52 protein-coding genes are annotated in these 55,875 nt (G+C 66.1%); 32 read left to right on the forward strand and 20 right to left on the reverse strand.

All coding sequences use genetic code 11. From position 1 onward, the window contains the following. The coding region (locus tag IC535_RS08540) for a hypothetical protein (RefSeq protein ID WP_228885254.1) at positions 1-388 on the forward strand (388 nt) is incomplete at its 5' end. Between the two features lie 81 nt (positions 389-469). On the opposite strand, the gene IC535_RS08545 is transcribed toward IC535_RS08540, so the two are convergent. Both IC535_RS08545 and IC535_RS08550 read right to left on the reverse strand, forming a co-directional pair. Further along, positions 470-940, reverse strand: coding sequence for a PIN domain-containing protein (locus tag IC535_RS08545; protein WP_228885255.1), 471 nt, complete (start codon positions 938-940; stop codon positions 470-472). After that, entirely contained in the window at positions 937-2,112 is a 1,176-nt protein-coding gene (locus IC535_RS08550; protein ID WP_228885256.1) for an ImmA/IrrE family metallo-endopeptidase, read from the reverse strand. The genes IC535_RS08545 and IC535_RS08550 overlap by 4 nt, the downstream gene beginning before the upstream one ends. 295 nt (positions 2,113-2,407) lie before the next feature. On the opposite strand from IC535_RS08550, the gene IC535_RS18840 reads away from it, so the two are divergent. The 3 genes from IC535_RS18840 (at position 2,408) to IC535_RS08560 (ending at position 6,483) form a co-directional block, all read left to right on the forward strand. Continuing rightward, positions 2,408-2,785, forward strand: a complete 378-nt coding sequence (locus IC535_RS18840) for a zinc ribbon domain-containing protein (protein WP_429000333.1) — start codon at positions 2,408-2,410, stop codon at positions 2,783-2,785. A 666-nt stretch (positions 2,786-3,451) separates the two neighbouring features. After that, complete coding sequence (locus IC535_RS08555; protein WP_228885257.1) at positions 3,452-4,738, forward strand: hypothetical protein; 1,287 nt, start codon at positions 3,452-3,454, stop codon at positions 4,736-4,738. 863 nt (positions 4,739-5,601) lie between these two features. Beyond that, the gene (locus IC535_RS08560) at positions 5,602-6,483 is read left to right on the forward strand and encodes a hypothetical protein (protein WP_228885258.1); all 882 of its coding nucleotides are present in this window, start codon (positions 5,602-5,604) and stop codon (positions 6,481-6,483) included. 312 nt (positions 6,484-6,795) lie between these two features. Here the strand turns inward: IC535_RS08560 and IC535_RS08565 are convergent, their stop codons facing one another. From IC535_RS08565 to IC535_RS08590, 6 genes are all read right to left on the reverse strand, one after another. Next, a complete protein-coding gene (locus tag IC535_RS08565; RefSeq protein WP_228885259.1) occupies positions 6,796-7,425 on the reverse strand; it encodes a hypothetical protein in 630 nt (209 codons plus the stop codon). A 1,148-nt stretch (positions 7,426-8,573) separates the two neighbouring features. Further along, positions 8,574-9,308 (reverse strand): NAD-dependent epimerase/dehydratase family protein, encoded by a 735-nt coding sequence (locus tag IC535_RS08570; RefSeq protein WP_228885260.1) that lies wholly within the window; start codon positions 9,306-9,308, stop codon positions 8,574-8,576. A 246-nt stretch (positions 9,309-9,554) separates the two neighbouring features. After that, the gene (locus IC535_RS08575; RefSeq protein WP_228885261.1) at positions 9,555-9,815 is read right to left on the reverse strand and encodes a hypothetical protein; all 261 of its coding nucleotides are present in this window, start codon (positions 9,813-9,815) and stop codon (positions 9,555-9,557) included. A 60-nt stretch (positions 9,816-9,875) separates the two neighbouring features. Next, a complete protein-coding gene (locus tag IC535_RS08580; RefSeq protein WP_228885262.1) occupies positions 9,876-10,043 on the reverse strand; it encodes a hypothetical protein in 168 nt (55 codons plus the stop codon). 91 nt (positions 10,044-10,134) lie between these two features. Next, the gene (locus IC535_RS08585; protein ID WP_228885263.1) at positions 10,135-10,677 is read right to left on the reverse strand and encodes a cysteine hydrolase family protein; all 543 of its coding nucleotides are present in this window, start codon (positions 10,675-10,677) and stop codon (positions 10,135-10,137) included. Between the two features lie 282 nt (positions 10,678-10,959). Continuing rightward, positions 10,960-12,018 (reverse strand): SDR family oxidoreductase, encoded by a 1,059-nt coding sequence (locus tag IC535_RS08590; RefSeq protein WP_228885264.1) that lies wholly within the window; start codon positions 12,016-12,018, stop codon positions 10,960-10,962. Positions 12,019-12,165: 147 nt separating this feature from the next. Here IC535_RS08590 and IC535_RS08595 point away from each other — a divergent pair, with 147 nt between their 5' ends. Both IC535_RS08595 and IC535_RS08600 read left to right on the forward strand, forming a co-directional pair. Beyond that, positions 12,166-12,813: a TetR/AcrR family transcriptional regulator gene (locus tag IC535_RS08595; RefSeq protein WP_228885265.1), complete on the forward strand. Its 648-nt coding sequence runs from the start codon at positions 12,166-12,168 to the stop codon at positions 12,811-12,813. Positions 12,814-13,255: 442 nt separating this feature from the next. Beyond that, the gene (locus tag IC535_RS08600) at positions 13,256-14,176 is read left to right on the forward strand and encodes an MBL fold metallo-hydrolase (RefSeq protein ID WP_228885266.1); all 921 of its coding nucleotides are present in this window, start codon (positions 13,256-13,258) and stop codon (positions 14,174-14,176) included. Positions 14,177-14,250: 74 nt separating this feature from the next. Here IC535_RS08600 and IC535_RS08605 read toward each other — a convergent pair whose 3' ends face one another. Together IC535_RS08605 and IC535_RS08610 are read right to left on the reverse strand one after the other, a co-directional pair. After that, a complete protein-coding gene (locus IC535_RS08605; protein WP_228885267.1) occupies positions 14,251-15,138 on the reverse strand; it encodes an RNA polymerase sigma-70 factor in 888 nt (295 codons plus the stop codon). Positions 15,139-15,219: 81 nt separating this feature from the next. Next, complete coding sequence (locus IC535_RS08610; protein WP_228885268.1) at positions 15,220-15,639, reverse strand: cupin domain-containing protein; 420 nt, start codon at positions 15,637-15,639, stop codon at positions 15,220-15,222. Positions 15,640-15,816: 177 nt separating this feature from the next. Here IC535_RS08610 and IC535_RS08615 point away from each other — a divergent pair, with 177 nt between their 5' ends. The 3 genes from IC535_RS08615 (at position 15,817) to IC535_RS08625 (ending at position 18,015) form a co-directional block, all read left to right on the forward strand. After that, positions 15,817-16,092, forward strand: coding sequence for a sigma factor-like helix-turn-helix DNA-binding protein (locus IC535_RS08615; RefSeq protein ID WP_228885269.1), 276 nt, complete (start codon positions 15,817-15,819; stop codon positions 16,090-16,092). Beyond that, positions 16,089-17,123, forward strand: coding sequence for a LysR family transcriptional regulator (locus tag IC535_RS08620; protein ID WP_228885270.1), 1,035 nt, complete (start codon positions 16,089-16,091; stop codon positions 17,121-17,123). Before IC535_RS08615 ends, IC535_RS08620 begins: the two co-directional genes overlap by 4 nt. Before the next feature lie 133 nt (positions 17,124-17,256). Further along, positions 17,257-18,015 carry an SDR family oxidoreductase gene (locus IC535_RS08625; protein WP_228885271.1) on the forward strand — a complete coding sequence of 253 codons (759 nt, stop codon included), beginning with the start codon at positions 17,257-17,259 and terminating at the stop codon, positions 18,013-18,015. Here the strand turns inward: IC535_RS08625 and IC535_RS08630 are convergent. Both IC535_RS08630 and IC535_RS08635 read right to left on the reverse strand, forming a co-directional pair. Continuing rightward, a complete protein-coding gene (locus IC535_RS08630) occupies positions 18,012-18,632 on the reverse strand; it encodes a DNA-3-methyladenine glycosylase (RefSeq protein WP_228885272.1) in 621 nt (206 codons plus the stop codon). The two genes, IC535_RS08625 and IC535_RS08630, sit on opposite strands and share 4 nt — an antisense overlap. A 90-nt stretch (positions 18,633-18,722) precedes the next feature. After that, positions 18,723-20,924 (reverse strand): TonB-dependent receptor, encoded by a 2,202-nt coding sequence (locus IC535_RS08635; RefSeq protein WP_228885273.1) that lies wholly within the window; start codon positions 20,922-20,924, stop codon positions 18,723-18,725. Between the two features lie 126 nt (positions 20,925-21,050). Here IC535_RS08635 and IC535_RS08640 point away from each other — a divergent pair, with 126 nt between their 5' ends. Both IC535_RS08640 and IC535_RS18790 read left to right on the forward strand, forming a co-directional pair. Next, complete coding sequence (locus IC535_RS08640; protein ID WP_228885274.1) at positions 21,051-21,950, forward strand: helix-turn-helix transcriptional regulator; 900 nt, start codon at positions 21,051-21,053, stop codon at positions 21,948-21,950. Between the two features lie 269 nt (positions 21,951-22,219). Beyond that, on the forward strand, positions 22,220-24,778 hold the full coding sequence (locus tag IC535_RS18790; RefSeq protein WP_306433062.1) for a methyl-accepting chemotaxis protein: 2,559 nt from the start codon (positions 22,220-22,222) through the stop codon (positions 24,776-24,778). 86 nt (positions 24,779-24,864) lie between these two features. Here the strand turns inward: IC535_RS18790 and IC535_RS08655 are convergent, their stop codons facing one another. Further along, positions 24,865-25,254 (reverse strand): DUF2628 domain-containing protein, encoded by a 390-nt coding sequence (locus IC535_RS08655; RefSeq protein ID WP_228885275.1) that lies wholly within the window; start codon positions 25,252-25,254, stop codon positions 24,865-24,867. A 210-nt stretch (positions 25,255-25,464) separates the two neighbouring features. Between IC535_RS08655 and IC535_RS08660 the strand changes: the two genes are divergently transcribed. Continuing rightward, the gene (locus tag IC535_RS08660; protein ID WP_228885276.1) at positions 25,465-25,629 is read left to right on the forward strand and encodes a hypothetical protein; all 165 of its coding nucleotides are present in this window, start codon (positions 25,465-25,467) and stop codon (positions 25,627-25,629) included. A 46-nt stretch (positions 25,630-25,675) separates the two neighbouring features. Here IC535_RS08660 and IC535_RS08665 read toward each other — a convergent pair whose 3' ends face one another. Continuing rightward, positions 25,676-27,712, reverse strand: coding sequence for a TonB-dependent receptor domain-containing protein (locus IC535_RS08665; protein ID WP_228885277.1), 2,037 nt, complete (start codon positions 27,710-27,712; stop codon positions 25,676-25,678). A 511-nt stretch (positions 27,713-28,223) separates the two neighbouring features. Between IC535_RS08665 and mdoH the strand changes: the two genes are divergently transcribed. The 5 genes from mdoH to hemC all read left to right on the forward strand — a co-directional run bounded on the left by mdoH (position 28,224) and on the right by hemC (position 33,645). Next, on the forward strand, positions 28,224-30,125 hold the full coding sequence (mdoH, locus tag IC535_RS08670; RefSeq protein ID WP_228885278.1) for a glucans biosynthesis glucosyltransferase MdoH: 1,902 nt from the start codon (positions 28,224-28,226) through the stop codon (positions 30,123-30,125). 65 nt (positions 30,126-30,190) lie between these two features. Further along, positions 30,191-30,859: an alpha/beta hydrolase gene (locus tag IC535_RS08675; protein ID WP_228885279.1), complete on the forward strand. Its 669-nt coding sequence runs from the start codon at positions 30,191-30,193 to the stop codon at positions 30,857-30,859. A gap of 3 nt (positions 30,860-30,862) precedes the next feature. Continuing rightward, the gene (locus IC535_RS08680; RefSeq protein ID WP_228885280.1) at positions 30,863-31,909 is read left to right on the forward strand and encodes a sensor histidine kinase; all 1,047 of its coding nucleotides are present in this window, start codon (positions 30,863-30,865) and stop codon (positions 31,907-31,909) included. A 10-nt stretch (positions 31,910-31,919) separates the two neighbouring features. Beyond that, on the forward strand, positions 31,920-32,642 hold the full coding sequence (locus tag IC535_RS08685; RefSeq protein ID WP_228885281.1) for a LytR/AlgR family response regulator transcription factor: 723 nt from the start codon (positions 31,920-31,922) through the stop codon (positions 32,640-32,642). Positions 32,643-32,733: 91 nt separating this feature from the next. After that, positions 32,734-33,645, forward strand: coding sequence for a hydroxymethylbilane synthase (gene hemC, locus IC535_RS08690; protein ID WP_228885282.1), 912 nt, complete (start codon positions 32,734-32,736; stop codon positions 33,643-33,645). A gap of 134 nt (positions 33,646-33,779) precedes the next feature. Here hemC and IC535_RS08695 read toward each other — a convergent pair whose 3' ends face one another. Next, positions 33,780-34,556 (reverse strand): DUF481 domain-containing protein, encoded by a 777-nt coding sequence (locus IC535_RS08695; RefSeq protein WP_228885283.1) that lies wholly within the window; start codon positions 34,554-34,556, stop codon positions 33,780-33,782. A gap of 118 nt (positions 34,557-34,674) precedes the next feature. Beyond that, positions 34,675-35,286, reverse strand: coding sequence for a hypothetical protein (locus IC535_RS08700; protein WP_228885284.1), 612 nt, complete (start codon positions 35,284-35,286; stop codon positions 34,675-34,677). Between the two features lie 92 nt (positions 35,287-35,378). Between IC535_RS08700 and IC535_RS08705 the strand changes: the two genes are divergently transcribed. Together IC535_RS08705 and IC535_RS08710 are read left to right on the forward strand one after the other, a co-directional pair. Further along, entirely contained in the window at positions 35,379-36,344 is a 966-nt protein-coding gene (locus IC535_RS08705) for a helix-turn-helix transcriptional regulator (RefSeq protein ID WP_228885285.1), read from the forward strand. A gap of 226 nt (positions 36,345-36,570) precedes the next feature. After that, positions 36,571-37,365, forward strand: a complete 795-nt coding sequence (locus tag IC535_RS08710; protein WP_228885286.1) for a MetQ/NlpA family ABC transporter substrate-binding protein — start codon at positions 36,571-36,573, stop codon at positions 37,363-37,365. A gap of 170 nt (positions 37,366-37,535) precedes the next feature. On the opposite strand, the gene glpK is transcribed toward IC535_RS08710, so the two are convergent. The 3 genes from glpK to IC535_RS08725 form a co-directional block, all read right to left on the reverse strand. Then, on the reverse strand, positions 37,536-39,035 hold the full coding sequence (gene glpK / locus IC535_RS08715) for a glycerol kinase GlpK (RefSeq protein WP_228885287.1): 1,500 nt from the start codon (positions 39,033-39,035) through the stop codon (positions 37,536-37,538). Positions 39,036-39,151: 116 nt separating this feature from the next. Further along, a complete protein-coding gene (gene glpD / locus IC535_RS08720; protein WP_228885288.1) occupies positions 39,152-40,645 on the reverse strand; it encodes a glycerol-3-phosphate dehydrogenase in 1,494 nt (497 codons plus the stop codon). 265 nt (positions 40,646-40,910) lie between these two features. After that, positions 40,911-41,546, reverse strand: a complete 636-nt coding sequence (locus tag IC535_RS08725) for an OmpW/AlkL family protein (RefSeq protein ID WP_228885289.1) — start codon at positions 41,544-41,546, stop codon at positions 40,911-40,913. A gap of 188 nt (positions 41,547-41,734) precedes the next feature. Between IC535_RS08725 and IC535_RS08730 the strand changes: the two genes are divergently transcribed. The 4 genes from IC535_RS08730 to lpdA all read left to right on the forward strand — a co-directional run bounded on the left by IC535_RS08730 (position 41,735) and on the right by lpdA (position 46,403). Beyond that, positions 41,735-42,277: a DNA-deoxyinosine glycosylase gene (locus tag IC535_RS08730; protein ID WP_228885290.1), complete on the forward strand. Its 543-nt coding sequence runs from the start codon at positions 41,735-41,737 to the stop codon at positions 42,275-42,277. A 198-nt stretch (positions 42,278-42,475) separates the two neighbouring features. Then, positions 42,476-43,879 carry a dihydrolipoyllysine-residue acetyltransferase gene (gene aceF / locus IC535_RS08735; RefSeq protein ID WP_228885291.1) on the forward strand — a complete coding sequence of 468 codons (1,404 nt, stop codon included), beginning with the start codon at positions 42,476-42,478 and terminating at the stop codon, positions 43,877-43,879. 71 nt (positions 43,880-43,950) lie between these two features. Further along, the gene (locus IC535_RS08740) at positions 43,951-44,571 is read left to right on the forward strand and encodes a hypothetical protein (protein WP_228885452.1); all 621 of its coding nucleotides are present in this window, start codon (positions 43,951-43,953) and stop codon (positions 44,569-44,571) included. A gap of 17 nt (positions 44,572-44,588) precedes the next feature. Then, entirely contained in the window at positions 44,589-46,403 is a 1,815-nt protein-coding gene (gene lpdA / locus IC535_RS08745) for a dihydrolipoyl dehydrogenase (protein ID WP_228885292.1), read from the forward strand. Positions 46,404-47,275: 872 nt separating this feature from the next. Here lpdA and IC535_RS08750 read toward each other — a convergent pair. Continuing rightward, entirely contained in the window at positions 47,276-48,094 is an 819-nt protein-coding gene (locus IC535_RS08750; protein ID WP_228885293.1) for a hypothetical protein, read from the reverse strand. Positions 48,095-48,603: 509 nt separating this feature from the next. On the opposite strand from IC535_RS08750, the gene IC535_RS08755 reads away from it, so the two are divergent. The 9 genes from IC535_RS08755 to IC535_RS08795 all read left to right on the forward strand — a co-directional run bounded on the left by IC535_RS08755 (position 48,604) and on the right by IC535_RS08795 (position 55,792). Continuing rightward, positions 48,604-48,972, forward strand: coding sequence for a hypothetical protein (locus tag IC535_RS08755; protein WP_228885294.1), 369 nt, complete (start codon positions 48,604-48,606; stop codon positions 48,970-48,972). Between the two features lie 31 nt (positions 48,973-49,003). Further along, the gene (gene atpB / locus IC535_RS08760; RefSeq protein ID WP_228885295.1) at positions 49,004-49,798 is read left to right on the forward strand and encodes a F0F1 ATP synthase subunit A; all 795 of its coding nucleotides are present in this window, start codon (positions 49,004-49,006) and stop codon (positions 49,796-49,798) included. A gap of 62 nt (positions 49,799-49,860) precedes the next feature. After that, positions 49,861-50,163 (forward strand): F0F1 ATP synthase subunit C, encoded by a 303-nt coding sequence (atpE, locus tag IC535_RS08765; protein WP_228885296.1) that lies wholly within the window; start codon positions 49,861-49,863, stop codon positions 50,161-50,163. Between the two features lie 116 nt (positions 50,164-50,279). Continuing rightward, positions 50,280-50,750 carry a F0F1 ATP synthase subunit B gene (locus IC535_RS08770; RefSeq protein WP_228885297.1) on the forward strand — a complete coding sequence of 157 codons (471 nt, stop codon included), beginning with the start codon at positions 50,280-50,282 and terminating at the stop codon, positions 50,748-50,750. 3 nt (positions 50,751-50,753) lie between these two features. Continuing rightward, the gene (locus IC535_RS08775) at positions 50,754-51,281 is read left to right on the forward strand and encodes a F0F1 ATP synthase subunit delta (protein ID WP_228885298.1); all 528 of its coding nucleotides are present in this window, start codon (positions 50,754-50,756) and stop codon (positions 51,279-51,281) included. A 44-nt stretch (positions 51,282-51,325) separates the two neighbouring features. Further along, positions 51,326-52,873: a F0F1 ATP synthase subunit alpha gene (gene atpA / locus IC535_RS08780; RefSeq protein ID WP_228885299.1), complete on the forward strand. Its 1,548-nt coding sequence runs from the start codon at positions 51,326-51,328 to the stop codon at positions 52,871-52,873. Positions 52,874-52,949: 76 nt separating this feature from the next. Further along, positions 52,950-53,813, forward strand: a complete 864-nt coding sequence (gene atpG, locus IC535_RS08785; RefSeq protein WP_228885300.1) for a F0F1 ATP synthase subunit gamma — start codon at positions 52,950-52,952, stop codon at positions 53,811-53,813. Between the two features lie 37 nt (positions 53,814-53,850). After that, positions 53,851-55,257: a F0F1 ATP synthase subunit beta gene (atpD, locus tag IC535_RS08790; RefSeq protein ID WP_228885301.1), complete on the forward strand. Its 1,407-nt coding sequence runs from the start codon at positions 53,851-53,853 to the stop codon at positions 55,255-55,257. A gap of 112 nt (positions 55,258-55,369) precedes the next feature. Beyond that, positions 55,370-55,792, forward strand: a complete 423-nt coding sequence (locus IC535_RS08795) for a F0F1 ATP synthase subunit epsilon (protein ID WP_228885302.1) — start codon at positions 55,370-55,372, stop codon at positions 55,790-55,792. The last annotated feature ends 83 nt before the right edge of the window (positions 55,793-55,875 follow it).

Consider the following 55,875-nt stretch of genomic DNA (forward strand, 5'->3'; position numbering starts at 1 on the left):
TTCTTCACGTCCAATCTCCTTGTCATTGAGGATTGGACTCCAAACCGCTTCGCTACTCAATCTCGGGGGGACGTCGGCCCCGCGCCGGGGCCGCGACGAGGAGGATGCAGTGGCAGTCGATCAAGGATTGGTTTCACTTCACCTTAGTGCGGTGCAGCAGGTTGCTGCTAAGGCTCAGATGGGTCAGGAAATAACGGATGAGCTCTTTCGCGTCGTGGCCGCTGCACAGTCACAGTTCGCGGTCGTTCCAGAGCAAGAACAGGGTGCGAACCTAAAGGCATTTCGAGGTCGGCTGAAGTTGATGGCCGATCCTATGGTGACTTCAGACGATACCTATCGAGGTGTGCTGGCGGCGGCCGTTTCACTGCTGGATTCACAGATTGGGTAACAGTTGGGCTACGGGGCCGATCTCACGTTCGACCCCTGTAGCCCACCATTGGTCGTCGGGGTCGCTGGCTTTCCCTGCCTTCTAGAACGTCCATCCTTGTAGCGCCATGAAGCCTTCAAGATTGGTGCATGGAACGTTGAAATACTCACAAATGTTCGGCATCTTTGCCGAATTCATTTTAAACAGTTCTTCCGTCACAACCGTGCCTGCGCGGGCCTTCGCCGCAGCGATCACAAACGGATCGGCAACAGGAGTTCCTTTCAGTCGTTGCTTCTCTCCAATAAGGCTCTGGAAGTGGCTGATGGCCAGAATTGACGAAACGATCTGAAGCTCTTGCGCTGTAGGTGTGGTGAAAATATGGCCATTGGCGCTGACCCATGCATCTACATGCTGATCGGGTTCGCCATTCTGTAGCTCTCGCTTCACTTCTTTAGTTGAAAGCAAGGTTCCGGCCTTCACCATGCTGTCCAAGCCGGCCCACAGCGTCGCGAATACGCCGGGATAGTAGTGCTTTAGCTTGCTAAAAGAGGCGGTGTCGAAGACATAGATCATTGCGCTTTCCTTCGCAAAACAAGCTCCTCGAGACCTGGCACTTGGGACGGCTTCACGCCCAGGAAATCTGCCGCCTTCTCTTGGCTGAGTTGGCCTCGCAGATGCCGCGAGAAAACCTCTCTCAGTAGCCTATCGCTCAGGTACGCCCCCTTGGATGCGTACCAACTGCCGCCGCCAGCGCTTTCCTTCTTCTGCTGGGTCCACTCAAGCGCTTTGGCCTCATAAAAGATCTTGGTTGCTCGGCCTCGATCGAGGAAGCGCCGGAGGATCGCTTCTCGACTCACTCCAAATGCGCGCGCAAGACCTGAAAAGAAGGAGTCGGGTAGGCTATCAACGGAATGGGGTGCGCTTTGGGCGCGGTGGTCGAAAACTGCAGACGGAATCAATACCTCGGCGGCCACCGCATTGCAAAACGCCTCGATAGCCTGCTCCCGCTTGGGAAGGTCGTGGATGTAAGAGATGTCGAACTTCGATATGCCGTTGATGGCGAATAGTGCGTGTGCGAGCTCATGTAGCAATGAAAAGATCTGGCGAGTCTTGGTGGTGCTGTTGTTGATGTAGATCAAAGGAAATTCATCATCGCGCAAACAGAACCCTGAAATGCTGGTCTGTTTGAAGCTGTCCTTGAAAACGAAGATCCCGCGCTTCTCAATTGCTTCGCGCCATGCTTTTAGCGCGTCCTCGTCCCGCGCCCAAGATGCTTGGATCTCGGTATCAATGCCAAGGGTGGCTCTGATCTGACGAGCTTTCGCGGCGAGGTCGTCGCCGATACTCAGCTTCACCTCATTCCAAATCTTGGAATTTGCCGGATTGGTACCTTCGTAAAGCTCCGCCAAACCCAGTTGGTAGGCGCGCGCCTTGCGTAGATGGAGGTAGGTGTCCCTATCCAGCGTGGCAAGATCTCCTTCGGGAAGGGTCCGGAATTCTTGTCTGGGAGACGCTTCCTTGGGAGGAGTTGGAAGAAAGAAAACCGCAAGGGGGCGCTTGTAGAGGTCGTAAGCCAGCGCTTCCAGTTGAGCATAGGTCGGAGAGGTGTCGCCCCGCTCCCAGGACTCGATCTCAATGGCCTGTCGTTTCAGGCGCACAGCAACATCGGCCACCGTCATGCCGATGGACTCGCGTGCCCAGCGCATCACTGCCGGCTGAACGCCGGCTACCGTCTCCCTAGTCATTTCGATGCTCCATGGGGCCAGTATCGCCCTGCAGGGTGCCGTTGCCCAGTCCCAAGGGGTGCGACCGACCTGGGCTCAGCCAGGTTGGGGTCGCATCGGCTGGCTGGATTGAGTAGCGAGGGCGTCCAAGGCGGGGAAGGCGGAGGGCGGGAAGCGGATGCGGCCAGCGTCGGGTGTCGACGCGCGCTAGCTTAGCCACATCCGGAAGCGGCTGGGCGCGCGGGCTGAGATGTCCCTCGGGGTTCATGTTCACTATTGGAGCTACAATCCCAACTCTAATCAGGGGGAATCAAGGATGGCTCTCATAACCTGCCCGGAGTGCGGGCATACCATTAGCACTACTGCCCAGGCATGTCCGTCGTGCGGAGCGGTGCAGACGCCAGGCCCAGTCGACCCACAATCTGCCGCGCCGATAGCAGCTGCGAAGAAGGGGGGCGGGTGCGGTACGTTTGTACTGATAGGCGGCGTCGGGTTCGCGGTCGTGATTGTTATCTTGATTATGATCGGCTCATCGCCCCAAGCGAAGGAGAAGGGCAGAGAGCGCGATGCCATCGCCTTATGCTGGGAGGAGTACGAGCGAAAGTCTCTTGACCCGGGTACGCAGAGGTTCATTGCCAGTGCGTGCGAGTTGATGGAAAAGGACTTCCGCACGAAACACGGCGTCGAGCCGTAACCGCTGGTTTGCCTGAGTCTCCCGTCGTAGTTCCTGTCGGGCTCTTCTTTTTCGGTCTTGCCTTCATTGATTTGCGCCTAACGAGCGGCGGTAGTGGAGGCGTCAGGCCGCGGTTCCTTGAGCGGCACTGAAGTCAGCGTGCGTCAAGAATTGCCAGGACAACATGGGGCCTTCACTCTGACTCCAAATGGCTCAGGATTCGCTTACCCTGATCCTCAGCCTCTCCAGGCGATCCTCTTACGATGATGTCCGCAATGATCTCGGCGAGCAGGTCGTCCCGCTTCTCTTGGCACGACGCTTCTGCTGCCTGAATCACCGCAGCTGTCTCTTCGGCCTTGCCGGTGTCAGCGTTGGTGCGTCTGCTTCTTGCCCAAATGCAGTGGGTGCGGAAAAAGCCCCCCATGAAGCGCGCAGGCGTGGAAGGGGGCAAGTGCGCGCCCGGGATCCCGCTGGTGCCCCCTTTCTACATTGACCATTCCGCGAGGCCTAGGCTCACGAGATGGGGCCCGGGAGGGGCACCATTGCAGGGGTGGGGGCGTTGGGTAAAACTGGCGGTTACATATCCAACAGGGGGAAGAAATGCAAACTGTGTCAGCCTATCTGCTAGAGAGAAAAGGACTTAGTGCGCAGATGCGCGCGGAACGAATCCGTTCCGTGCACGAAAGCATGACCGGGTGGCTCACGTCGAAAGGAGTGCTGGACGTGGCGGAGCGTTCTGGGTCATTCGCGTCTGAAACTCCAGGTGGCGGTGGTACGTTCACCCGCGAGATCGTAGAGGTCGACTATCAGTATGCTGAAGAGCTAATTTTGAGGGAGAGGGCGAACGAAGCGCAGGAGTTCGTTACCCGTGTATGTGTTGTTGCCACCGATGAGCGCGTTGCTGTATTTGCTTCGGTATCAGCATCCAACCTTGGAACGAAGATCGCGCCAAGATCAACCAGTGCTCGCTGCCCTGCCGTTCTTCGCGAAATGATTCGACTGCATAGGGACTGGGAGATTGACGGTGCTCAGATCCCGTCGGGAAGGCCGCGCACATTTACAGGTCCGGAGGGTGGGGCGGAGGTTTGCAAGATCATCCTCTCCGGCCAGCGAAAATTCCCACTAATCCTTGTATCCGAAGATGATGACGAATTTGTGTGGGATGGGCTAGATAAGAAGCTGGCATCTGACTTGGTTGGACTTGGTTATGTGTCAACCGTTGACTCAGATGCAGCTTGGGAGATATCAAGTCGCCTAGGCAGGAGGGCTGCTTGCTTCGATGGCGCAGTGCGTATCTATTGGCCGAACATTGGCACCTCGCTCGATCAGCTCGTGAGCACGGTGTGGACTTTAGAGAGGATGCTTGACGCACCCGCCAACACGAACGCGGAGGATCGCTTTCGCGAGCAGTTACGGCAACGCGTCATGGCCGCATCCGCCCTGTCGATCACAGAGCCTGCAGAGATTGGGTCTGTTTTCAGGGCGCAAACTCGGAAGAGGCTGGCAGAGCTGCAGGGCAATGCAAGCATGATCGACGGCGTATACGAAATTGCCAATAGCCTTGCAGACGACCTCGACAAGGCAAATCGGAGAATCACTGATCTAGAAACCGAGTTGTCCGTTGAGAAAACTAGGGCAGAAAACGCGGAGGTTCAGCTGGGATACGCGGGCCAAACCCCCGCAGCAAATGATGCGACTTCGGCTGATTCGGAAGAACACGCGGTTGAGGATGAAGAGGGTGGGCAAGGGGATATCCAGGCTGGACAAGCTGTCTTCTACAAAAAAGTGAGTTCTACCCCGAACTTCGACATCATGCGCCGCCGAGGTGATTGTGGACACAATAGCTGGGAAAGCGCGCACGCCGCAGACAAGGCTTGGAAGGGTGTGGAGAGGCTTGAACTCCGCAAGGATTGGAGGTCGTTTTTACACTGTAGTCGCTGCAAGGGAGGTGGCGTCTGGAAGGTTACTTTCTGATCGCCTACGGCTAGATAGTTTCCGCTTTCCTGCGGTCAATCTTTCGACTGCCCCCTCTCCATGAGGGGGCAATGGCCAGTCAGACCGGCATCTCCCATAGGGGGAATGCCCCATTGGTGAGGCTCGCCGTCCCCTAAGGAATGGAAAGTCAGAAAGCTCCTGACGCACGTGATCATTAGCGCAGCGGTGCCGTCACACTCCTGAGGTCACACATGGTTGGCGTTGATTAGCTTGCCGTGAGACGTCAGTCGGTCGCGGACGCGTCGGTCTGGCGCCACTGCTCAGCAATGATCTAACGGCGACCTTTTGGCGGTAACTTTTACGGTAACTTTCATTGCGAAATTCGCATGTATCCATGCATATCAATGCGATGGAGCTGTGATTGATGGTGTGCCCACCACATTGAACATCTTGTTCTATAGCGGCTGAAGTTCTCTGCAAGAGAACGGGCTACGGACCTTCTACGTCTGCGCGACCTACATCTCCATCGGTTGCGCCGTCGCCACGGCGCCGATCAGGACGCCTTGCCCTGTGTTCGCTGTATGGCAACGACCACGTGCAGCGCGATGGCGAGATTCGCGGAATTCTCAGTGCATTCGGAGAACAGAGGATCCCCGTCCAGGTGTGGGAAACGGACGGGGAAGAACCACCAGACGTGCTTGAGTTTGACCCGTATGCGTGGGAGCCACTTGAAGAAGGGCACCTGTTGAATGTGATTGATTCGGCGAAGGGTCATTACGCGTGGCTTGTCTCTGCTCCAACCCTGGAGCTACTCGGGATGGGGAAGATCGCGGCGATACCGACCCGTCAGGTAACCTGTCTATCAGGGCCATCGCGAGTGCGTCTATCATCCGGTCTACGACATGAAGAACTTTACTTACAAGCACACCCAAAGGCCCAGCTACCTTCGAGGTTGCTTCTATTGGAAGGGGCGTGGATATCACTACGCGGACGCCGCGCCGACACTGATCATGCCGCCTGACGATGTGGGGACGGATCCCTGGAGTGCGTTGGCATGGGTCCTGGAACGCGCAAAGCGCGGCGACTTCAGCCACGTCTCCAGGCTGAGAGGCTGGATACTGGACAAGCACAACGATCCGACGCTGGTATCGGCATGCCTGGGTCTGACCGCGGATGCCGGAGTCCATGGCGACCTGGAGTTCCTTGCCGAACTCATGATCGAAGGGCCGAGCTATCTACGCATCGAGGCGAGTCTTGCCGCCCAATGGTCCGGTGCGCTTTGGCTGATTCCCTTCATGCTTGAAGCATGGCGTGCGCTGGGTCGTAGAGCCGATCGGGAATCGGTAGAGACAAACATAGTCAACCTTCTGGACCCCATTGATGGCGAGCCTCGGTTCTTCGCCAGCGGGCTAAGTGACGTTGCGTACATCAAGGCGGTCGATGCGCGGGTAGCCGAGTTGACGGCCGTCTGTGGCAGCGACGAGGCATCGATTTCGAGTGGAGCCCTCGTCGACATGAATCGACAGATCTGGCTCATGCAGAAAGCACTGGTGCCAAAGAACGGCGACGAGTGGATCGACTGGGGCAATTTCCTCATCTGGAGACGCAAGTTCGAGGTGTACTCCGGGGTCGATTGCAGCGGGTTCTATGGAGAGAAGGGCGTATTTCAACCGAGGCAGGCATCAGCCGTACTGGGCCGGTACATGGCATCAGCCATGTCCTTTGAAGTGGGCCGGCGCTACTTCTTCGGCCATCTGGTGCCGCAGCGGGCTGAACAGCGTTGAGCACCATACCGCTCACGCCAGAAACTCTGCTTTTGAAATGTCTGCTTGACGGGGAAGCTTACGACTGCAATTCCGTTCTCCATTTGGTCGCTCATTGGGCTACTCACCGGCCACTTCGGTGCAGGGATCTGCAGGGGCGGAGTGCCCTTCCAGTGCCATCGATAGGCTTGTAGGGCCTATTCTTGCCCTGTATGCAGGTAGTGCAGAAAAAGCACCCTGCGAAGTGAGCAGGCGTGGCGGGGAGACGGGTGCGCGCGCCAAGGGCGGAGCAGGCTCTGTGGACGGCTCACTGGCGTGCGGGCTTCCGGCGGCCTAACCCTCGCCTGGCGGGCAGTGAGTGAGGATGGTGTTGCCATCTGTTGTGATGGACCACTTCAGTGTTGCCCCGCCACCGGCATACACATCGTCCACCTCCCACGCTAGGAAGCCGGAAGCTTGAAGGGCAAATCGTCGACTTTCAGCGACGTCCTCAATGTCCCCCCTGTACGCAAGGTCCCGTAGATCGCCCAGGAAGACGTTGATTACCATGTCTGAGAGCCGATCAAAGTCTGAAGCCGCGATTTGCCGCCTTCCAACCGCCACGAACAGCTTTGCAAGCATCTGTGGCTTGTGGAGTGGGTCCGCCCGATCAAGCTTGTCTAGCAGCAATTCTCCTAACCGCTCCCGCTTCGTTTCTGTCCCCGCGAGCTCGTCGACGGTACGAGCGCGTTCGCTGGCCGGCAGGTCGTCGACTCCGCTTAAGAATCGGGCGACCTTCGCGGCTAACAAGCGGTCACTGATCGCCGCTGCTCCGTCCCTCACGGCCAGCACGACGGACACCACAGGCACCTTGCCCAGAACGTGTTTGTCTAGCGCAGCTTCCCATACTGCTGAGATCACGTCTTTCGCTAGGTTCGCGGAAGGGGTCCTGAGGGCACCTATCAGGTGGTTAGAAATCTTCATGTGATATCCGGACGGGCGTTGCGATAGCTTTACCACGTCGAACGGCCTACCGCTGGTGCTGGAGCGGCATACGAAGCCGGGCTTGCAAAGCCATTCCATGTCACCGATAGAGGCTTGATGTCGCCATGATCATCCTCATTCTTGGCTGCGTGTTGCTCGCGTCTCTCATTGTCGTCGGCGGCTTGCTCGTATGGGCGCTAAGCGCAACGTTCTCACTCTTTGCGTCTTTGACCTAGGCAAACCTGAGTGCCGCCACTCGCACCTACTGTCATAAGCCCCTCTGAGCAGGACACTGTTGACGGTAAACTTGGCGGTATGTGAACGATCTATATATTGAAAAGTTCAATTAAGAGATGCATTGGTAATGTTGTTGATGATGGGCCACCAATTGAACGTCTTATGTTGGGGATGTATCCGTTGTACTTCGCCAAACCATTGCAACGAGCCAAAAAGAGAATAGCTGGGCAATTTCCACAACTGTACTCTCGCATCTCACCTCTGCCTTGCGAGTGAGTGGATGCTCTGGCTCGATAGCGCCCACTACCGTGTCCCCCATGAATATGTGGTAGTCCCTGGTTAGGAAGGTCTGTGGCTTCAGCAGGAACCTAGCTTCGTCGCAGACAATATCGAACGAGCGCCCCCAAACGCCGCGTTTTTTCGCGGAGGCGACTGTGGTCCCGTTGCACTCAAGCGTCCACCGTGCGTTGATCCATCCATCCTTTCGGACGTTATACGTGTTGCCCTCCCATGCGATGGCGCCCTGGTCGGAAAACAGTTCGAGTGTCAGTTGTGCGTTTCCACTGGTTAGCCCCGACACCAAATAGTTCCAGGAGAACACCGACAGCGGCGTGCATGTCAGCATCGGCATCGGACTCCACTCACCGCGGGACGTTCCGGACTGTCGAGTCGAGACCGGGTTGCGGTCTCAGCATCGTTCAGTCTGGATTCGACCGAGTCGTTCGCCATCTGCGACGCACCAGTGGCGCCGGTTGCGCCAGTTCGGTTTGCGTTGCCGGCATTGCCGGAGACGCCTGAAGGACCATCCACCGCCATAATTTTCACTCCTGTGAAGATGGGGGAGCTGGCGCCATTGATCACGCCGGTTCTCAGAACCTAAGATTATTAGCGTGGCTTGCTACCTGGGTCCACTACAGTCCCAGGATCTCGAAGGCATCGTCTTGAGGCGCATAGCCAAGTACCCGCTGGCTTTCCTCGAGGTTCAACCGCTTGTAGCGGTTATTGGAAATGCCATTGACGATGGCAAAGTCCACGTGCTCCGCTTCGACGGCTCGAACGAGGAGCTGCACCGCATCGCGATGGCTGAGGAATGCGCTGACGTCCCGGGCCGAGTGGCTTTCGCCGCGCGTAAAGCTGGCGAAGTTCGCAATCCTCACTGCAATGACCGACAGCCCTTCCTGGCTGGCGAAATAGGAGCCAAGGGCTTCGCCAAAGCACTTGGTCACGCCATAGATGTTTTTCGGCCTGACCGGATCGTCGACTGAGACCTGGCGGTCCTCGGGATAGCCTTCAATGGTCTGCGCACTGCTCGCAAAGACCACCCGACGGCATCCTGCATCGGCAGCGGCGCGGAAGATGTTGAACGCGCCCTTGATGTTGGCATCGAGCAGGGATCCATAGAAATCGGATACCGGCCCTGGATCTGCGGCAAGGTGGAGTACCGTGTCGACACCCTCGCAGGCCTTTCGGCATGCATCCAGGTCAGCGATGTCGAGCTCGAGCACATCGCCGTCGCCACCAAGGCTGGAGATATCAAGATCGGCAAGTCGCAACGTGAAGCGGTCTGCCGAAAGCTGGCGAAACGCTGTGCCGATTCGACCGGCAGCGCCGGTCAGGAGGACGGTCTTCTTGGAGGGATCTGTCATTGAAGGTGTCTGGATCGGCTGGGAAGAACTCGGGCATTGATTCTGCCATCGGCCAGGTTAACGCCAGGCAGCAAGGTCCAGCCGCAGGCAGCCCAACGTTGGGTGTCTGGCAGGGCTTGTTGGGCGATACGCCCAAGGCATGTAAGGGCATATGCGAGCGTCTTGAACCCACCATCAAGGCGGCGCGGGTGAACCGCGTTCCGCTGCTTACCTGATTGGGTGCGGCCCTCTACGGACGCAGGCGGCCTACGCCCCCGGCGGCAGTTGCCCATGCCGCCGTCGAAAATCCTCGAAGCGAACCAGGCTGATGGCCTGGTGCTCGCCGCAGTCGGGGCAATCCAGCGCTGCACCGCCCGGGATCAGGGTGAGGCCGGCGGCCGGTATGGCGGTAAACGCGCGATGGCAGCGCAGGCAACGGCAATAGACGCGCAGCAGTTCCAGAATGTGATCGTCGCTGTCGGTCACAGCTTCCACGTCCAACAGATAGAAACGGCCTGTGTCGGGCATGTTGTCCTTCTCCGGCGGTTGCGGGCGCGGGGGTGACCGCGCACCGGCGACAGGTGCGGGTCAAGGCTTCGGTGGTGCCTCGTAGTCGTCGGGTTCGGCGGTGTGCTCGGCCTCGGGCATGTCCTTGTCTTTCCAGGTCGCCTTGTCGTTGCGGAGCTTGTCCGGCGTGTGCGCCTTTTGCTGGTCGTCCTTGCCTTCCAGCGGATTGGAGGATGGCGTGTTGTTCATGGGGTATCTTCCGGCGGCGGACCGTATGGCAGGTGGATGAAGCTTGAGCGCACACAGGTGAGCGCAGCGTCCGCGGCGTGTCGTCGCCGGGTCATCGCGCCAGGTAGCTGTCCAGCCGCAGTACCTTGGCCGCCTTGGATGCCTCCAGCAGGCGCAGCGCGGTGGCTTTACCGGAACCGATGCCGGCGACCGCCTCGCGGATCACCACGGTGCGGTATTCGCGCGCATTGCTGTCAAAGCAGGTGGCCGCCACGCAGGACTCGGCGGTCATGCCGGTCACCACCAGCTCGTCCACCCCCAGCTTGGCAAGCAGTACCACCAGCGGCGTGGCCAGGAACGCCGAGTGTTTGGGTTTGAGGATGAAGTAGTCGCCCGTCTCGGGCTGCAGCATGCCGGCGATCACCGACGATGCGCCTTCGGTGCCCAGGCAGACGCGGACCAGTTCCTTGAAATCCATCTGCCAGTTGGCGAAGTTGTCGTTGGCGTGGATGACCGGGTGGCCATGGGCACGGAAGTGCCTGCACAGCCGCGCGATCCCGCGCGCGGCCCGCACTGCGCTGGGCTTGAGCTGTTCGGCGTGCGGGAAGTCGAACAGGGTGAACATGTCTACGATCAGCAGGGCGGGTTGTTTCATGAAGGCTCCGGCAGGTCTCCGTTGTCGCGCTGGCGGTGCCAGCTGTTTCTCCTCCGCTTGCCCCGGCAACCCGGCGTCATCGTGCGGTTGGGCCGGGTTGCGTCACCGTCTGCCATCGACTGCGTGGCCACCTGCTGCGTGGGCGACCCGGTGACATGGCGGCAGCAGCCGTGTTCCTGGAGGCCGCGGCACGCAGGGGCGGCTTTGTCGGCCACCGGGACAATGGACTGCCGACGCTACGCGCAGGTTCGTGATGGCCACGCGCACTGCCGTGAAGAACGGCTACACGCGGGTCGCTGCGTCCACGCGCGGCAACCAGCCGTTGCTCCGGTACCAGGCCACCGTGTCGGCGATGGTCTGTTCGATCGGGCGGAACGCCAGCGCCAGTTCCCGCGCGCTTTTGGCGTGGTTGAAATGGCTGCGGCCGTCTTCCCTGCGCATCAGTTTCACCGTGGCCAGGCTCAGCAGGATGGGCTTGCCAGTGAAGCGTGCAAACAGTTCCTGCAGCGTGGCCATGACGTACAGCAGCGGATAGGGCAGCTGGCGGGTGGGCGTTTTGACGCCGGCGATGCGGCCCAGCAACGGCACCAGCGTCTGCATGGTCATGTGCCGCCCCGCGGCCAGGTAACGCTCGCCGCGTCGCCCGTGCTCGGCGGCGGCGATATGTGCCTGCGCCACGTCGCGCGCATCCACGATGGAGAACGTGCCCGGCGGCAGGCCGGGCAGCTTCCCCGAGACCACGTCGTTGACCAGCTGGCCCGAGGAGGTGGGGCCGATATCGGCCGGGCCCCACATCCAGCCGGGCAGCACGAAGCTGGCCTGCATGTCCGGGTGCGTGTCCAGGAAGTCGGTGACGACCTGGTCGGCCAGGATCTTGCTGCGGTAGTAATCGTCGTGCGCGTCCTCCAGCCGGCGCAGGCTGGTTTCATCCATGGCGATGCCCGCAGCGCCGTTCAGCACGGCGATCGAGGAGGTCTGCACGAAACGGCGGATACCGGCTTGGTAGGACGCCTCCAGCAGCCGGCGGGTGCCATCCACATTGATGCGCTGCAGTTCATCCCAGTGGCTGCCGCCCTTGAAGCTGTCGCGGAAGAAGGCGGCGGTATGGAAGACAACATCGCAGCCGGCCAGCGAGGCTGCGAACCGGCTGACGTCGGCCATGTCGCCCTCCACCAGCTCCACGCCCTGCATCGCCGCAAACTGCGCCTGCCCCTTGGCGGCGGTGCGGACCAGGACGACCACGCTGATGCCACGGGCAACCAGTGCGCGGACCAGGTTGTTGCCCAGCAGCCCGGTGGAGCCGGTGACGAAGGCGCGGGTGAGGGTGGGCTGGGTTTGCATGTCGATTGAATTCCATATGTCATCTGAGATGTTGACGAACTGTAGCGGGCGAACAACCAAATATCAATTGATATGCGAATTGCGTTGGGCAGTGGCCCCGCGCCGTGGGAGCGTCGATATCCAAAGTTCATGTGATATTTTTGGACCATGACCCGCCCCCCCGACCGAAAGCGCCTGACCCGCGAGGAAAGCCGCGCCCAGACCCGTGAGCGCCTGCTCGACGCAGGCAGGCAGCTGGTGGTGGCCAATGGCTATGGCGGCGCGTCCCTGCGCGACATCGCCGCGCAGGCCGGCTATTCGCAGGGGGCGTTCTATTCGAACTTCGCCAGCAAGGAAGCGCTGCTGCTGGAGCTGCTGCGGCAACACATGGGCGCCCAGGAGGCCCAGTTGACTGCCTTGATGGCCGCGCCGCAGACGCCCGAGCAGATGCTCGCGCAGCTGGACCGCTGGGCCCGGACGCTCAACCAGGATGCCGACTGGTGCACGCTTTCGATCGAACTGCAGCTGCACGCCCACCGCAGCCAGGCCTTCGCGGTGGAATACCAGAAGGTGTGGGACGCGCACCGTGCGGCCCTGGGCGAGTTCATCGGGCAGTTGTTCGACGCGCTTGGGCACGTCCCGCCGGCCAGCCCGGAGGAACTGGCGGCCGGCTTCATGGCCCTGTCCCATGGTCTGGCCCTGCAGGCGGTGGCAACTCGCACCGAGACCTCCGGGCGGCTGATCATGGTGCTGCTGCGCGGTTTGATCGCCAGCGCGGCCGATGCACCGGGCGGCGCTGGCCGCGCCGATCGCTAGCCGATTTCATCGGCGACCTGGCCCCGGGGTGACGGTTCTGCCGCCGACGCCAGCGTCCATGACAAACGCACGATGGTGACGCTCGGCTGATCCCATCGGCATTGCGGCGGCTGGGGCGGGCAGGCTTAGGCCACTTGCGCATCCGGCCTGCCGGCCATTGCTGCACGGCAGGCAACACCATGCGTCCAGCCACGGCTCTACTGCCTTCCTCGCGCGTCTCCTACGCTGGTTCCACACGGCGCCCTGCCGTGCTCTGCGTCCAGTGCCCCCGGGCATTGGGCACCGCCCTCAAGCGAGTCACCGCACGGTGCTGCCTGGCGCTTCTGCCCGGGCAGCGAGGTGCGCGGCCTCATGCGACGGCGGACGGCAGTACTGTGCGGCCCGTCCGCACAGCGCCAGCCCGGCATCACTGCCTGCCAGCCAACCCCTGTGGAGATCCCCCATGTTCAGCCTGGAAAACCCTGTGACCCCCGTCGCGCCGGCGCGCGACGAACTGGTGCCCTCGCGCTATGCGCTGAAGGTCGGCGATATCGATGTGCTGGTGGTCAGCGATGGCGTACTGCCGCTGCCCACCCAGATGCTTGGCCACAATGTGCCGCAATCCGAACGCGCGCCCTGGTTCGAGCAGATGTACCTGCCGCAGGATGCGTTCGACTGGGCGTTGAACGTGATGGTGGTACGCAGCGGCGACCGCGCCATCCTGATCGATGCCGGCCTGGGCATGGACCCGGACCTGCAGCTGCCGCGTGCCGGCCAGCTGATCCGCCGCCTGGGGGCGTCGGGCATCGACCTGGCCGAGATCACCGACGTGGTGATCACCCACATGCACATGGACCACATCGGTGGCCTGCTGGTGGACGGGGTGAAGGCGCAGCTGCGGCCGGATCTGCAGATCCACATCGCCGCGGCCGAAGTGGCGTTCTGGAAATCGCCGGACTTCACCCGCACCAACATGCCGCCGGGATTCCCGGACGCGCTGCGCGCCACCGCCACGCATTTCTGGGCCGAGTACAGCAGCTATGTACGCACCTTCGAAGACGAGCACGAGGTGGCGCCAGGCGTGGTGGTGCGGCGTACCGGTGGCCACACCCCGGGCCACAGCGTGGTGCGGCTGGCTTCCGGCGGGCAGGCGCTCACCTTCGCCGGTGACGCGGTGTTCGCCGTCGGTTTCGACCAGCCGAACTGGCACAACGGCTTTGAACACGACCCGGACGCCTCGGCACGCGTGCGCATCGCGCTGCTGCAGGCGCTGGCCGGCACCGGCGAGCTGCTGGTGGCCACCCACCTGCCGTTCCCGTCGGTAGGCCGGGTGTCGGTGGAAGGCGATGCGTTTCGTTGGGTGCCGGTGTTCTGGGATTTCTGATCGCAGCCCTGCCGGACCCGTGTCGGCAGCACGCAACGCGCAGCATTGCGCGCTGCGTGCTGCCGGTGCGGTTGCTACTGGATTCGGGTCAACCGCTGTTCGGCCAGGCGTTGCAGTTTGTGCGGGTTGCGCTGCACCAGGATCTCCACGATGCGGTCGCCATCGGTATCCATGGCCATCGCCGCCTCCAGCACGCCGTCGAAGTAGCGCAACAGGCCGAGCCGGCCATTGAGCATCGCCGGTACGATCTGCAACTGGTCCTTGCGGCGCAGGTGCGGGGCGTAAAGCAACTGGGCGATGCGGGCACCGCCCCGCAACGGCTGGGGGAAGGCGGTGACGATGCCGCCGCCGTCGCCGATAAGCACCGCCGACTCGGCCATCAAGGCCTTCATGGTCTGGAGGTCGCCACTGGAGACCGCGTCGGTGAATCGGCGCAACAGCCGCTGGTGGACGTCCTGGGGGATGTTGTAGCGCGGCCGCGCCTGGCGAAGCTGCGCGCGTGCACGATGCACGATCTGCCGGCACGCCGCTTCGGTCTTGCCCAGCGTGCGTGCGACCACTTCGTACTCCTGCTCGAACACATCGTGCAGCAGGAAGGCGGCGCGCGCGTCCGGGGCCAGCCGCTCCAGGACGTTGAGGAAGGCCACCGACAGGTCGTTGGCGGTTTCAAGCACGTCCTCGGGGCTGGTGCCGGGGTCGGTGAGCAGCGGTTCGGGCAGCCACATGCCGACATACTGTTCGCGCGTGCGCCGGGCCAGGCGCAGGACGTCGATCGCGCGGCGGGTGGTGGCGGCCACCAGCCACGCCTCGGGGCTGTCGATGTCCTGCTGGTCGGCACCGTGCCAGCGCAGCCAGACATCCTGGACCACGTCTTCGGCCTCGGCAGCCGCGCCGAGCATGCGGTAGGCCACGCCGAACAGGCGTGGGCGCAGGCGGGTGAACAGTTCGGTGGGGTCGTCCATACCAGGGCAGACGGGACACAGGCCCGGATTGTGACACCGCGGCCGGGATCCTGCGCCGCCCTGGCGGCGGCGCAGCCGGGCTCAGCGGTTGGCCGGCAGTACCGCGGGCGTGCCGATGTCCTTGAGCAGGAACACCACGAACTTCGCCGGTTCGGTGCGGCTGGCGTTGCGGCCGACGGTATGCAGGTCCTGCGGGCCTTCGTGGAAGGCCTGGCCCGGGCCCAGGGTGACCTCATCGCCGCCGGCCACGCCCATCACGATGCGGCCTTCAAGTACATACACAAAGCCATGCGCGTCGTGGCGGTGCACCGGGTCGGCGCCGCCGGGCGGGTACTCCACGGTGAGGATCAACGCCTCCTTGCCGGGGTAGTCGGGCAGCGGCTGGGTCATCACCGCATGCACGATCGGTTCGGGCGCGGCGGGCGGATCCGCCGCAGGCGCGGCGGTGGCGCTGCCCATCGGCAGCAGGGCGGACAAGGCCAGGGAATAAAGGGATGGCATGGACGATCTCCTGGAGGTCGCGGCAACGCGAGCGGGCCGCGAAGGCGGCACCGACGTGGTGCCTGGCTGGGTTGGAAACAGCCAACGCAGCCTAGGTGCATGCAGGGCACCGCGGTAGGCGGGGGCAGGGACGCACGGTGATGCAGAAAAAACACCACTGGGCTGTCACAGCGTCCGGTGCTGGTCCGTCTGCCGGGCATGGACCCCACCCACGACCGCCGCTGTGCCCTGCCGCCCGCCAGTGAGCGGGTCTGGCATGCCTTCCTGGCCGCGCTCGACCAGTTGCCCCCCGATGTCCGCGCCGTGCTGTTGCTGCACGATGTGCTGGGGGCAGGGCTGGACGACATCGCGCCGCTGCTGGGCATGGACCTGCCGGCCTGCCGGCAGTGCCTGCAGCAGGCACGTACCTGCCTGCGCGCCAACGGCGACGCCCTGGCGCCTGGAGCATCATGAAACCCGATCTGCAGCTGCCCCGGGTGGGCGATGGCCACGATGCGCTCAACGCATCGTTCTCCACCAGCTATGCCGGCGTGCTGGCCTTTATCGCGGTGGCCGCCGAAGGCAGCTTCGCGCGCGCCGGCGACCGGCTGGGCATCGGCCGCTCGGCGGTGAGCCGCAGCGTGCAGAAGCTGGAAAACCAGCTGGGGGTGCGCCTGTTCCTGCGCACCACGCGCTCCACCTCGCTGACCGGTGAAGGCCGGATGTTCCTGGAAGGATGCAGCCCTGGCGTGGACCGCATCCTGCAGGCCCTGGAGCAGATGCGTGAGCTGCGCGACGGTCCGCCGCGGGGGCATCTGCGCATCGGCGCCTCCTACGGTTTCGGCCGCCGGGTGATCGCACCGCTGCTGGCGGCATTCCGCAGCGAGTATCCCGAGGTTTCGGTGGAGCTGCTGCTGGACGAGCAGGCGCCGGACCTGTCCGCCGGCCGCATCGATGTCGCATTCCGCGATGGCGTGCTGGACGACAGCCAGGTGATCGCCAAGCAGCTGGTGCCGATGCAGGTGCTGGTCTGCGCCTCGCCCGGCTACGCGCAACGGCACGGCTTGCCGGCGACGGTCGAGGAACTGTCCGGCCATGCCTGCATCGGCCACCGCCTGGCCGGGGGCCGCCTGCAACGTTGGGAGTTCCGCGTGGATGGCAGCGAGGTGCATCCCCAACCGGACACCGCGCTGGTATTCAACGATGCGGAGCTGGCACTGCAGGCGGTGATCGACGGCCTGGGTATCGCCCAGCTGCCCAGCTACCAGGTGCGCGAAGCGTTGCGCGCGGGAACCGTGCTGACCTGCCTGGACTCTTATTCGCCGCAGGATCGTGGCCACTACCTGTGCTACCTCAGCCGCCGCCAGCTGCCCAAGCGCATCCGTGCGTTCATCGATTTCAGCACCCAGCGCGTGCGCGCGCTTGAACTGGACGCGGTCGCGCACCGCGGGCCATGCCATCGGCCTGTCGCCCGCGATGCAACGGTGCAACCGGCATGGGCATGACCGCCGGTGGTGCGCAGCAGGCAACAGTGCGCATCCCTGCGCGCACCTACTGCGGCGGCGTCGGCCTGCCTACGCTGTTGCTGCGTCACGGCGTTGCCGTGCGATTCCTTTGGCATTTTCCTGGAGATCGGTCATGAAGCTTCTCGTCGTCGGTGGTACCGGCCGGATTGGCAGCAAGGTGGTGGAACGCCTGCGCGCAGCGGGTCATGAGGTCGTGGTGGCCGCGTCGTCCACGGGCATTGACGTGCTCACCGGCGCCGGCCTGGATGCGGCCATGGCCGGTACCCAGGTGGTGGTGGACCTGGCCAATTCGCCTTCGTTCGAGGATGCGGCGGTGCTGGCCTTCTTCGAGACCGCCGGCCGGAACCTGCTGGGCGCCGCGGCCAGGGCCGGGGTTGCCCACCATGTGGCGCTGTCGGTGGTGGGCACCGACCAGCTTGCCGCCAGCGGTTACTTCCGCGGCAAGATCGCCCAGGAGCGGTTGATCCGTGCCTCGGGCCTGGCCTACACCATCATCCATTCCACCCAGTTCTTCGAGTTCCTGCCGGGCATCATCCAGTTCGCAGGCCAGGGCCTGCGCCTGCCCACCGCCCTGGTGCAGCCGATTGCCGCCGAGGACGTGGCCGATGCGGTGGCGCGCGTGGCGCTGCAGGCGCCGGCCAACGCAGTGGTCGAAATCGCCGGGCCCGAGCGTGCGTCGATGGCGGCGTTGGCGCAGCGTTACCTGGCCGCCACCGGCGATCGCCGCGAGGTGGTCGGCGATGCGCAGGCGGCCTACTTCGGCGCACAGCTGCAGCACGACACGCTGGTGCCGGCCGGTGCGGCATGGATCGGTGCGGTGGGCTTCGAGCAATGGTTGCGGCAGTCCAACCCGGCGCAGGGCGCTGGCTAGCCGCCCACCTTGCGCCGTGGCCGCACCGACACATTCGCATCGTCAGGCACATGCCAGCGCCAGGGAAACTCCTGGGCACGGCTGATGCCGATGCGCGGGCCGATGACGGGGGCGCTGCACGGCGCGGTGCCGTCGCTGACGATGCGGATGCCGCGGTCGTCGGTCACCAGGTCCGCGCCATCCAGGGCGCCGGTGATGCCCATCGCCTGCGACAGCCGGCCCGGCCCGCTGGCCAGGTCGCGGTCGCGGCGTATCGCCGGGCGCGCGGCGCGGATCCGGTCCAGGCCGGCCAGCGGCGCCAGTGCACGCAGCAGCACGCCCCAGCCCTGGCCGACCTCGCCGCAGACCGCGTTGGCGCCCCAGTGCATGCCATAGTTGAAGTAGACATACAGGTGGCCGGCTTCGCCGAACATGGTGGCGGTGCGCGCGGTCATGCCCTTGAACGAATGCGCGGCCGGGTCCTGGTCGCCGGCATAGGCTTCCACTTCCACGATGCGCCCGGCGCGGCCATCGTCGCGGACCAGGATCTTGTTCAACAGGGCCGGCGCCACCACGGTGGGGTGGTGCTGGTAGAAATCACGCGGCAATGTGGTCCATGCAGGCAGTACTGAGGTCATCGGCGGTTCTCCCATAGCCGCTGCAGCATGACCGATGCCGAGTGGGCGGCACATCAAGACCCACCCGGCAGGGCATCGATCAGGCGGCCGTTAGAACCGGTATCCCAGCTCGGCGCCGATGATCCGCGGGCGGTCGACCGGGCCGTAGTAGTTGCCATCGCGGCCGAAGGCCAGGTTGTCGAAGATCAGGCCGTTGATGCGGCGCTTGTCGGTGAGGTTGTCGACGAAGACGCGGGTGGTCCATGGGCCCTGTTCGTAGCCCAGCTGCACGCCGATGATGGCCACCGCCGGCTGGAACGTGCGGTTGCGCTCGTCCAGCGCCATGCGCCCGTTGAACGCCGATTCCACCCGCGCGAACAGGCCCGAGCGGTGCTGGTAACGCGCGGCCAGGTAGCCGGTGTACTGCGGGGTGAGCTTGACCCGGTTGCCGGCCAGGCTTTCGTTTTCGCCTACCTGCAGGCGACGGTAGCGCGCGTCCACATAGCCGGCATTGGCGGTCAAGGTCAGCCCCGGCAGTATCTGCAGCACGCCTTCGATCTCGGCGCCGCGGGAGCGGATCGCGGCATCGGAGCCGACGTAGTCCGACGAGATCGGGCGGCCGTTGGCATCGGTGGCCAGCTGGATCTCCTGCCAGTTGTCCGAGTCGATCTGGAACACCGCCGCGCCGATATGGCCGCGGCCGCCGAGCACGTTGAGCTTGAAGCCGGCTTCATGGCTCCACATCATTTCCGATTCGTAGCGCAGCACTTTGTCGTTGACCACATCGCTCTGCGCGGCGGCCAGGTTGAAGCCGCCGGGGATGTAGCCCTTGGCCGAGGCGGCATAGAAGGAGAGCGTGTCCGAGGCGTCGTAGCGCAGCGATACGCGCGGCAGGGTGGCGTTGAAGGTGTGCGACAGCCCGGCATCGCGGTAGAACACCAGCCCGCCGGGGCCGAGGTCGAGTTGGCCGGCGCTCTGCCGGGTCGCGCGTTTGGCCTGCTCATAGCGCAGGCCGACGCTGGCGGTCAGTTTGGGCAGTGCCGGCGGGGTGTAGCTGAGCGTGCCGAACGCACTGTAATCCTGCCCCTGCGAGCCCTGCCGCGGTGCCAGTACATAGCTCTCCAGCGCGCGCGGCGGCGGGCCGACCAGGGTGCCCAGTATCGATTCCTTGTCCACGCGGTAGGTGGATACCCCGCCGATCCAGGTCAGCGCCTGGTCGCTTGGTGAGGTGAAGCGCAGTTCGCCGTTCCAGTTGCGCTGGGTGTCGTGGATGCGCCCGGCCAGGGCCGGGCTGGCGGTCATGTCGAAGTCGTAGCCGGCCGATGTATCGGCCTGCTCGCGGTAGGACAGCGCCGCGTCCAGGGTGCCGGCGGCCAGCTGCCATTGCGCGCTGGTGCCGGCCACGTTCTCGGTCTTGCTGGTGCGCTTGGGCGCATCGTTGATATAGGTGAAATCGCCGGTCTGGCGGCCCTCGTTGTAGCGCGCGCCGTAGCTGCGGTTGTACAGGCCCACGTCCAGCGGCAGGTATTCGTACTCGAACATGCCTGGCGCGCGCGTGCCCAGGTGGTAGGCCAGGGCGTTGATGGTGAGCGCGTCGGTCGGCTCCCAGCGCAGCTTGCCCTGCAGATAGGCCTGGCGGACCTTGCCGTTGACCCCGCCGTACGGGGTCAGGTTCTTCAGGTGAGCATCCTCGTCGGAGGCCATGAAGGCCAGCGAACCGAACAGGCGGTCGCCCTTGCCCAGTGCGCCGCCGAGAAACCCATCCAGGCTGCCGCCATGGCCATTGCCGAAGGTGGTGGCGCGCAGGTTGAGCTCGCCTTCGGTGCTGGCCGACGGTGCGCGGGTGCGCACCAGCACCAGGCCCGATTCGCTGTTGGCGCCGTACAGGGTGCCCTGCGGCCCGCGCAGGATCTCCACCGATTCGACCTGGTTGAGCACCGCGTTGCTGAGTTCGCGGAACGGGATGCCGTCGATGTAGACCGAGGCGCGGTTGACCAGGAACGGGTTGGATTCGATGCCGCGGATGGAAATGAACATGTCGCTGAGCTGGCCCATCACGTTGAACTTGACGTTCGGTGCCAGCTTGTCCAGGTCGCGGAACTCGGTGACGTTGGCGTCCTTGAGGGCCTGGCGGTCGAGCACGGTGACCGAGATGTCGCTGCGCAGGTAGGGCGTATCGCGCTTGCTGCCGGTGACCACGATGCCGTCCAGTTCGGTGGCCCGGCTGGCGCTGGCGGTCTGGGCGGAGGCAGGCGCGGCCTGCAGGAACGGGAGCGCTGCCGCGATGGCGGCAGCGAGTACGGCGTGCTTCACACAGAACCCCTTGGCGGTGGCGGCGCGCGCCACGGTAGCGAGAATGAGCTCATAACGTTACTGTGTAACAATTCGCGGCGCAGCTCCATTCCTGCCGCGACCGCTCCAGAACCGGATCCGTGTTCGATGACCTGCCGTGATGCCGCCGACCCGATCGCCGCGCGCCTGTTGGCCGAAGGCGGCGGCGTGCGCGCCGATGCCTGCCGGGGTACTGCCGATGGCAGCGTGGCGCTGCTGCGCCAGCCCTTCGCGGCGGCGGCCGGGCCGATGGGCCAGGGCTGCGGGCTGCGCATCGGGCTGCTGGTGGGGGGCGGCGGGCCGCTGTACCAGCGCAGCGCACTGGGCCGGATCGAACAGCCCTGGCCGGTGGGCGCGATCAATGTGGTGCTGCCCGACTGCCCGGGGGAATTCGACAGCCCGCCGCTGGACCTGCTCGGGTTGGTGGTCGACGGCCGGCACCTGGTCCGGCACGCGGCAGCCATCGCGCCGGGCGACCTGCACGCGGCGGCCGCACGGCTGCATACCGACCCGGTGGTGACCGCGGTGATGTGGGCGTTGTGGCAGTGCGCCGATGCCCATGCCGGATCGCGTGCGTTCTTCGACCACGGTGTGGCGGTGATCCTGCAGCGGCTGCAATGCCTTGGCGGTACCGCCGCGCCGCGCACCGCGCCGCCACGCGCGCTGTCGGCGGCCCGGCTGGCGCGCGTGCAGGCGTTCATCGACAGCCGGCTGGGCGAAGATCTCAGCGTGGCCTGCATGGCGCGCGTGGCCGGGCAGGACAGCAGCAGCTTCAGCCGCAGCTTCCGCCAGGCCACCGGGATGACCCCGTATGTGTTCCTGACCCGGCGCCGGATGCAGGCGGCCCAGCGGTTGCTGCGGGCCGGGCACAGCGTCACCGCCACCGCGCTCGCGGTGGGCTATGCCAACCCGAGCAAGTTCGCCGCGGCGTTCCGGCGGGTGACCGGGCAGGCACCGTCGGCCTGGGGGCGTGCTGCCGATGACGCGCCCGCCCGCCACGGACACTGAACCTGGTCAGCAAGTGCGGCTCAACATTGGCGCGGCAGGGCCGTTATCCAGCTTGATGCCCCGGCGCGTGTCGACGGGGCCACGGCGGGTCCGGGCGTGTCTTCCGGCTGCCGTCGGGCGCGGTCGTCGCGTTGTGTCCAAGCTGCACCGTTTCCTGCCGGGCCGGCCGTGAGTTGCACCGCGCCGACCGGCACCGCAATGGACTGCGTGTTGCCGTAGTGGCGCCCGATGGCGTCGCCTGACCTGTACCTCTTCCAGGAACCGCCCCCATGCCCGCGTCCCGCCCGACTGCTTCCCCGCGCCCAGGCAGCATTGCCAACCGGCTGATGCTGGGGACCGCGCTGATTGCCATGCTCTGCTTCGGCATCACCGCCGCCATCAGCTACCGCGAAGCCAGCCAGGCGTTGGTGGAGTCATCGCGGCGCACCATGCAAAGCCAGGCCGAGGCCGAGGCGCGCCGGGTCGGTGCCGACCTGTCGGCGGCGTTTGCCGCCAGCCGGGCCCTGGCCGACAGCCTGGTGGTGCAGCGCGCCGCCGGTACCCTGTCGCGCGCCACTGCCGCCCAGGTGCTGCAGCAGCAGCTGCAGTCGCACCCGGAATGGGTGGGTTTCGGCACGCTGTGGGAACCGCAGGCCTTCGACGGCAAGGACAGCGCCTTCGTCGATGCCCCGGCGCACGATGCCAGCGGCCGCTTCATGAGCTACTGGTCGTGGCAGGACGGCAGCCCGGTGCAGGACGCGCTCAAGGGCTATGAAGTGCCCGGCGACGGCGACTGGTACCTGCGTCCGCGCGAACTCAAGCGGCCGACCGTGGCCGAGCCCTACCGCTACGAGATCGCCGGCAAGCCGGTGCTGATGACCACGCTGTCCACGCCGGTGCTGGACAACGGTACCTTCCTCGGCGCGGTCACCGTGGACGTCGCGCTGGCCGCGCTGCAGCAACGCCTGGCCGAACTGCGCCCGATGGGCGAGGGCCATGTGGAACTGATTTCGCCCGGCGGCATCGTGCTGGCCGCCCAGAACGCCAGCGAAATCGGCAAGCGCCGCGACGATGCGGCCACCCGCGCGCTGCTGGCGGCGGTGGCGGCCGACAAGCCGTTCGACGCATTCACCGCCGATGCCGCCGGCAACGTGAAGGCCTACGTGCCGCTGCGCATCGGCGGCAGCCAGGAGCGGTTCGCGCTGGGCGTGATCGTGCCGCACGAGCTGATCACCGCGCAGGCGCGTGCGCTGCTGTGGATCATCCTGGCCGTCGGCCTGGGCGCGGCCCTGGTGCTCAGTGGCAGCGTGTACGTGCTGCTGCGCCGGCAGGCGATCCGGCCGCTGGCCGACGCGGTGCGGTTGTCGGCCGAGATCGCCGAAGGCCGCCTGGACACGGCGCTGCCGGCCTCGCGCAATGACGAGGTCGGGCGCCTGCTGGATGCGATGCAGCGCATGCGCAGCCAGCTGCAGGCCGTGCTGGCCGCCCAGGCCGGCATGGCCCAGCGCCACGCTGCCGGCGAGCTGGGCTACCGCATGGACGCGCAGGCCTTCCCGGGCGCGTATGGACGCATGGTGGAAGACACCAACGGGTTGGTCGGCGCCAATATCGCGGTGACCTACCGGCTGGTCGAAGTGATGCAGCGGTATGCGGTGGGCGACCTGTCCCAGGACATGGACCGCCTGCCCGGCGAGCAGGCGCGTTTCACCGAAGCGATGGACACCACCAAGGCCAACCTGGGCGCGATCAACACCCAGATCCGCGAACTGGCCGGCGCGGCGGCGCTGGGCGATTTCAGCCAGCGCGGCGACATGGTGCGCTTCGACCACGATTTCCGCGCCATGGTCGGCAACCTCAACACCATGATGCAGGTCAGCGACGACAACCTGCAGCAGATTTCCGCGCTGCTGCGCGCGATCGCCGCCGGCGACCTGACCGCGCGCATGCACGGCGACTTCCATGGCGTGTTTGCCCGCATGCGCGACGATGCCGACACCACCGTGACCCAGCTGACCGACATCGTCGGGCGCATCCAGCAGGCCACCGCCAGCATCAACCTGGCGGCCGGCGAGATCGCCTCGGGCAACAGCGACCTGTCGCGGCGTACCGAACAGCAGGCCGCCAGCCTGGAGGAAACCGCCGCCTCGATGGAGGAACTGACCTCCACCGTGCGCCAGAACGCCGACCACGCGGTGCAGGCCAACCAGCTGGCGGCCGGCGCCGCCGAGGTGGCCGCGCAGGGCGGCCAGGTGGTCGGCCAGGTGGTCAGCACCATGGCCGGGATCGAAGCCTCGTCCAAGCGCATCGCCGAAATCATCACGGTGATCGACGGCATCGCTTTCCAGACCAATATCCTGGCGTTGAACGCAGCGGTGGAAGCGGCCCGTGCCGGCGAACAGGGCCGCGGCTTTGCCGTGGTGGCCTCGGAAGTGCGCGCGCTGGCGCAGCGTTCGGCGGCGGCGGCCAAGGAGATCAAGACGCTGATCGACGATTCGGTCGGCCAGGTCAGCCAGGGCTCGGCGCTGGTGCAGTCGGCCGGGCAGACCATGCAGGAAATCGTCACCGGCGTGCGCCGGGTCAACGACATCATGGCCGAGATCTCGGCCGCGTCGAAGGAACAGTCGGCCGGCATCGAGCAGGTCAACCAGACCATCACCCAGATGGATGAAACCACCCAGCAGAACGCGGCGCTGGTGGAAGAAGCCACCGCGGCGGCGCGGGCGATGGAAGAACAGGCGCAGCACCTGGGCACTGCCGTGGCGATCTTCCGCATCGATGCCGGTACGCCGCAGGCCGCTGCGCTGCGCGTGCCGGCGTCGGTCCCGGCGCGGCGCGGCGTGGCGGCGTAGGTTCGCAGCTGACGCCCCGCATCGGCGAAGAACCAAAAAAAAGCCCGGTCCTGCGACCGGGCTTTGCTGTCCGCGCCAGGCGGCGTTTACCAGCGCATGCCCTGGAACGGGTTCCAGCTGACGTTGCCCTTCACCTTCTCTTGGTAATAGGAGTAGTTGGCGGTCATCGCGATCAGCAGCGACCAGCCGATCCAGACACCGCGGGCGACCACGGCCGGCATGAACGAGGCCAGGACCATCAGCACGATGGTCATGCCCAGGATGGTCAGCGCCTTGCGCCACATGCCCAGGATGAGCAGGTAGATCCAGCTGAAGAACAGCGCGAAGAAGTTGAAGTTGACCTTCAGCTTCTGCCCGAACGGCAGCTCCTTGTAGGCAGCCTTGAAGGTGGGCGTGTTGGGCGCACCGTGCTGCTCGAAGAAGTTGAAGCGGAACTGCCACTTGGGGCTGAGGGGAGTGGTGGTATTGGAATCCATATCCATCAAAGTTAGGTGTAAACGTTTACATGATAGCTGTTCCATATCGAACGCCGCCAGCGTCCTGGCGCGGCACGTCGGCCTCCTGGCGAACTGCAGGGCCCGTCACACATCCGACCCAGAATTGATATACGGTTCGCATTCCGCGCGGCAGGGAGCCCCGTGGTGAACAGCAATGCCAAGAGAAAATCCGATATGCCCAGTGTTGTGATGTCCCACGAGCGTCCGCCGGCCGGCCCGCAGATTGCGCCGTGCCCGGTCGCCACCCAGGCCCAGCGTTTGTTGGCGCACCTGCAGTTCTCCCAGCTCGGCTCGCGTGCGCTGACCCAGCCGCCGGTGGATGCCGATATCGCCGTGGCGGCAACGCCGGCCTGAAGCGTCGGCGCGTGGGCCTGTGCCCACGCACCGCGCCATGCACGCATCAGAAGCGTGCGGTCATTCCCAGGAAGTAGCTGCGCCCGGCCACGAAGTAGTCGGTGGCGCCTTGTGCATAGAGTTTCTTGTCAGCCAGGTTGCTCACCCCGGCGCGCACCGTCAGCGCATTGTTGACCTGCCATGCGCCGGTCAGGTCATACAGCGTATAGGCCTTGATGAAGCTGCTGGCTACCCCGGCCTGCTTGCCGGTGTACTGCGCCGAGAGCGTGGCCGAAAACGCATCGACCGGGGTCCAGTCCAGCGACGAATAGCCGGAGAACTCGGGGGTGTCGATCAGGTTCTCGCCGGTGGTCAGGTTCCTGGCTTCCTTCATCCAGGTCGCCGAGGTGCGCCAGCGCCACTGCTCGCCCAGGTTGAGGTTGAGGTTGCCTTCCATGCCGCTGGTGCGCGCGCGCTCGACGTTTTCCATGCGCGTCCACCAGTAGTCATGGAACTTGCCCAGCGGTTCGTACTCGATCTTGTTCCTGAAGTCGGTATGGAACCAGGTCAGCCCGGCATCGATGCGGCCGTTGTCGAAGTTGAAACCGATCTCGCGGTTGGTGCTGGTTTCCGGATCCAGGTCCGGATTGCCGGCCATGTAGCAGCCGCCGGTGACATAGCCCAACGGCCGCAGCGAACCGCAGCCGCGGCCGCCGGACTGGGTCGCCGCCGCAGCGGCGTTCTCGGTCAGGCTGGGCGCGCGGAAGCCCTTGGAAATGCCGCCGCGCAGGGTCCAGTGCGACGCCGGGTGGTAGACCAGGTAGGCACGCGGGCTGACATGGCTGCCGAACTGCTCATGGTGGTCCAGGCGCGCCCCCACGGTGAGGGCGAGCTTTTCATGCAGCTTCAGTTCGTCCTCGACGAACACCGCCCAGGTGTCCACTTCCAGGGTGGAGCCGTTGACCGGGTTGCCGGCGTAGTCGACCGGGGCCTGGCCGATGGTGTTGGTGTTGGTCAGCTGCTGGCGCTTCCACTGCCCGCCCACGCTCAGCTGGTGGTCCACCCACAGCGTGAACGGCGTGCCCAGGCTGCCTTCCAGGATCATGTCCCTGGCCTGCGAACGGCCGGTGGGGCCGATGTCGTTCTTGAACTCGGTCCAGTAGCCGGTGACCTTGGAGGTACCGAAGGACCAGTTGCCGTTGTGGCTCAGCGACAGGCTGGTGCGCTTGAGCTCGCTGGCCCCCCACGCACCGTCGCCTTGTTCTTCCAGCGAGGCGCTGGCATAGGCCTGCTGCACGCCATGGCCGGCCTCCAGCTGCAGGCTCTGCGCCGGGCTGATCTTCCAGTCCAGCAGCGCATCGACGTTGCGGTCCTTCTCGCCGCCGTAGGCGTTGCCGTACACGCCGCCATTGCTGCGGTCCGACTCGCGGTTGGTGTAGTTGGCGCCGATGCGCATGCCGATGTTCTCGGTCAGCGGGCCGGAGAGGTTGCTGCCGATCTGCTGGGTATCGCCGCGCTTGCCGTCCTGCGGGGAGGTGTAGCTGTGGGTGGCGCTGCCGCCCCAGGTGTCGCCGATGCGGCGGGTGATGATGTTGATCACCCCGCCCATCGCGTCCGAGCCGTACAGCGAGGACATCGGGCCACGCACCACTTCGATGCGCTCGATCTGGTCCGGCGCGATCCAGTTCAGGTCCTGGCGGCCCAGGTCGGGGCGGTAGTTGGTCGAGGCCGAGCTGCCCACGCGCTTGCCGTCGACCAGGATCAGGGTGTAGTTCGACGGCATGCCGCGCAGCTTGATCTTGGACTGTTCGCCGGCCGCGCTGAGGCCGCCGGTCACCCCGGGGATGCGGCTGAGCAGGGTGCCCAGGTCGTGCACCGGCTGGCGCTCGATGTCCTCGCGCGAGATCACGCTGATGCTGGCCGGCGCATCCTTGATCCATTGCTGGTTGCCCGAGGCGGTGACCACCACGGTGTCCAGTTCCTTGGCGGCGGCGGTGCCGGCGCCGTCGGCGCGGGCGATGCCGGGGCTGGCCAGCAGCAGGCACACGGCCAGGGCCAGCGGGGCGCGGACCAGCCGCGCGGGGGAGGGGGAGTAAGCAGACATTGGGTCTTCCATGCAGGGGGAGCGGAATCCCCGGCCGGAAGCGGCCCGCGATGATGGCAATGCGGGGAGGCGACCTGGCCGGTGGAGCGGACTGCGCACGGAGCCGATCCGGCGCGTCTGGGTGGGTGGTGCGGAACGCGCCTGCCTGCCTGGGCAGCGGAATGATAACCGTTTACAAAATGAATGGGCAAAGGCCCGCCGGCCAAGGGCTGCGGCAGGTTGTCGCAATTGGCGGCATCGGAGTTGCCGATCGAATTTGCTGAATGGGGAGGAATTACCGAAGGACCCCTTCGCACCCGGCTTACATTTCGCCCCATAGACTGGACCGCATTTTTCGTCTCAGATACGTTGGAGAGTTCGTGGTTTCCGGTAGTGACAGACAGCAGCTGCGTGCCGGCCATGGCCCCGCACCGACAGGACACAGGCGCGCCACTGGGCGGGCCGGGATCTGGATGACCCCCTCCGCACCGGGCCTGGCCCGGATGGCCGGCCCCGTCCAGGACCGCCGCCGATGAGCGGGCCGCCCGTCCCTACCGTCGCCGATGCCGGGCGCGCGGTCCTGCCGGCGCCCACGCCGATGCCGATGCCCGAGCAGTCCTTCGTCGAGGGCCGGCTGCAGGTGCCGCGGCAGCGCACGGCGCCGCGGATGATGGCGCTGCGCCGTTTCTACATCCTCGGCGGCACCGCGGCGATGACCATCGCCGCCACCATGATGATGTGGAAGGTGCTGGCGATGAACGGCATCAGCGTGCTGGAGGCCTGCCTGCTGGTGCTGTTCGTGGCCTTGTTCGCCTGGATCGCGCTGTCCTTCGCCGGCGCCGTGGCCGGGTTCCTCACCGCGGTGTTCGACCGCGGCTACAAGCTGGGCATCGACCCGGACCAGCCGCTGCCGGTGGTGCATACCCGCACCGCGCTGCTGATGCCGACCTACAACGAAGACCCGCGCCGGCTGCTGGCCGGCCTGCAGGCCATCTATGAGTCGGTGGCCGAGACCGGGCAGCTGCAGCAGTTCGACTTCTTCGTGCTCAGCGACACCCGCCGCGACGACATCGGGGCGGCCGAGGAGCAGGCCTTCGCCGCATTGTGCGATGCGGTGGACGGGCATGGCCGGCTGTTCTACCGCCGGCGCGGCGACAACGGCGGGCGCAAGGCCGGCAACATCGCCGACTGGGTGCGCCGCTTCGGTGGCGCCTACCCGCAGATGCTGATCCTGGACGCCGACAGCCTGATGACCGGCGACACCATCGTGCGCCTGGTCGCGGGCATGGAACACAACCCCGACGTCGGGCTGATCCAGACCCTGCCGGCGGTGATCGGTGGGCGTACCCTGTTTGCCCGCATGCAGCAGTTCGGCGGGCGCGTGTATGGCCCGGTGATCGGCCGCGGCGTGGCCTGGTGGCACGGTGCGGAAAGCAATTACTGGGGCCACAACGCGATCATCCGCACCCAGGCCTTCGCCGAAAACGCCGGCCTGCCCGCGTTGCCGGGGCGGCAGCCGTTCGGCGGCCACGTACTCAGCCACGACTTCGTCGAGGCCGCGCTGATGCGCCGCGGCGGCTGGGCCACGCACATGGTGCCGTACCTGAAAGGCAGCTATGAAGAAGGCCCGCCGACCCTGACCGACATGCTGGTGCGCGACCGCCGCTGGTGCCAGGGCAACCTGCAGCACGCCAAGGTAGTGGCGTCCAAGGGCCTGCACTGGGTCAGCCGCATGCACATGATGATCGGCATCGGCCACTACTTCACCGCGCCGATGTGGGCGATGCTGATGCTGATCGGCATCGCCATCCCGCTGTTCCAGGGCGGCATCGACTTCAACGAAGTGCTGCATCTCTCGCCCGGCGTGTACTGGCGCCACCAGGACGAAGAGAAGGTGATCCGCATGTTCGCCCTCACCATGGTGGTGCTGCTAACGCCCAAGGTGCTGGGCTACCTGGCCATGGTGCTGGACCGGGTGGAACGGCGCGGCTGCGGCGGCAGTTTCCGTGCGCTGGTATCGATGCTGCTGGAAACCCTGCTGGCCGCGCTGATGGCGCCGGTGGTGATGTACGTGCAGTCGCGCGGCGTGGCCGAAGTGCTGGCCGGCAAGGACTCCGGCTGGGATGCGCAGCAGCGCGACGATGGCGGCATTTCCTGGCCGGCGTTGATCCGTGGCTATGGCGGGCTGAGCGTGTTCGGCCTGTTCATGGGCGCGCTGGCCTATGCGGTGTCGCCGTCGCTGGCGGCCTGGATGGCGCCGGTAGTGATCGGCATGGTACTGGCGATCCCGGTGGTGGCGCTGACCTCGTCGCGCAGCGCCGGCACCTGGATGCACCGGCTGGGGCTGATGGAGATTCCCGAGGAAACCGCACCGCCCAAGGTGCTGGTGCGTGCCGCGCAGCTGCGCCAGGCCGCGGCCAGGCCGGCGGCCTAGTGAAGCGACGTGCGGCCATTGCCGGCCGCACGGTCCATAATGCGGCCTGACCTTGAGGAAGCCGCATGATGCTCGATACCGTGGTGAACGAAACCGGCGCCGGCCCGCAGTGGGCGGTGCTGTGGCTGCATGGCCTGGGCGCGGACGGGCATGACTTCGCGCCGATCGTGCCCGAGCTGCTGCGCCCGCACTGGCCGGCGATCCGCTTCGTGTTCCCGCATGCGCCGGTGCAGCCGATCACCATCAACAACGGCGTGCCGATGCGTGCCTGGTACGACATCGTCAGCATGGATTTCCGATCGCGCGCCGATGCCGCCGGGGTCGACGCCTCGGTGCAGGCGCTGGATGCGTTGATCGCCGCGGAAATCGCGCGCGGGATTCCCGCCGAACGGATCCTGCTGGCCGGTTTCTCCCAGGGCGGGGCGGTGATCCTCAGCGCGGTGCTGCGCCGGACCGACCCGATCGGCGGTGTGATCGCACTGTCGACCTACCTGCCCGATCCGGACAACGCCGCCGCCCGGCGCGCGCCCGACGGCATCCGTCCGCCGATCTTCATGGCCCATGGCGTGCAGGACCCGGTGATTCCGCAGGCGATCGCCGCGCACACCGCCGAAACCTTGAAAGCGCTCGGCTTCCCGTTGGCCTGGTACAGCTACCCGATGGCCCACCAGGTCTGCGGCGAAGAACTGCAGGCCCTGGGCGACTGGCTCGACGCGCGTTTCCAGACGGCCTGAGCGATGAACCTGCCGCGCCCGCTGCCCTGGTTGCCCGAGCTGTGCCGGCTGCCGCGGCTGGTGGCGATGCTGGGCCTGGCCGAGCTGGTGGTGGTGGTGGTGGCCCTGGCGCCCGATGGCAGCCGCCAGTGGCGCCTGGCCGACTTCGTCGCCGCCAGTGGCTTTGCGCTGTGGCTGGCGCTGGCGGTGACGGTGTGCCTGTGCCTGGCGCGCAATGCCTTGTCGCGCCTGCCCGAAGCGGTGGGCGGCGCGTTGGCGGTGCTGATGAGCGCGCTGATCGCCGCGCTCTGTGCCGGCATCGTGCACGCGCTGTACGCCGTGCTCGACACCGATGGGTTCGCCCAGCAGGTCGGCTTCTGGCGCTTCACCCTGGGCGGCGCCACCATGACCGCGCTGATCGTGGCGCTGGCGCTGCGCTACTTTTACGTCAGCGACCGCTGGAGCGCGCAGATCGTGGCCAATGCGCGCGCCCAGGCCGATGCGCTGCAGGCGCGGATCCGCCCGCATTTCCTGTTCAACAGCATGAACCTGATCGCCAGCCTGGTGCGCCGCGACCCGGTGGTGGCCGAGCGCGCGGTATTGGACCTGTCGGACCTGTTCCGCGCGGCGCTGGGCGCCGGCGAGGGCGATTCCACCCTGCAGGCCGAGTGCGAGCTGGCCGAACGCTATCTGTCGATCGAATCGCTGCGCCTGGGCGAACGCCTGCAAGTGCAATGGCAGCGCCAGGAGCCGTTGCCGTGGGCGTTGCCGATGCCGCGCCTGGTACTGCAGCCACTGGTGGAGAACGCGGTGCTGCACGGCATCTCGCGCCTGCCGGCCGGTGGCACCATCGTCATCGCGCTGTCCTGCGACGGTGCGCAGCTGCGCATCGGCGTGCGCAACCCGGCCCCGGATCCGGACGCACGCGCACTGCCGCTGGCCCAGGGCGCCGGCCATGCGCAACGCAGCATCGCCCACCGCCTGGCATGGCGCTTCGGTCCGTCGGCGCGGATGACGGGGGCATGGAGCCAGGGCTACTATGCCTGCGACATCACGGTGCCGGTGCAGTGAGGAGTTCGCCTTGAAGGTAGTGATCGCCGACGACGAGCCGCTGGCGCGCGAGCGCCTGCGCAGCCTGTTGGCCGAACAGGACGGGGTCGAGGTGGTGGCCGAAGCCGAGAACGGCGAACAGGCTCTGCATGCCTGCGCCGAACTGCAACCGGACCTGGTACTGCTGGACATCGCCATGCCCGGCCTGGACGGGCTGGAAGCGGCACGCCACCTGGCCACCTTCGACCCGCGCCCGGCGGTGGTGTTCTGCACCGCCTACGACGCGCATGCGCTGTCGGCATTCGAGGCGGCCGCGATCGACTACCTGATGAAGCCGGTGCGCCCCGAGCGCCTGGCCGCCGCGCTGGAACGCGCGCGCACCTTCCTGGCCGGGCGCAGCGGGCAGCAGGGCGCGCCCAGCCAGCAGGCGCGCACCTTGTTGTGCGCGCGCCTGCGCGGCAGCCTGCGGCTGATCCCGATCGAGGACATCCACTACCTGCAGGCCGAAGAGAAATACGTGGTGGTGCACCACGCGCGCGGCGAAGACCTGATCGAGGAATCGCTGAAGTCGCTGGAGGAGGAGTTCATCGGCCGCTTCGTGCGCATCCACCGCAATTGCCTGGTGGCCCGCCACGAACTGGTGGAGCTGCGCCGCAACAGCGCCGGCCAGGTCCAGGCCGTGCTGCGCCATGGCAAGCAGCCGCTGGAAGTAAGCCGGCGCTGCGTGGCCAGCATCAAGCAGGACCTCCGGTAGGTATCGACCGTCGGTCGATACGCGCCACTCGATACGCCGCCATGACCGGCCGGCGTTGGTCGATCCACCATGATGGGCCGATAATGGGCCCATGAAGATCCTGCGCATCGCCACCCGAAAGAGCCCGCTTGCCCTGTGGCAGAGCGAACACGTCGCCGACCGCCTGCGCCAGGCGCATCCGGGGCTGGAGGTGGTGCTGGTGCCGATGAGCACCCGCGGCGACGAGGTGCTGGACCGGTCGCTGGCCGCGATCGGCGGCAAGGGCCTGTTCCTGAAGGAACTGGAGCTGGCCATGCTGCGCGGCGAGGCGGACTGCGCGGTGCACTCGCTCAAGGACGTGCCGATGGAGCTGGACGCCCCGTTCGTGCTGCCGGCGATGCTGCCCCGGCACGACCCGGCCGATGGCTTCATTTCCAACCTGTACGCCTCGCTGGAGGCATTGCCGATCGGCGCGCGGGTGGGCACCTCCTCGCTGCGCCGGCAGGCGCAGCTGCGCGCGCTGCGCCCGGACCTGGCGCTGCTGGACCTGCGCGGCAATGTCAATACGCGCCTGGCCAAGCTCGACAACGGCGGCTATGACGCCATCGTGCTGGCCGTGGCCGGGCTGGAACGCTTGGGCCTGGGCGCGCGCATCGTGGCCAGGCTGGCCGCGCCGGCCTGGTTGCCGGCACCGGCGCAGGGCGCGGTGGCGGTGGAATGCAATGGCGCCGATGCGCAGGTGATGGCCCTGTTTGCCGCGCTCGACCACGCACGTACGCGCGCCTGCGTGGAAGCCGAGCGGGCGATGAACCGCGCGCTGCACGGCAGCTGCCACGTGCCGGTGGCCGGGTTCGCGCAGTGGGAAGGCGGGGACCTGTTCCTGCAGGGGCTGGTCGGCGGCGTGGCCGATGGGCGCATCGTGCGCGCCCAGGCACGCGGTCCTGGCAATGACCCGGATGCACTGGGCCAGCGCGTGGCGCAGGCCTTGCTGGATGGCGGTGCCGGCGAACTGCTCGCCGTTTGAGGTGTGCCGACCAACGGTCGGCACCTACCGTTGGGGTACCGACCGTGGGGGCGGTAGTGCCGGCCGCTGGCCGGCAACCTCATGAATCCTCGGCAGGATATGCCGGGTTGCCGGCCAGCGGCCGGCACTACCCCTTATTTGAACTTGTAGACCACGTTCATCGTGGTCAGGGTGTCGGTCTTGCGCTTGTCCTGGGCCACGTCGCTGTTGTAACGGGCCTGCCAGCCGGCCTTCAGCGCCAGGTGCTCGTTCATGCTCACCGACACGCCGAAATCGTTCTGGCCGAAGGTGTTGTACGAGCCCGATTCCACCAGCAGGGTGTTGACCAGGTCGGTGTTGGGGGTCAGCGAGTACTTGACGTCGAACAGGCCGCGGCCGATCAGGCCGGTGCGGGTGGCATCGTCCTCGGTGTTGTGGGTGCGGCGCACACCCGGGCCGATCTGCGCGTCCATGTAGAAGCGGTCGCCTTCCACCAGCCGGGTGCCGTAACCCAGACCGAACGAACTCTGGCGGTCGTAGGTGGCGAAATCGTCGCGCTCGTAACGCACCGTGGCGGTCAGCTGGCGGTGCTCGCCCAGCTGCAGCGCGCTGCCGGCGCTGCCGGTGTAGCGGTTGGCGGTGGTATCGGTGCGCTTGGTGACGGTGCCGTCGTCGCTGGTTTCGGTGTGCTCCGAACGCGAGCGCAGGCCGAACAGGTCCATGCTGTGCACCCAGTCGTCGTCGGTATAGCGCAGGCGCAGCCGGCCGTTGGCGCTTTCGGTGTTGCTGTTGCCGCGCGCCGAGGCGAAACCGAGTTCACCGCCGCTGCCGCTCCACGGCGAGGTCATCGCGGCCGGGTCGGTGGTGTCCTGCGCAAACGCCGCAGGGGCGCACAGCAGCAGGGAAGCAAGCAACGAGACGCGCAGGGACATCAACGGTTCTCCGGATCGGGCGGTGGGGGTGGGCAACGCGTGATGATACTTGATGCGTTCACGCGCATTTACCCGCGCCCGTCCCCGGCTTTAGCAGGGGTTCGGCCTGGTTCCCTGTTCAGGGAAGCGCCACCTGCAGCGCCGGATCGTCCAGCCGCGTATAGCCGACGGTGATCTGCAGGGCCTGGCCCCGGGTCTGTCCCTGGCGCTGGATCTGCACCGGCAGGCCCTGTGCGTTGACCCAGTACAGCAGCCCGTCCGGGGCGGCGGTGGCATGGTGCACGCGGTATTTCCGCGTGGCCTGGCCGCCGACGCGATCGGCGCCCAGGTCTTCGACCCGCAGCTGGGCCGGCGCCAGGTCCGGCGGCAGCGGGTTGCGCCATTGCGCCAGCAGGCCCGGCGGCACCGGGACCTGACGCACCTGCCCATCGTGCTGCAGGAAGAAGGTATCGCCGATGATGGTCTGCACGCCCTCGGGCGTGGTCAGCCGGTAGCGGTCCGGCGCCACGAAGTCCATCTGCGCCTCCACCCGGCGCGGGCCCTGCATGCGCAGGGTGGCGTGGAAGCTGCGCAGCTGGCCGAACCGCTGGCTGGCGCCCAGCACCGCCTGCACCGGGTCCACCGCGGCCGGCACGCTGCCCGACGGCACGGCACCCGGGGCCGGCCCGGTGGCGCCGTCGCAGGCCGACAGCAGCAGGGACAGCAGGACGGCGGCGGGCAACAGGCGCATGACGGGTGGCAACCGGTGGGTTCGGGGCCTCACGATAGCCGAAGATGCGCCCGGGGCAGCCACAACGGCGGCGACTCGGACATAATCGGGTCATGGACCGATATGAACGCATCAACGCCCTGCATCGTCTGCTGAAGTCCGCCCGTTACCCGGTGACGGTGGCGACCCTGCAGGAAAAACTGGAGTGTTCCCGCGCCACCGTCTACCGCGACCTGGCCTTCCTGCGCGACGCCCTGATGGCGCCGGTGGAGGGCGATGGCGAGGCCGGGTTCCGCTACCAGGACGACGAGAGCGCGCGCTTCGAGCTGCCCGGGCTGTGGCTCAGTTCGGAGGAACTGCACGCGCTGCTGGCGTCCCAGCATCTGCTCTCGCGTACCGGCGGCGGAGTACTGTCGTCGGTGCTGGCGCCGCTGCAGCAGCGCATCGAAGGGCTGCTGGCGGCCCAGGCCGGGGTCTCGACCTGGCCGGTCGACCGGGTCCGGGTGATCCCGCACCGCGGCCGCAAGTTCGACGAAGCCAGCTTCCGCGCGGTGGCCTCGGCGGTGCTGGAGCGCAAGCAGCTGGGCTTTGAATACCGCGCCCGCTCCACCGATGAGGCGACCAAGCGCACGGTGTCGCCGCAGCGCATGACCCATTACCGCGACAACTGGTACCTGGACGCCTGGGACCACGGCCGCGAGGGCCTGCGCAGCTTCGCGGTGGACCGCATCTACAAGGCGCGGGTAGTCGACACGGCCGCGCGCGACGTGGACGACAGCATCCTGGACGAGCAGCTGGGCGCCAGCTACGGCATCTTCTCCGGCGCCCCCAAGGGCTGGGCCACCATCGTGTTCAGTGCCAAGGCGGCGCGCTGGGTGGCCGACGAGCACTGGCACTCCAAGCAGCAGGGCCGCTTCCTGCCCGACGGCCGCTACGAGTTGAAGGTGCCCTACAGCGTGTCGCGCGAGTTGCTGATGGACGTGCTGCATTACGGCTCGGATGCGGAGATCATCGAGCCGGTGATGCTGCGCGAGCAGGCCAAGGCGTTGTTGGCGCTGGCGTTGAGCAATTACGAATAATTGCGCGCGGAGTGGTCTCACGCATCGCCGCGCAAAGTACGCCCAGCGCACAGGATGACGAACGCATCGCCATGCGCCACCAACCTGACCCACCAGGCTTTGGCCCTAAGCGACCCACCCCGGTCGTGAAGCCACCCTGATGAAATCCAGTCATATCCCCCGATACCGCAAGGGCGGGGGTGTGCGGTATGGTTGGGCGCTGTCGCTGCCCCCGGATACCGCCCCCATGAAGAAGTCCCTGCTGCTCCCGCTGTTCGCCACCGTGCTGGCCCTGGCCGCCTGCGGCAAGCCCAACGCCGATTCGCAGAAGCTGGTGGTGGCCGCCACCGCCGTGCCGCATGCCGAAATCCTGGCCGTGGTCAAGCCGCTGCTGCAGAAGGAAGGCCTGGAGCTGGAGGTGCGCGTGTTCAACGACTACGTGCAGCCCAACGACCAGCTGGTGCAGAAGCAGGTAGACGTCAACTACTTCCAGACCGAGCCCTACCTGGACGCCTACAACCGCGACCGCAAGACCGACCTGGTCAAGGTGATCGGCGTGCATATCGAGCCGTTCGGCGCCTATTCGCGTCGCTTCAAGTCGCTGGACGCGGTGCCGGCGGGCGCCGACGTGGTGATCCCCAACGACCCGAGCAACAACAGCCGCGCGCTGATCCTGCTGCACAAGGCCGGGCTGATCACGCTCAAGGACCCGACCAATGCGCTGGCCACCCAGCGCGACATCACCGCCAACCCGAAGCAGCTGAAGTTCCGCGAGCTGGATTCGGCGATGCTGCCGCGCGTGCTCGACCAGGTCGACCTGGCCCTGATCAACACCAACTACGCGCTCGATGCCGGGCTCAACCCGACCCAGGACGCGCTGGCGATCGAGAGCAAGGATTCGCCGTACGTGAACTTCCTGGTCGCCCGCCCGGACAACCGCGACGATGCGCGCGTGCAGAAGCTGGCCAAGGCGTTGACCAGCCCCGAGGTAAAGGCCTTCATCGCCGAGAAATACAAGGGCGCGGTATTGCCGGCGTTCTGATCGGAACAACGATCCAATCCCGCTGGCGACCATCGGAACCGACGTAGATCCACGCCATGCGTGGAGGCTCTTCGGTCCGATCGTCGTGAAGGCTGGCCGGCCGGTGGCTCCGGTCGGCGTTCAACGTCGTGGGGGCCTGACCGCGGCGTTACGCGGGCAGGCACAGGGGGTCACCCCACGCGGAACCCCATCGTCGCCTGCACCGCCTGCTGCCAGCCGGCGTACAGCGCCTCGCGGCGGTCCACCGCCATCTGCGGGACGAAGCGGCGATCGACCGCCCACTGCTCGGCGATCTCGGCACGGCTGTGCCAGAACCCGGTGGCCAGCCCGGCCAGGTAGGCCGCGCCCAGTGCGGTGGTTTCGGCCGCCTGCGGGCGCAGCACCGGCACGCCGAGGATGTCGCTCTGGAACTGGGCCATGAAGTCGTTGGCGATCGCCCCGCCATCGGCGCGCAGCTCCTTCAGTTCGATCCCGGCATCGGCCTGCATCGCCGCCAGCACGTCGCGGGTCTGGTAGGCCATCGACTCCAGCGCGGCGCGGATGAAATGTTCCTTGCTGGTGCCGCGGGTCAGGCCGAACATCGCCCCGCGTACGTCGCTGCGCCAGTACGGCGCGCCCAGGCCGACGAAGGCCGGCACCAGGTATACGCCGTCGGTGTCGTGCGCGCGTTCGGCATAGGCCTGGCTGTCGCTGGACTTGCCGAACATGCGCAGCCCGTCGCGCAGCCACTGCACCACCGAGCCGGCCACGAAGATCGAGCCCTCCAGCGCGTACTCGACCTGGCCGTCGATGCCCCAGGCGATGGTGGTCAACAGCCCGTTGCGCGACTGCACCGCCTTGGCGCCGGTGTTCATCAGCATGAAACAGCCGGTGCCATAGGTGTTCTTGGCCATGCCCGGGGCGAAGCAGGCCTGGCCGAACAGGGCAGCCTGCTGGTCGCCGGCGATGCCGGCGATCGGGATCTGCTGGTCGAAGAAGAACTGCGCACGGGTGCTGGCGTAGACCTCGCTGGAGCTGCGCACCTGCGGCAGCATCGCGCGCGGGATGTTGAACAGCGCCAGCAGTTCGTCGTCCCACTGCAGGGTGTGGATGTCGAACAACAAGGTGCGCGCGGCATTGCTGAGGTCGGTGACATGCGCCTGGCCGCCGCTGAGGTTCCACACCAGCCAGCTGTCGATGGTGCCGAACAGCAGTTCGCCGCGCTCGGCCCGCGCCTGCGCGCCGTCCACATGGTCCAGGATCCAGCGGATCTTGGTGGCCGAAAAGTACGCGTCGATCAGCAGCCCGGTGCGGCGCCGGATCAGCGGCTCATGGCCCTGCGCCTTGAGCTGTTCGCAGATCGCATGGTTCTGCCGCGACTGCCAGACGATCGCGTTGTGGATCGGCTGGCCGGTGGCCTTGTCCCACACCACGGTGGTTTCGCGCTGGTTGGTGATGCCGATCCCGGCGATGCTGCGCGGGTCAACCTGCTCGCGGTTGAGCAGTTCGGTGATGGTGGTATAGACGCTGGTGAGGATTTCCCGCGGATCGTGCTCGACCCAGCCCGGCTGCGGGAAGATCTGGCCGAACTCGCGCTGGGCGCTGCCGGCCACGCGGCCGGCGCGGTCGAACAGGATCGCGCGCGAACTGGTGGTGCCCTGGTCGATGGCGAGGATGTAGCGATGTTCCATGGCCGTGGTTCCTGGTGTGGGCGCGCCGCGGCACGCCGGACAGAGTAATACGGGTCAGCGCGGGCCGCTGCCGGCAGTCTGCCGCAACGCGCGCTGGCGGTCGGCAGGAACGATGGTCAGGGGGCAGTGCCGGGCAGGGCGCCGGCGCGTGCCTCCAGCCAGCGGGCCAGGTGCTGCTGCTGGGCCGCATCCAGCACCAGGCCCAGCTTGGTGCGCCGCCACAGCAGGTCATCGGCGTGCTGTACCCATTCGCAGGTGCACAGGTAGTCGACCTCGGCCTGGTACAGGTCCGCGCCGAAGTGCTCGCCCAGGGCCGGCAGCGCATCGGCGTCGCCGATGATCCGTTCGGCGCGGCAGCCGTAGCTGCCGGCCCAGCGTGCGGCCAGTGCCGGCGGCAGCCACGGCCAGCGTTCGCCCAGCCAGGCCTGCACCTGCGCCGGGGTGCCGCGGCTGCCGCCGGGCAGTACCGCGCCGGTGCCGGTCCAGGCCGGTGGGCAGGCGGCGCGGCCGTGCAGCAGCAGGTCCACCGCCTGTTCGGCCAGGCGCCGGTAGGTGGTCAGCTTGCCGCCGAAGACATTCAGCAGCGGCGCGCCGTCGCTGTCCAGGTCCAGCAGGTAATCGCGGCTGACCGCACTGGGGTTGGCCTGCGCATCGTCCAGCAGCGGCCGCACCCCGCTGTAGCTCCACAGCACGTCGCTGCGCTGGATATGCTGGTGGAAGCTGCGGTTCACCGCCGCGCACAGGTAGTCCAGCTGCGCCGCGTCGATGCCGGCGTCGGCCGGATCGCCGTGGAAGTCGACGTCGGTGGTACCGACCAGGGTGAACTGGCGCTCGAACGGAATGGCGAACACGATGCGCCGGTCCGGCTGCTGCAGCAGGTAGGCATGGTCGTGGCCGTACAGCGCCGGCAGCACGATATGGCTGCCCTGCACCAGCCGCAGCGGTACGGCGCGGCTGTGGCTGATGTCCTTGCAGAACGCCGCGGCCCAGGGCCCGGTGGCGTTGACCAGGCTGCGTGCGTGGACCACGCGCTGGTGGCCCTGCGCATCGCGTAGTTCGGCGCTCCAGCCCTGTGCATCGCGCCAGGCGCGGGTGCAGGTGGTGCGCGGCCAGATCCGCGCGCCGCGCTCGGCGGCATCCAGCGCATTGAGCACGACCAGCCGGGCATCGGGCACGCGTGCATCGGTATAGATGAAGCCCAGGCCGCCACTGTCGCGCAGCGGCATGCCGAACGGGTGGCCATGCAGGCGCAGCGCCCGCGAACGCGGCAGCGTACCGCGGCCGAGCAGGTCGTACAGCCGCAGGCCCAGCCGGAGCATCCAGGCCGGGCGCAGCTGCGGGCTGTGCGGCAGCACGAAGCCCAGCGGGGTGACCAGGTGCGGGGCGATGCGCAGCAGCGTCGCGCGTTCGGCCAGCGAGCGGTGCACCAGCCCGAACTGGCGCTGTTCCAGGTAGCGCAGCCCGCCATGCACCAGCTTGCTGCTGGCGCTGGAGGTATGCGCGGCCAGGTCGTGCTGTTCGCACAGGGCCACCTGCAGGCCGCGCCCGGCCGCGTCGCGGGCGATGCCCGCGCCATTGATGCCGCCGCCCACGACCAGCAGATCGAGCATGTCCGCACACCCCGTGCCTGCCGATTGGCTGGCCTTGTGCTGAGCCTAGTCCAGCGACGGTGTCGGTGGTATGCCCAGGCCGGGCAATACCGCGCTGCACGGCGCCGAAACGGGACGAAGTACTGGTTTCGCAAGGGGATGGACGGGCGCCGTCGGTGCCGCACGCGCCGGATGCGTCATCGCCGCCCCGTGCTGTGGCGGCCCACAACGCCAACGGGCCCGCAAGGGGCCCGTTGGGTGATGCATGACAGCGTGTGGCCGGTGCTTAGAAGCGCGCGCCGATGCCGAAGCCGACGGTCCACGGATCCAGCTTGGCCTTGTCGCCGGTCTTGTCGCCGTTGACGGTCAGTTCCGGGCGCGAATGCATGTAGCGCGCATCGGCACGGGCGAACCAGGTGCTGTTGATGTTCATGTCCACGCCGACGGTGCCGATGGCGCCCTTGGCGGTTTCCAGGCCGACATGGCCGATGCCGCTGTCCAGCTTCTCGTTGCTGAAGTTGGACTCGTAGTAGCCCACGCCGACGAACGGGCGGAACACGTTGTCGGCCTGGCCGAAGTGGTACTGGCCGCTCAGCGCGATCGGCTGCTGCTCGACGCTGCCCAGGCGGTTGCCGTCGGAGCCGCGCACGCGGTGGTCGAACTTGTCGGCCGCGCCCCACAGTTCCACGGCCCAGTTGTCATTGATGTAGTAGCTGAAGCTCACCGTCGGCGCCGGGCCGCCGTCGACCTTGCCGATGCCGTCGACCGGATCGTTCTTCGGCTGCAGCAGCGAGACGCCGCCGACCACGGCAAAATGCTTGCCCGAGGCGGTATCGGCGCTGGAGGTGTCCTGCGCGAAGGCGGCCGGGGCAAAGGCCAGCGCGGTCAGGGTAGCCAGGGTCAGGGTATGGATGGAACGCATGGGGGATCTCCTCAGTATTTTTGTTCTGTGCCCCTTGCGTCGGGGCGAGGCAAACGTAGTCCCCGCAACATGAATCGCATCCGACGCGCGTTAAAATTTAGTTTGTTCCGTTCAGCGACCAGCAAAAAACCGTTGCGGTTGCACGCGCTGATGGTGGCGGGGACGTTCATGGACTTGTGGGAGATGTGATGGAACAGATGCAATGCAGCGGCTTTCCCGCGCAGGTGGATACGCAATGCCGGGTGCTGGTGCTGGGTTCGATGCCGGGCGTGGCCTCGCTGCAGGCCGCGCAGTACTACGCGCATCCACGCAACCGTTTCTGGCCGTTGATGGCGGCGCTGTGCGGCATCGATGCGACCCAGTCGTACGCGGTGCGGCTGGCGGCACTCCAGGCCGCCGGCGTGGGCCTTTGGGATGTGATCGGGCATTGCCGGCGGCGCGGCAGCCTGGATGCGGCGATCGTGCGTGGCAGCGAAGTGCCCAATGCGGTGCCGGCACTGATCGAGCAGTTGCCGCAGCTGCGTGCGGTGGCCTGCAATGGCGCTACCGCGCACCGCGCCTTCGAGCGCTGGGTGGCCCCGGCGCTGGGCGCGCGTGGCCGCTCGCTGCCGGTGTGGGCGCTGCCCTCGACCAGCCCGGCCAATGCGGCCTGGTCGCTGCCGCGGCTGCAGTTGGCCTGGCAGCCGGTGCAGTTGGCCTGGCAGCCGGTGGCCGCGGCGCTGCAGGACTGAGCCGTCCAGGGCGCGGACAATACGGTACCGACTGGAAAATTCGGCTTGGTACTGACGCAAGCGCGAGCCCGCCAAGGCCGGACGTGCAACAGCCTGTCCCGGGACAGCGGAGGCGAATATTCGCCCAGCCGGTTGGCGCTGACGCCCGCTGCCCCCACAATAGGCGATTCCCTACACCAGATTGCCGGAGTTATCCCCATGGCCGAAATCAAGGAAGCACTTGTCCCCGATATCGGTGACTACAGCGATATCCCGGTAATCGAGGTGCTGGTCGCCGTTGGTGACACCGTCAAGAAGGACCAGGGCCTGGTCACGCTGGAATCGGACAAGGCCACGATGGAAGTGCCGTCCTCGGTGGCCGGCGTGGTCAAGGAGATCAAGGTCAAGATCGGCGACAACCTGTCCGAGGGCAAGGTCGTGGCGCTGATCGAAGTGGCCGAAGGCGAGGCCAAGCCGGCCGCCGCCGCGGCCCCGGCCCCGGCCGCCAAGGTCGAAACCGCCGAGACCGGTGCCAAGGTCGAGCCGGTCGCCACCGCCGCCCAGCCGGACAAGCTGGCCGAGCGCGAGATCGAGCAGGCCGCGGCCAAGCCGTCCCAGCCGGCCCCGGCCGCTGCGGCGCCGTCGGCCGGTGCGCCGAGCAGCCCGCCGGTGCAGTTCAATGCCGACAGCGTGCTGCCGCAGAAGGTGCCGTACGCCTCGCCGGCGGTGCGCGTGTTCGCGCGCGAGCTGGGCGTTGACCTGAACCAGCTCAGCGGGACCGAGAAGGGCGGCCGCATCACCAAGGGCGACGTGCAGAAGTTCGTCAAGTCCGCGCTGACTGGTGGCGGCGCTGCCGGCGGCGGCACCGTCGCCGGGGGCGGCGGCCTGAACCTGCTGGCCTGGCCGAAGGTGGACTTCAGCAAGTTCGGTGAGGTCGAGGTGCAGCCGCTGTCGCGGATCAAGAAGATCTCCGGCGCGAACCTGGCCCGCAACTGGGCGATGATTCCGCACGTCACCCAATTCGAGCAGGCCGACATCACCGAGCTGGAAGCCCTGCGCGTGGCACTGAACAAGGAGAACGAAAAGGCCGGCATCAAGCTGACCATGCTCGCCTTCCTGGTCAAGGCCAGCGCCGCGGCGCTGAAGAAGTTCCCCGAGTTCAACGCCTCGCTGGACGCCAGCGGCGAGAACCTGACCCTGAAGAAGTACTTCAACATCGGCTTCGCCGCCGACACCCCGAATGGGCTGGTGGTGCCGGTGATCCGCGACGTCGACAAGAAGGGCGTGGTGCAGATCGCGCAGGAATCGGGCGAACTGGCCAAGAAGGCGCGCGACGGCAAGCTGGGCCCGGCCGACATGAGCGGTGGCTGCTTCTCGATCAGCTCGCTGGGCGGGATCGGCGGCACCGCGTTCACCCCGATCGTCAATGCACCCGAAGTGGCCATCCTGGGCGTGTCCAAGTCGTCGATCCAGCCGGTCTGGAACGGCAAGGAGTTCGCCCCGAAGCTGCTGCTGCCGCTGTCGCTGAGCTACGACCACCGGGTCATCGACGGTGCGCTGGCCGCCCGCTTCACCACCTACCTGTCGCAGGTGCTGGCCGACATGCGGCGCGTGCTGCTGTGAGGCAATGCCTGGCATTGCAGCCGGGCAGAGCCTATGTGCAGCCGGGCAGAGCCCGGCTCTACGGGCTGCTGATGCTGGCCGTGCTGCCGGTGCCGCAGGCGGTCGCGGCGGAATGCGCGTCCGGCCTGGGACGCGGCTGGCCACCGGCGGTGGGCAACTATGGCCAGGCGGTGGAAACCCTGTTCGAAGGCCGCGCGCAGCCGGCGCTGTCGCTGGTGACCCTGCCCAAGAGAGGGGTGGAAACCGGTGTGGCATTGCTGCCGGGCACCCAGGAACAGGAATGGACGCTGCGCTACAGCCGCGCCGACAAGCGGGTCTACAACTGGAACAACAGCGCCCGCCAGGGCGGTCTTGAACTGCGCGTGGATCAGGAACCGGACCAGTACCAGGTAAGCATTCCGGCCGCGCTGGCGCAGCGCCTGCTGCGCAGTTGGCAGGCCGCGCTGGACGCAGCGGTACCGGCCGACCGCAAGGCGGCGGTGCTGGATGGGGAAGTGGTGTCCTTCCAGGTGGACGGGCGGCGCTTCAGCGGCCCGCGCCCGGAGTGCGGTACCGGCAAGCTGATGATGAAACAGGTGGCGCTGCTGATCGAAGCCAGCGACACCAAGGAAAAGAAGCTCGACCGTCGCTGGCAGGATCTGGACGAGTCGCTCGACGAACTGCAGCAACTGCTCGCCGGCAAGGCCGGCTGAGTACCAGGAGAACAACAATGGCCGCAATTGAAATCAAGGTTCCCGACATCGGCGATTACAGCGGTGTGCCGGTGATCGAACTGCTGGTTGCCGTGGGCGACACGGTGAAGAAGGACCAGGGTCTGGTCACGCTGGAATCGGACAAGGCCACGCTGGAAGTGCCGTCGTCGGCCGCCGGCGTGGTCAAGGAAATCAAGGTCAAGCTCGGCGACAACCTGTCCGAGGGCGACGTGGTGCTGGTGCTGGAAGCCGAAGGTGAGGCCGCGGCCCCGGCTGCGCCGGCCAAGGCCGAAGCGCCGAAGGCCGAAGCCGCGCCGGGCACCAAGCCGCCGGTGACCCCCTCGCACCGCGCCCCGGCCGAACCGGCCGCGCCGCAGGCGGCGCTGTCGTCGGGCAAGCCGGCCGACATCGAATGCAAGATGGTGGTGCTGGGCGCCGGCCCGGGCGGTTACACCGCCGCGTTCCGCTCGGCCGACCTGGGCGTGGACACCGTGCTGGTCGAGCGCTACGCCAGCCTGGGTGGGGTCTGCCTCAACGTGGGCTGCATTCCGTCCAAGGCGCTGCTGCATGCGGCGGCGGTGATCGATGAAGTGGCCCATGCCGGCGATTTCGGCGTGGCGTTCGGCGAGCCGACGATCACCCTGGACAAGCTGCGCGGCTACAAGGAAAAGGTGGTCACCCAGCTGACCAAGGGCCTGGCCGGCATGGCCAAGCAGCGCAAGGTGCGCACGGTGCAGGGCGTGGCCACGTTCGTCTCGGCCAACGAGCTGGAGATCGTCGGCGACGACGGCAAGACCCAGCTGCTGCGCTTTGAGCAGTGCATCATCGCCGCCGGTTCGCAGGCGGTGAAGCTGCCGAACTTCCCGTGGGACGATCCGCGCGTGATGGATTCCACCGATGCGCTGGAGCTGGCCGATATCCCCGGTTCGCTGCTGGTGGTCGGTGGCGGCATCATCGGCCTGGAAATGGCGACGGTGTATGCGGCGCTGGGCAGCAAGGTCACCGTGGTCGAGTTCATGGACCAGCTGATGCCGGGTGCCGACAAGGACCTGGTCAAGCCGCTGGCCGACCGCCTGAAGAAGCAGGGCGTGGAGGTGCACCTGAAGACCAAGGCGTCCGGCGTGAGCGCGGACAAGAAGGGCATCACGGTGACCTTCGAGGCTGCCGCCGAAGGCGAGAAGCCGGGCCTGGAGCAGGGCACCTTCGACCGCGTGCTGGTGGCCGTCGGGCGTTCGCCGAACGGCAACAAGATCGGCGCCGAGAAGGCCGGCGTGGGCGTCACCGAGCGCGGCTTCATCCCGGTGGACCGGCAGATGCGCACCAACGTGCCGCACATCTTCGCCATCGGCGACATCGTCGGTAACCCGATGCTGGCCCACAAGGCTACCCACGAAGGCAAGCTGGCCGCCGAAGTGGCCTCGGGCGAGAAGAAGGAGTGGGTGGCGCGGGTGATCCCGTCGGTGGCCTATACCAACCCGGAAATCGCCTGGGTGGGCGTGACCGAGACCGAAGCCAAGGCGCAGGGCCTGAAGGTCGGTGTGGCCAAGTTCCCGTGGGCGGCCAGCGGCCGCGCGATCGGCATCGGCCGGACCGAGGGTTTCACCAAGCTGATCTTCGACGAGGACACCCATCGCATCATCGGTGGCGCGATCGTGGGCGTGCACGCCGGCGACCTGCTGGCCGAGATCGGCCTGGCGATCGAGATGGGTGCTGAAGCCGAGGACATCGGCCACACCATCCACGCGCACCCGACCCTGAGCGAATCGGTGGCGATGGCCGCGGAAATCTACGACGGCACGATCACCGATCTGTACATGCCCAAGAAGCGGTAGGTCGCCGCCGTTGGCGGTGACACCGATGCAACGAAACGCCCCGGCATTGCCGGGGCGTTTCGTTTGGGGCGAAAGCCGGGGTTTTGTGGTCGTTCGCTTAAGGCGGCAGAAGATCAACGGCGGACAGCATTGCCTGCGCCGGGGTGGGCTGGCCCGGGTGGGTTGGCGGGACACGCCGTGAACCCCGCTCCGCGGCCCGGCCCAGCCGCCGGCGGCTGTGCGTTCAGTCGCATGCGAGGCAGTGCCTCGCATGCAATGCGCCTTCACCCATGGGGGCTTGGCGAAAACATCCATGTTTTCGACAGTCCCGCCAACCCACCCGGGCCAGCCCTTCACACATGGCTGGCACGCACGGGAAAGCGTAGGTCCGAGCCACGCTCGGACAAGGTGATGCCGGAAAGAAGCATGTCCGAGCACGGGTCGGACCTACCTGCGATGGGGTTGTAAGGCCGACCATTGGCTGGACGCCGTTGCCGTTGCTCGTGATCTTGATCCACCTCCCCCTTGGAGCGAGCCGAGCATCGCAGCGGCATCGGGGGCGAAGAGGCGCGGGTGTCTGAGCGCAGCGAGTTCCGCGCCGTCCCCCGATGACGCGAGAAGCGCAGGGAACCGGCGGGCGTAGCCCGCCGGATCGCGGACGGGGCGTGCTTTCTTTGGGTTACGTTTCTTTGCACGAGCAAAGAAAGGTAACTCGCGCCCTGAAGGGGCACGAAAGCTGTTGACGTTGAATATCTCCGCGAAGCGGAAACAACAGCATCCGGCCAACGGCCAGCACTACAGGACACATTTCCCATAAACCCAACCCCAGCCCAAACAAAAACGCGACAACAGGTCACCCTGTTGCCGCGCTCGGAGAGAAAGGTTGCGCAGGCTTAGAACGAAACGCTGACGCCTGCCACCGGGCCGCTGAATTCCTGCTTCAGACCGATCGTGCCGTCGCGGCCCTTCTGGTCCACGTCCAGCTTGAAATAGTCGTAACCGGCGAAGATGCCGAACTTGTCGGTCAGGCTGTACTCCACGATCGCATTGGCGCGGGTCAGGTCGCCCTCGTAGTCGTCGAAGTTGCCCCAGCTGGTGTTGAGGTACTGGCCCTGCAGGTTGATCATCCAGCGGTCGGCGGGCCTGAAGGTCATGCGCGCGCCCACCACCGGTGCCACGCCGTCGGCCTTCTCGTCGAGGAACTCGCCCTGGTACAGGTCGCCCACATCGGCATAGGCCTTGGTGCTGACCTTGGCGTATTCGGCACCGAGCTGCAGGCCCAGGTCGAACTTGTCGCCATCCACCACCGAATAGTCATACACCAGGCTGGCCACCTGGTACTTCAGCTCGCCCTTGACGAAGCTGCCGGCCGGCACGGTCACGCCATCGAAGCTGACCCCTTCACCGAGCGTCTCGCGGCGCTTCTTGTCGTACTTGAAGTAATCGAAGATCAGGCGCTGGCGGTCGCTGATGCGGAACATGCCGTCCACACGCGGTTCCCATTCCTTGCCGCCCAGGTCGAAGTCTTCGGAGAAGCCGATATCCTGGCCGCCGACGTTGGTCTGGCCGCGGATGGTGTTGTCCGAATCGATGTTCATCGCCCCCAGGCGCAGGGTGAAGCGGTCATCGCCCTCGGCGGCACTGGCGGTGCTGGCGTGGGTCAGGGCGGCCATGGCCAGTGGCAGGGCGAGCAGGGAAAGCGTCAGGCGCATCGTGGTGTGTCCTTGCAGGGATTCGATTGGGAATCACTGTGCACCAGCGCTGCGTCCACCATTCGTGAACGTATGGTGGACGCACTGTGTACCGTTCATGCGGCCGTGGCTACCGGCTGTCCGCCGACAGGGCTGCTGAATGCGCCGGTCACCGCCGGCGGGCCTGGACACCGGGCCCGGCAAAAGCGGGTGGCCCCGAACCGCCGGGGCCACCCGGTACCGGCCTGCAACCGGGCGCCGACGAGGAGTGAAGTGCAGGCCGATGGGTGGGACCGCCGCCTGCGACCAAAGTTCAATATGCTGCGCTGCCGCATGCGCAACGCCTGCCACGACGGGATTGGCCCGCCGGTGGAACGCGCGCGCTGCGGCGATGCAGCAACGTGCGCACATCCGGGATGAACAGGGACCGGTTGTCTCGCAAATTGTCCCGTTGCTATACTTTGGCGGCTCGACGAGGCGTTTGCTTGCGGCCTCGGCCTTTTCTTCTTACGACCATGCAGGACATACGTGTGCTGAACTCCGTTGATTCGGGTCGGCGACTGATGCTGCGCGCAGCGGTTTATCCGCTCGCCGCAGTGGCTGTCCTGGCTCTGGCCCTGATGCTGCTGGCCGGGCCGACGTACGCCCTGGGGGCGCTGGCCTCGGGCGTGGCGGTATCCGCCGGTGGCTGGGTGGCCGCGCGCATGGCGCTGGGCGGCGGGGTACAGGCGGCAGGGTCGGCAATGACCCGCCTGATCCTGGCGGTGGTGGCAAAGTGGGTGCTCGTTTTCGGCGTCCTGATGGTGGGGTTCCTGGTCTTCAAGCTGCCTGCATTGGCGCTGCTGGCCGGTATCGCCGTCGGATTGATGTTCCAGGTCCTGGCTCTGGCCAGGCGCTGATCCAATTTATTTAACTCAAGGTTCCGGACACATGGCAGGCGAGGCGCTAACTCCCACCTCCTACATCCAACATCACCTGCACAACCTGACGTTCCATATGCAGGAAGGTGGTTTCTGGGCGATCCACGTCGACACCATGGTGACTTCGGTCCTGATGGGGTTGCTGATGGTGTTCGGCTTCTGGATGGCCACGCGCAAGGCCACCGCCGGCGTGCCGGGCAAGTGGCAGGCGTTCGTCGAGATCTGCCTGGAGTTCGTCGACCGCCAGGCCAAGGACACCTACCACGGCACCAGCAAGCTGGTGACCCCGATCGCGATCACGATCTTCTTCTGGATCCTCCTGATGAACCTCATCAAGATGATCCCGGCCGACTTCATCGCCCTGCCGCTGGAAGCTCTGGGCGTGCCGTACTGGAAGCCGGTCCCCACCGCCGACGTCAATGCCACCCTGGGCATGTCGATCAGCGTGTTCTTCCTGATGCTGTTCTTCGCGCTGCGCTCCAAGGGCCTGGGTGGTTTCACCAAGGAATTCCTGACCGCGCCGTTCGGCAAGTGGATGATGCCGTTCAACCTGATCCTCAACATCGTCGAGTGGCTCAGCAAGCCGATCTCGCTGGCGATGCGACTGTTCGGCAACATGTTCGGCGGCGAAATCGTCTTCCTGCTGATCTGGGTGCTGGGCGGTGCCGGCATTGCCGGTGCCATCGCCGGCGGTGCATTCGGCCTGGGCTGGATGCTGTTCCACCTGCTGGTGATTCCGCTGCAGGCTTTCATCTTCATGATGCTGTCCATCGTGTACCTGAGCCTGTCGGAAGACAGTCACTGAGTTTTCGCTTCACCCTTCATCCGTTTCATTACCCTTAGCAACTTAAGTTCCTGGAGATAACCATGTACTTCGCCGTCCTGACCAACCTCGCCCAAGTCCAGAGCTCCACCGTCCTCGCCGTCGGCATCATGATCGGCCTGGCCGCGCTGGGTGCCGGTCTCGGTCTGGCCATCATGGCCGGTAAGTTCCTGGAATCGGCTGCCCGCCAGCCGGAACTGATTCCGGTCCTGCAGGTCCGTATGTTCATCACCGCCGGCCTGATCGACGCCGCGTTCATCATCTCGGTCGCCGTTGGCCTGCTGCTGGCCTTCGCCAACCCGCTGTCCATCGAGTTCGTCAACCGCCTGCCGGCGATTGCGGGCTGATCCAGCGGTAGCGAAACGATCGGGCGCCGCAGGCGCCTGATCGTGGATGAAGGATCGGAAGCGCCGCCCAGGCTGCGCTTCCACCCTGCCTCGCCACCCCAGATTGAGCGAACCCCATGGATATCGGTTTTACCCTCGTTGCCCAGGCACTGGCTTTTGCCGGTCTGATCTGGATCATCGCGACCAAGATCTGGCCGCCGTTGATGAATGCCATCGAAGAGCGCCAGCAGAAGATCGCCGAAGGCCTCGCCGCTGCCGACCGCAGCCAGAAGGATCTGGCCCAGGCGCAGGAAAAGGTCAACGACGCACTGAAGGAAGCGCGCAGCAAGGCCAACGAGATCATCGACCAGGCCCATGCCCGCGCCAACCAGATCGTTGACGCCGCCAAGAATGAAGCCATCGTCGAAGCGAACCGCCAGAAAGACCTGGCCCACGCTGAAATCGAGGCTGCCGCCAACCGTGCCCGTGAGGAACTGCGCAAGCAGGTCTCCGCGCTGGCCGTGAGCGGTGCCGAAAAGCTGCTCAAGCGCGAAATCGATGCCAACGCCCACAAGGCGCTGCTCGACGAGCTGGCATCGGAGATCTGATCGATGAGCCAGGCCCTCACGCTTGCACGCCCGTATGCCCGCGCCGCGTTCGCGACCGCGCGCGACGAAGGCACGTTCGCGCCGTGGTCGGACGCGCTTGCGTTCTCCGCCCACGTAGCCGCCGACCCGCGCGTGGCGGCCTTGCTGTCGAATCCGGAACTGGACCGCGGCGATGCCGTCGCGTTGCTGGCCCCGGAATCGTCCAGCGAGAGCTTTGGTCGCTTCCTGGCCATCCTGGCCGAAGCGCACCGTCTGCCGCTGTTGCCGGAAATCGCCGGCATGTACACCCAGCTGCGCGCTGAAGCCGAACACGTGGTCAAGGCCACGGTCACCTCGGCCACCGACCTGTCCGCTGCCGAACTGGACGCCATCAAGGCCGCGCTGCGCAAGCGCTTCGGCCGCGAGGTGGACGTGACGACCGCGGTCGATGCGTCGCTGATCGGCGGTGCCGTGATCGACGCTGGCGATGTGGTCATCGATGGCTCGCTCAAGGGCAAGCTGTCGCGCCTGCAGACCGCGCTCGCTAACTGAATTCATTTAACGTCCGGCGTGATCGCCGGCACTAGGACTTGACGATGGCAACCACGCTCAACCCCTCCGAAATCAGCGAACTGATCAAGAACCGCATCGAGAAGGTCAAGCTGGCCGCGGAATCGCGCAACGAAGGCACCGTGACCAGCGTGTCCGACGGCATCGTGCGCATCTTCGGTCTGGCCGACGTGATGCAGGGCGAAATGATCGAACTGCCGAACAACACCTTCGCCCTGGCCCTGAACCTGGAGCGCGACTCGGTCGGCGCCGTGGTCCTGGGTGACTACCAGCAGCTGCGCGAAGGCGACATCGCCAAGACCACCGGGCGCATCCTGGAAGTGCCGGTCGGCCCGGAAATGCTCGGCCGCGTGGTCAACGCGCTGGGCGAGCCGATCGACGGCAAGGGCCCGATCGCCGCCAAGGCCACCGCGCCGGTGGAGCGCGTTGCCCCGGGCGTGATCTGGCGCAAGTCGGTCGACCAGCCGGTGCAGACCGGTTACAAGTCGGTCGACTCGATGATCCCGATCGGCCGTGGCCAGCGCGAGCTGGTGATCGGCGACCGCCAGACCGGCAAGACCGCCCTGGCCATCGATGCGGTGATCAACCAGAAGGCTACCGGCATCAAGTGCGTGTACGTCGCGATCGGCCAGAAGGCCTCGACCGTGGCCAACATCGTGCGCAAGCTGGAAGAGAACGGCGCGCTGGCGCACACCGTGGTGGTCGCTGCGACCGCGTCCGAATCGGCCGCGATGCAGTACATCAGCGCCTACTCGGGCTGCACCATGGGCGAGTACTTCATGGACCGCGGCGAAGACGCGCTGATCGTGTACGACGATCTGTCCAAGCAGGCCGTGGCCTACCGCCAGATCTCGCTGCTGCTCAAGCGCCCGCCGGGCCGTGAAGCCTACCCGGGCGACGTGTTCTACCTGCACTCCCGCCTGCTCGAGCGCGCTGCCCGCGTGTCCGAAGAGTACGTGGAGAAGTTCACCAACGGCGCCGTCAAGGGCAAGACCGGCTCGCTGACTGCGCTGCCGATCATCGAAACCCAGGCCGGCGACGTGTCCGCGTTCGTGCCGACCAACGTGATCTCGATCACCGACGGCCAGATCTTCCTGGAAACCGATCTGTTCAACTCGGGCATCCGCCCGGCCGTGAACGCCGGTATCTCGGTGTCGCGCGTCGGTGGTGCGGCCCAGACCAAGATCATCAAGAAGCTGTCCGGCGGCATCCGTATCTCGCTGGCCCAGTACCGCGAGCTGGCTGCGTTCGCGCAGTTCGCCTCGGACCTGGACGAAGCCACCCGCAAGCAGCTCGAGCGCGGTCAGCGCGTCACCGAGCTGATGAAGCAGAAGCAGTACGCCCCGATGTCGATCGCCAACCAGGCGCTGACCATCTATGCGGTCAACGAGGGTTACCTCGACGACGTGCCGGTCAACAAGCTGCTGGCGCTGGAAGAGGGCCTGCACGCCCACTTCGCCAACACCCAGGGCGAACTGATCAGCAAGATCAACGCCACCGGCGGTTGGGACAACGACATCGAAGCGGCCTTCAAGCAGGGCATCTCCGAGTTCAAGACCACCGGCAGCTGGTAAGCCGCATGTAGAGCGGGGCTCTGCCCCGCTGGACGGATTGAAAGCGGGGCAGAGCCCCGCTCTACGGGAAGAAGAGATGGCAAGCGGACGCGAAATCAAAACCAAGATCAAGAGCGTGCAGAACACCCGCAAGGTGACGCGCGCGCTCGAGATGGTCTCGGCCTCCAAGATCCGCAAGGCGCAGGAGCGGATGAAGACGTCGCGTCCGTATGCGCAGGCGATGAAGCAGGTGATCGGTCACCTGGCCCAGGCCAGCACCGACTACCAGCATCCGTTCCTGGTCCAGCGCGACGAGGTCAAGCGGGTTGGTTACATCGTGATCTCCTCCGACCGCGGCCTGGCCGGCGGTCTGAACAACAACCTGTTCCGCAAGATGCTGGGCGAAGTCCGCCAGTACCAGGAAAAGGGCGCAGAGGTCGACGTGGTGACCATCGGCCAGAAGGCATCGACCTTCTTCCGCCGGATCAAGCTCAACATGGTCGGCAGCGTCACCCACATGGGTGATGTGCCGCACCTGGAACAGCTGATCGGCGTGATCAAGGTGATGCTCGATGCGTTCACCGAGGGCAAGGTCGACCGCGTCTACCTGGTCTACAACCGCTTCATCAACACGATGACGCAGAAGGCCAGCTTCGACCAGCTGCTGCCGTTGCCGGCCGCTGAGAAGCAGATCGCGCACCACGACTGGGACTACCTGTACGAACCCGACGCCGCGACCGTGCTGGAGCACGTGATGACGCGTTACGTCGAGTCGCTGGTGTACCAGGCGGTTCTGGAAAACGTCGCGTCCGAGCATGCAGCCCGCATGGTCGCGATGAAGTCGGCAAGCGACAACGCGAACAAGCTGATCGGAACCCTGCAGCTGGTCTACAACAAGGCCCGGCAGGCAGCGATCACCCAGGAAATCTCCGAAATCGTCGGCGGCGCGGCAGCAGTCTGACGCGCACAGTCAAAGCACACATTAGAGGATTGCAGCAATGAGTCAGGGCAAGATCGTTCAGATCATCGGCGCCGTCGTCGACGTCGAATTCCCCCGCGAGTCGGTGCCGAAGGTGTACCACGCGCTGAAGGTGGACAACACCGAAATCACGCTGGAAGTGCAGCAGCAGCTCGGTGACGGCGTGGTCCGTTGCATCGCGCTGGGCTCCACCGACGGCCTGAAGCGCAACCTGGTCGCCACCAACACCGAACGCGCCATCTCGGTGCCGGTCGGCGCCGGTACGCTGGGCCGCATCATGGACGTGCTGGGTCGCCCGATCGACGAAGCCGGTCCGGTCGCCGCCAGCGACACCTGGGAAATCCACCGTGCCGCCCCGTCGTACGAAGACCAGTCGCCGGCCACCGAGCTGCTGGAAACCGGCATCAAGGTGATCGACCTGATGTGCCCGTTCGCCAAGGGCGGCAAGGTCGGCCTGTTCGGCGGCGCCGGCGTCGGCAAGACCGTCAACATGATGGAACTGATCAACAACATCGCCAAGGCGCACAGCGGCCTGTCGGTGTTTGCCGGCGTGGGCGAGCGTACCCGTGAGGGCAACGACTTCTACCACGAGATGAAGGACTCCAACGTCCTGGACAAGGTCGCGATGGTGTACGGCCAGATGAACGAGCCGCCGGGCAACCGTCTGCGCGTGGCGCTGACCGGCCTGACCATGGCCGAGTACTTCCGCGACGAGAAGGACGAAAACGGCAAGGGCAAGGACGTGCTGCTGTTCGTCGACAACATCTACCGCTACACCCTGGCCGGTACCGAAGTGTCGGCACTGCTGGGCCGCATGCCGTCGGCCGTGGGCTACCAGCCCACCCTGGCCGAGGAAATGGGCGTCCTGCAGGAGCGCATCACCTCGACCAAGAATGGCTCGATCACCTCGATCCAGGCCGTCTACGTGCCGGCCGATGACTTGACCGATCCGTCGCCGGCGACCACCTTCGCCCATCTGGATTCGACCGTGACCCTGTCGCGTTCGATCGCCTCGCTGGGTATCTACCCGGCGGTGGACCCGCTGGATTCGACCAGCCGCCAGATGGATCCGCTGGTGATCGGCCACGAGCATTACGACACCGCCCAGCGCGTCCAGCAGACCTTGCAGAAGTACAAGGAACTGAAGGACATCATCGCCATCCTGGGCATGGACGAACTGTCCGAAGAAGACAAGCAAGCCGTGACCCGCGCCCGCAAGATCGAGCGTTTCTTCAGCCAGCCGTTCCACGTGGCCGAAGTGTTCACCGGCTCGCCGGGCAAGTACGTGTCGCTGAAGGACACCATCCGCGGCTTCAAGGCCATCGTCGATGGCGAATACGACCATCTGCCGGAACAGGCGTTCTACATGGTCGGCAGCATCGAAGAAGCGGTCGAGAAGGCCAAGAAGATGGCCGAGAAGGCCTGATGCGGCGGGGACGGGCACGCGCCCGTCCCGACCGTGACACGGGGTGGGCCTGCGCCCACCGCTGCGGAATACCTGCGGTGGGCTCTGCCCGCCCCTTAGCGAAGAGAGTTACATGAGCACCATTCGTTGCGACATCGTCAGCGCCGAGCAGGAAATCTTCCGTGGTGAGGCGACCCTGGTCGTGGCCACCGGCGAGCTGGGCGAGCTGGGCATCGCGCCCAAGCACGCGCCCCTGATCACCCGCCTGAAGCCGGGCAAGGTGGTGGTGACCACGCCGAGCGGCGAGCAGCTGGATTTCGCCATTTCCGGCGGCATCCTCGAGGTGCAGCCGCAGGTGGTCACCGTGCTGGCCGACACCGCGATCCGCGCCCAGGACATCGACGAAGCGTCGGTGCGCAAGGCCAAGGAAGAAGCCGAGCGCATGCTGGCCAACCGCGGTGAAGCGATCGACGTGGCCGAGGCGCAGCAGAAGCTGGCCGAGGCGGTAGTCCAGCTGCAGGCGCTGGAGCGCCTGCGCAAGACCCTCAAGCACTGAAGACACCAACAGTAGTACCCGACGACGCCGGCATGATGCCGGCGTTGTTATTTGTGCCGGCCGCCGCGATCGATACCCACCGC

The organism is Stenotrophomonas rhizophila (genome assembly GCF_020857975.1).
GTDB lineage: Bacteria > Pseudomonadota > Gammaproteobacteria > Xanthomonadales > Xanthomonadaceae > Stenotrophomonas > Stenotrophomonas rhizophila_C.

What these genes read in the sequence shown, in the direction of transcription:
- IC535_RS08545 (WP_228885255.1), bottom strand. Translation starts at nt 940, where the DNA reads ATGATCTATGTCTTCGACACCGCCTCTTTTAGCAAGCTAAAGCACTAC.
- IC535_RS08550 (WP_228885256.1), bottom strand. Translation starts at nt 2,112, where the DNA reads ATGACTAGGGAGACGGTAGCCGGCGTTCAGCCGGCAGTGATGCGCTGG.
- IC535_RS18840 (WP_429000333.1), top strand. Translation starts at nt 2,408, where the DNA reads ATGGCTCTCATAACCTGCCCGGAGTGCGGGCATACCATTAGCACTACT.
- IC535_RS08555 (WP_228885257.1), top strand. Translation starts at nt 3,452, where the DNA reads ATGACCGGGTGGCTCACGTCGAAAGGAGTGCTGGACGTGGCGGAGCGT.
- IC535_RS08560 (WP_228885258.1), top strand. Translation starts at nt 5,602, where the DNA reads ATGAAGAACTTTACTTACAAGCACACCCAAAGGCCCAGCTACCTTCGA.
- IC535_RS08565 (WP_228885259.1), bottom strand. Translation starts at nt 7,425, where the DNA reads ATGAAGATTTCTAACCACCTGATAGGTGCCCTCAGGACCCCTTCCGCG.
- IC535_RS08570 (WP_228885260.1), bottom strand. Translation starts at nt 9,308, where the DNA reads ATGACAGATCCCTCCAAGAAGACCGTCCTCCTGACCGGCGCTGCCGGT.
- IC535_RS08575 (WP_228885261.1), bottom strand. Translation starts at nt 9,815, where the DNA reads ATGCCCGACACAGGCCGTTTCTATCTGTTGGACGTGGAAGCTGTGACC.
- IC535_RS08580 (WP_228885262.1), bottom strand. Translation starts at nt 10,043, where the DNA reads ATGAACAACACGCCATCCTCCAATCCGCTGGAAGGCAAGGACGACCAG.
- IC535_RS08585 (WP_228885263.1), bottom strand. Translation starts at nt 10,677, where the DNA reads ATGAAACAACCCGCCCTGCTGATCGTAGACATGTTCACCCTGTTCGAC.
- IC535_RS08590 (WP_228885264.1), bottom strand. Translation starts at nt 12,018, where the DNA reads ATGCAAACCCAGCCCACCCTCACCCGCGCCTTCGTCACCGGCTCCACC.
- IC535_RS08595 (WP_228885265.1), top strand. Translation starts at nt 12,166, where the DNA reads ATGACCCGCCCCCCCGACCGAAAGCGCCTGACCCGCGAGGAAAGCCGC.
- IC535_RS08600 (WP_228885266.1), top strand. Translation starts at nt 13,256, where the DNA reads ATGTTCAGCCTGGAAAACCCTGTGACCCCCGTCGCGCCGGCGCGCGAC.
- IC535_RS08605 (WP_228885267.1), bottom strand. Translation starts at nt 15,138, where the DNA reads ATGGACGACCCCACCGAACTGTTCACCCGCCTGCGCCCACGCCTGTTC.
- IC535_RS08610 (WP_228885268.1), bottom strand. Translation starts at nt 15,639, where the DNA reads ATGCCATCCCTTTATTCCCTGGCCTTGTCCGCCCTGCTGCCGATGGGC.
- IC535_RS08620 (WP_228885270.1), top strand. Translation starts at nt 16,089, where the DNA reads ATGAAACCCGATCTGCAGCTGCCCCGGGTGGGCGATGGCCACGATGCG.
- IC535_RS08625 (WP_228885271.1), top strand. Translation starts at nt 17,257, where the DNA reads ATGAAGCTTCTCGTCGTCGGTGGTACCGGCCGGATTGGCAGCAAGGTG.
- IC535_RS08630 (WP_228885272.1), bottom strand. Translation starts at nt 18,632, where the DNA reads ATGACCTCAGTACTGCCTGCATGGACCACATTGCCGCGTGATTTCTAC.
- IC535_RS08640 (WP_228885274.1), top strand. Translation starts at nt 21,051, where the DNA reads ATGACCTGCCGTGATGCCGCCGACCCGATCGCCGCGCGCCTGTTGGCC.
- IC535_RS18790 (WP_306433062.1), top strand. Translation starts at nt 22,220, where the DNA reads ATGCCCGCGTCCCGCCCGACTGCTTCCCCGCGCCCAGGCAGCATTGCC.
- IC535_RS08655 (WP_228885275.1), bottom strand. Translation starts at nt 25,254, where the DNA reads ATGGATTCCAATACCACCACTCCCCTCAGCCCCAAGTGGCAGTTCCGC.
- IC535_RS08660 (WP_228885276.1), top strand. Translation starts at nt 25,465, where the DNA reads ATGTCCCACGAGCGTCCGCCGGCCGGCCCGCAGATTGCGCCGTGCCCG.
- IC535_RS08665 (WP_228885277.1), bottom strand. Translation starts at nt 27,712, where the DNA reads ATGTCTGCTTACTCCCCCTCCCCCGCGCGGCTGGTCCGCGCCCCGCTG.
- mdoH (WP_228885278.1), top strand. Translation starts at nt 28,224, where the DNA reads ATGAGCGGGCCGCCCGTCCCTACCGTCGCCGATGCCGGGCGCGCGGTC.
- IC535_RS08675 (WP_228885279.1), top strand. Translation starts at nt 30,191, where the DNA reads ATGATGCTCGATACCGTGGTGAACGAAACCGGCGCCGGCCCGCAGTGG.
- IC535_RS08680 (WP_228885280.1), top strand. Translation starts at nt 30,863, where the DNA reads ATGAACCTGCCGCGCCCGCTGCCCTGGTTGCCCGAGCTGTGCCGGCTG.
- hemC (WP_228885282.1), top strand. Translation starts at nt 32,734, where the DNA reads ATGAAGATCCTGCGCATCGCCACCCGAAAGAGCCCGCTTGCCCTGTGG.
- IC535_RS08695 (WP_228885283.1), bottom strand. Translation starts at nt 34,556, where the DNA reads ATGTCCCTGCGCGTCTCGTTGCTTGCTTCCCTGCTGCTGTGCGCCCCT.
- IC535_RS08700 (WP_228885284.1), bottom strand. Translation starts at nt 35,286, where the DNA reads ATGCGCCTGTTGCCCGCCGCCGTCCTGCTGTCCCTGCTGCTGTCGGCC.
- IC535_RS08705 (WP_228885285.1), top strand. Translation starts at nt 35,379, where the DNA reads ATGGACCGATATGAACGCATCAACGCCCTGCATCGTCTGCTGAAGTCC.
- IC535_RS08710 (WP_228885286.1), top strand. Translation starts at nt 36,571, where the DNA reads ATGAAGAAGTCCCTGCTGCTCCCGCTGTTCGCCACCGTGCTGGCCCTG.
- glpK (WP_228885287.1), bottom strand. Translation starts at nt 39,035, where the DNA reads ATGGAACATCGCTACATCCTCGCCATCGACCAGGGCACCACCAGTTCG.
- glpD (WP_228885288.1), bottom strand. Translation starts at nt 40,645, where the DNA reads ATGCTCGATCTGCTGGTCGTGGGCGGCGGCATCAATGGCGCGGGCATC.
- IC535_RS08725 (WP_228885289.1), bottom strand. Translation starts at nt 41,546, where the DNA reads ATGCGTTCCATCCATACCCTGACCCTGGCTACCCTGACCGCGCTGGCC.
- IC535_RS08730 (WP_228885290.1), top strand. Translation starts at nt 41,735, where the DNA reads ATGGAACAGATGCAATGCAGCGGCTTTCCCGCGCAGGTGGATACGCAA.
- aceF (WP_228885291.1), top strand. Translation starts at nt 42,476, where the DNA reads ATGGCCGAAATCAAGGAAGCACTTGTCCCCGATATCGGTGACTACAGC.
- IC535_RS08740 (WP_228885452.1), top strand. Translation starts at nt 43,951, where the DNA reads ATGCTGGCCGTGCTGCCGGTGCCGCAGGCGGTCGCGGCGGAATGCGCG.
- lpdA (WP_228885292.1), top strand. Translation starts at nt 44,589, where the DNA reads ATGGCCGCAATTGAAATCAAGGTTCCCGACATCGGCGATTACAGCGGT.
- IC535_RS08750 (WP_228885293.1), bottom strand. Translation starts at nt 48,094, where the DNA reads ATGCGCCTGACGCTTTCCCTGCTCGCCCTGCCACTGGCCATGGCCGCC.
- atpB (WP_228885295.1), top strand. Translation starts at nt 49,004, where the DNA reads ATGGCAGGCGAGGCGCTAACTCCCACCTCCTACATCCAACATCACCTG.
- atpE (WP_228885296.1), top strand. Translation starts at nt 49,861, where the DNA reads ATGTACTTCGCCGTCCTGACCAACCTCGCCCAAGTCCAGAGCTCCACC.
- IC535_RS08770 (WP_228885297.1), top strand. Translation starts at nt 50,280, where the DNA reads ATGGATATCGGTTTTACCCTCGTTGCCCAGGCACTGGCTTTTGCCGGT.
- IC535_RS08775 (WP_228885298.1), top strand. Translation starts at nt 50,754, where the DNA reads ATGAGCCAGGCCCTCACGCTTGCACGCCCGTATGCCCGCGCCGCGTTC.
- atpA (WP_228885299.1), top strand. Translation starts at nt 51,326, where the DNA reads ATGGCAACCACGCTCAACCCCTCCGAAATCAGCGAACTGATCAAGAAC.
- atpG (WP_228885300.1), top strand. Translation starts at nt 52,950, where the DNA reads ATGGCAAGCGGACGCGAAATCAAAACCAAGATCAAGAGCGTGCAGAAC.
- atpD (WP_228885301.1), top strand. Translation starts at nt 53,851, where the DNA reads ATGAGTCAGGGCAAGATCGTTCAGATCATCGGCGCCGTCGTCGACGTC.
- IC535_RS08795 (WP_228885302.1), top strand. Translation starts at nt 55,370, where the DNA reads ATGAGCACCATTCGTTGCGACATCGTCAGCGCCGAGCAGGAAATCTTC.